Source organism: Streptomyces sp. NPDC001020 (assembly GCF_053599115.1).
The window spans coordinates 1-55927 of the sequence record NZ_JBSFLQ010000031.1 but is presented as its reverse complement, the minus strand read 5'-3'; the positions used below and the strand labels follow the sequence as shown (position 1 = coordinate 55927).

The window sequence follows — 55927 nt, the reverse complement described above, 5'->3', positions numbered from 1 at the left end:
GCCCCCAGGGCGACCCCGGCGACGGCGGCGAGCATAAAACCGGCCGCCATCCGGCCGAGGCTCGGCCCGATGGTGTCGAACGCGGCGTCGGTGAGGAACAGATGGCTCGCCGGGCCGCAGAACCACAGGTCGTAGGAGTGCCGCACGATGCGCGACGGCGGCGGGAAGAAGACGCTGCCGCGCGCGCGGGCCGCCAGTTCCCAGGCGCCGACGGCAACGGCCGGCACCGGTCGTCGCAGCAGGGCACCGAGTACGCCACGCGCCGCCCTGGCCGTCAGCCGAGCGGTCACGTCGGCACCACTCGCCGCTCGGGCGTCCACGGGAACAACCGCCGTTCTGCCCACACCAGTACGCCATTGACGACCAGGCCGAGCACCCCTGCCCACACCACGCCCGCGAGCACGTCCCGCGTGCCGTCGGTGGCCAGTTGGGCCTGCGCGATGAAGATCCCAAGGCCCTCGCCGAACCCGGACAACAGCTCGGCAGCCACAGCCACAACGAGAGCGACGGCTGCCGAGATACGGATACCGGCGGCGATGAACGGCGCCGCACCGGCCAGTTCGACACGTAACAGCACCGCGGCCCGCCCGAAGCCGAAGGCGCGGAGCGTGTCCTTGGCCAGCGGCTCGCTCTCACCGAGGCCGTACACCGTGTTGAACAGAATCGGCCACACCGAGGCGTAGGTGATCAATACGGTTTCGGTCTGGGTGCCGGAACCCAGCAGCAGCGACACCAACGGGATCAGCGCCACGGACGGCAACGGCCGCAGAAACTCCACGATCACGCGCACCGCGGTATCCACAACCGGCACGCTGCCGAGCACCAGGCCGACCGGTACGGCGATCACACACGCGAGGGCGAGCCCCAGCGCCCAGGCACGCATCGTGGCACCGATCCCGTCGAGGAACATCGAGTCCCCTGCCAGGTCTACGGCGCGTTCCAGGACGTCGGACGCGGGCGGCAGATAGGTGCGCCGCACGATCCCCGCTCGTGACACGGCCTCGCACGCCCCGAAGGCCAGCAGTACGCCGAGGATGCCGAGCCCGACGTCCCGACGGCTGCGCCGGTTCACTTGACGAGCAGTGTCGACGGGTTCACGGCCTTCTTCAACAAGCCCTGTTCGTGCATGAGGGCGACAAGGCGACGCAGCCCGTTCGGATCGGCGGTGGCCGGATAAGCGGGCAAACCCATCGAATCCGCCTGTGCCGCCGAGACCTTGGCGTACTTCGGTAACTGCTTGCGCACGGCCGACGGGTCCTGGGCCGCGATCTTGGACGCGGCCTCGATCGCGCGCCTGAACGCGGCCGCGGTGTCCGGGTTCTGCTTCGCGTACCGCGCGGTGGTGACGTATCCGCTGATGGGCAGCGACTCGACGGGGGCAGCGCCGCCGTCGACGAGGACCCGGGCCTTCAACTCGCCCTGGATCGCGCTGTCGAAGGGCTCGACCACGTGCACCGCGTCGACCTGACCCTTCTCCAGGGCAGGTCCCATCTGCGGGAACGCGATCTGCCGGTAGACGGGCCTGCCGGCCCCCTGTTTCTCGAGGATCGCGTTCAGGGTCAGCGTCTGGATGTTGTTGAGGATGTTGACCGCGACTTTCTTGCCCTTGAGGTCGGCTGCGCTCTTGATGGCGGAGCCCTTCGGCACCAGGACATCCATCATGTGCGGCGCGACCCGCACGCCCTCCGCGAGGATGCGTACGTCGAGGGTCCCCTTCTCGTACGCCTGCAAGAAGGTCACATAGTTCGCGCTCGCGATCACGTCGACCTGGCCCTTGGACAGAGCGGGCAGCGCCTGGATGCTCTGCTGCACGGGCTGGATGTGGACATTCAGTCCTTCCTTCTTGAACAGGCCGCGGTCCTGGGCGATGTACAGCGCCGCGGAATCCGTCAACGGCAAAGCCGCCACGGTGACCTGATCCGCTTTCCCGCCCCCGGCACCGTCCGAGTCGCTCTTCCCGCAGGCCGCGATCAGCAGCGCGAGCACAGCCACGGCTGCAGCTGCCCTCCCCGTTCCCGTCCTCACCTGACGTAACGTCATAATCTCCTGTGTATCAGGACATGGCAGTGATCGCCATTGTCGGTACGGCCGCTCCACGGGCTCTTGGGAAAAATTGCGGGATCTGGCCCGTGAACCTTCTCTTCACCTACACGGTGTCCTTGTCGAGCTGTGAGTAGGCGTTGGTGTCAACGGGTGGGGTTTCACTGGTCCTGGGGCGGGCCGGTAGCACGTCGAGCTGCTGTGGGGCGGCGTCGATGCGGGCGGCGATGTTCTTGGATCGTCAGCGCGACGGCGTAGCGGGGCGACGGCTCCTGGCCGAGGCCATTACATGGCCGATGCGACGAAAGTCAGCGCTCGCCGCGGCGACGAAGTCTGCGGGACCCGGCGCGGTTGCCAGGCGTCAGAGCATGAGCAGCACCCGCGTGTTCGGTACCAGCTTCCGGTTCACGCTGGTGCTCTGCACGAAGATCGTGAAGTCGTCGTTGTGCTCCGGCTTGACGCGGACTTCCACGTCCGGCAGGCCGAGCAAGGCTCGGGCCTCGGGCCCCGTGTACACCCGGTCCGTCTTCTTCTCCAACACCGCGATCCGCTTCCGGGCCTGGACCTGCTCCGACTTGCTCAGCTGGTAGAACGCACCACCGGTACGGTAGGTGTGCCCGCACTCGATGACCCAGTCCCGGATCGCCGCGTCACGAGTTACCGGGAGCAGCTCGTACGTGGACGGATTCACCGGGGTGAGGCCGGCCGCCTTGATGGTGTCCTTGTTGACCGCCTCCGCACCCGTGGAGAACACCGCCCGCGATCCCCGGATGCCCTGGGCGCGACCCACCATGAACTTCTCGGTTGCCTGCTGGATGACCTGCCCGGCCTCCTCCAGACCCTGTGTGCTCGTGGCGTCCCAGATGGCGATGTTGTCCTTCGGGAAGCCGCACTGCATGGCCTCCCGCTTGCCCACCTGGTCCGGCACGAGAACGGCCAGCGTCCAGTTGTCCTCCTGCGTCTTGGTCATCTCGGCCACGGCCTTGACCAGTTCACGAGGATCGCTGGTGGCGACATCCGGGCCGCGGTGACTTGCGTTCTCCTGCCCGTCGGTGAGTATGAACGTCAGGAAGCTGTGGTCGCCGTACAGTTGGGCCGTCTGCGCCAGCTCTCGCTGTGACTTCAATGCGGCCGCCAGCAGAGCCGTCATTCCGCCGACCCGGTACAGTTGCTTCAGCGACGGCATCCGCAGCACGTCCTTGTCGTAGATGACGCACTCCACCTTGTCTGCGAAGACGTACACCGTGACGCGGGTTTCCTGGTCCAGCTCCCTCGATCGCCGGGCAAGGTACGCAATCTGCTGGTCGGCGACTTCGACGACCTTGCGGCTCAGGTGCGACATGGACGAACTGGCATCCAGCACAAGAGCAACGTGATTGATGTAGTTCTGGCTCCCGGACATGGCAGCTCCCCCTCTTTCCGACTCGATGCTCCTACCGTCTCACCCACCACTGACAATCGGTCCGGGCTCCGAGGCCGGGTGAAGCGGCCACGTCATCGGGTCGGCGGTGCCGGAGTGCCGCGCAGCCCCGACGACCCTGATCTGCTGGTCGCCATAGAGGGACAGCGCGAGCCATGGCAACAGTTCCGGTGTCCGGAGCATGACCTCCTCCAGTACGGCGACACCACCAGACTGGGAGCACATCGTTTGAGCTTCCTCTGAACTCCCTCGCGTGGTCCGTGGATGGTGCGCTATAAACGGGCCGATGGCATTGATGGTCGAGCGAACAGACGCACGTACGTGGACCGATGAACAGATGCAGGAGCTCTTCAGCGAGGGTTTCCCGGAGTTCATCACAGCCGATCGGCTGGCCAAGCAATACATCGGCAGGATCAGGGAGTGGTTCGCCGACCTCAATCTCACGTTGGTGGACGAGCGAGGCACGCCTGTCGCGACCGGCTGGGGTATACCGATCCGGTGGGACGGACTGACGCAGACACTCCCCACTGGTTACACCCAGGCCACGATCCGCGCCGTGGAAGGCCGAGAACAAGGCGTCGAACCCGACACCCTGGTGATCTGCGGGGCAATCGTCACCCCGTCGCTCAAAGGACGCGGCCTGGCCGGAAAGACGCTCAAAGCACTGCGCCGGCTCGCCGAGGATGCCGGATGGCCAACGTCAGAGGGTAGCGGGCCTTCAGGGTTGGGCGTACTGGCGCGATGACACGTTGAGCAGCCGCCGTACTTGCGGACAACTGCCTTCAGCGCGTGGTGTTCCCCTGGTCGAGAGGGGGCGAGTCCAGTGCCGATGCGGTGCGATCCCAGAAGGCGTGGCACAGCAGATGCTGCATGCTGTGCGGATTTACTCCCCGGCCCACCCAGCGATCGTCCGGTAGTTCTCGTGCGGTGGGTCCGACAGCAAGCTCAGCGCCAACCGGTCGGCGTGGTGGGGTTCGACCTGGGCGACCCCTGGTGCGCCGGGGTCGCCGAGGCGCAGGAGCTGTGGGCTGGAATGTCAGAAGCGGCCAGTAGCCTCAGGCACCATGGGCATTCATATCGATGTAGTGGTGGGTTACCCGATCAACGATGAGGTGGAGAGGGTGCTCGGGTTGGCCGAGGCGGTCGGCGAGCCCGTCACTGTCACGTTCCAGTGGGAGGGGCGTGCAGGGGTGCAACGCGCGGTACTGGTGCCCGCGGCCACGCTGGCGCTCTGGGAGCATTGGGCCCCCACTGCCTACCCGACGAGTGGTGCTGGGGACGAGAACCGGGCTGTGGCGGAGGAGCCGGAACTGGCCCACCCAGCGGAATTCGGCGCGTTCACGCTCTTCCGTCGTCGCGTAGGCGGGCGTACGGCGGTTGCTCGCAACGGCGTGGTGGTCGCCGAGCTACTGGATCCCGACGAGGCGCACTGGCTCCAGGAGGAGGCCCGCAACGTCCGCCAGGGCTTCATGGATCCGAAGCAGAAGGCGGCTTTCGAGGAGTTCCTTGCGCGGCAGGCATCCCTCGATGAGCACTGACACGCCGACCCGGCTTCGTGGCTTGTAGTTGATCTTCGGGCTCTGGTCCACGTCGTGTGGTGTCGTGACGCTCTTTTCATGTCGACAGGGCATGTTTACGGCGGCCCCTGGCTAGCCTTGACCAGGTACAGGTTCTCGTTCTGCGCCTGGAAATAGCCGACGTCCAAGCACCAGCTGCAGCCGACCCGCGACGCGACGGCCTTGTGTGCGAACGACTTCAGGCCCGGGTCGACCGCGTCCCACGCACCCACCTTGGCGCCGAACTCCAAGTTGTCCTGGGTCGCCCGGGGACTGTGCCACAGCACCTCGACGTTCTGATCGCCCGCGCCGTCGAGCACTTCGGCGGCCTGGACATCCTCGTCAACGCGTTGGGGCGGTGTCAGCTGGCGCAAAAGGACCATCAGGGCGCGGGAGGCGTTCTCGGCCTGGCTGATCGCTTCGTCGGCGGACAGTTGTTCAGCAGGGATGGTGTCCGCAAGTAGAGGCATTTCATTGCGGCGACGGCGGGCGCCTAGCTCGTCGAGACAAATCCGGGACCGTGACAGTTGTCAACCATTCGGACAGTTGTCAACTATTTGGACGGATTCTCACACATCTAGGACGGGGAGCACGTCAACCAGTTGCCGCGGACCTCCCAGGTGCCGCCGTCCGCGGTGGCCCCGCGCAGGCCGTGCAGGGCGGCCGGGCCGGCCAGTGCCGGGATGCGGGAGTCGGCCACGGAGGCGAAGGCGTAGCTGCGCGCCGGGTCCCAGTCGGTGCTGTGGCGCAGACGGCGGGCCAGTTGCGCGAAGCCGAGGCCCGCGGCGGCCACCACCCACGCGTCGGGGGCCTGTTCGGTCAGCCGACGGGCCGCGCGCAGCCAGGAGGCGGCCGACTCCGGCCAGTCCACCACCGCCAGGACCTGCCCGCCGCGGGCCTCCCACGCCGTGGCGAAGGCCCGGGCGGCCGCCGTCGCGGCCGCGTCGCGGCTGTGTCCGAGGACCACGGTTGAGATCCGGGACCCAGGGGCCGTCAGCAGGCCCTCCAATGCCGCCAGTTCGGCCTCGGTGTGCGGAGCGGGCGCGGGCAACTCTCCGTACGAGTCCTCCTCGCCGGCAGCCAGCAGCGGCGAGGCCGGGACCTCGTCGAAGCCGGAAAGCGGCGACCGCCCCGCCTTCCACGCCCGGTAGCGCTCCGGCAGGCACACTGCGCAGGGCCGGTAGCCCGCCGCCACCGCGCTCGCCTCGTCCGCGAAGAACACCCGCTCGCGCACGTATCCGCCGCGCGCCAGCGCCCGCAGCGCCGAGGGACAGTCGAGGCGTCCGTACAGCCGGCCCCGTCGATGCCCACCCAACGTCCCCGGCACAGGGCTGCGGTACGGCTCCCCGTTCGGGCCGATGAGGGTGTACGTGCTCATGACGCGTCGTGGAAGACCAGGCCCAGCGCGCGCCGCCGCCCGCGCCTCACTGTGCTCACTCCGTGCCGCACCGCCCCCGCCGACCAGCCCCGCTTGGTGGCCACCGGGCGGTCCCGGGTGGTGAACACCAGCCCGTGGCCCTGCCGCAGGACACTGGTCGTGCCCCGCGACTGGGCCCGCGGCCGCTGCTCCACCAGCAGGAACTCCCCGCCTGTGTAGTCGCTGCCATACATGTCGAGGCCGATCACCACCTGGAGCGGGAAGACCAGGTCACCGAACACGTCCCGGTGCAGGGCGTTCCAGTCGCCCTCCCCGTACGAGAGCAGTATCTGCGCGGAGCGGTCCTGGCCGGCCCCGTGGCACTGGTCCAGCCACTCGGCCAGGTCGTTCGGCCAGGGCGCCGGCCGGCCCAGCCGGGCCGCCCAGTCCCGTGCCACCGGCAGCAGCCGCGGGTACAGCGCCGCGCGCAGCGCGGCCACCGGCTCCGGAAGGTCGTGGGTGAAGTACCGGTACTCGCCCGAGCCGAAGCGGTGCCGGGCCATGTCGACCGTCGTACGGAACAACTCGGCGCGCTTGTAGAGGCCGGCGATCTGCGCGCATTCGCCGGGGGTCAGCAACGGTCGGTCCGTTGACGCGCATCCGTGCGCGTCCAGCTCCGCCGCCAGCGCCTTCCAGTCGCAGGAGTCGATCCGGTCACCGATCACCTCCGGCGCCAAGGGCGTTCCGGGGGTGGCGGCGCCGATGGCTCTCGTCGCTCCGGTGGCTGTGGCTGTGGCTGTGCTCGTGCGCACGGTCGTCATCCGCCCAGCACCGCGCCCTCGATGGCAAGCAGCGCCTGCTTGCGCTCCAGGCCCCCGGCGTAGCCGGTCAGCGAACCGTTCGCGCCGATCACCCGGTGGCACGGGCGCACCACCAACAGCGGATTGGCCCCGATCGCGGTGCCTACCGAGCGCGAGGCACTGCGCGGGGCTCCGATGCGGTCGGCGACCTGGCCGTACGTCAGGGTCGTGCCGTACGGGATCCGTTCCAGCACTTCCCACACGTCGCGCTGGAACGGAGACCCGGAAGCCACGAACTCCAGCTCGAACTCGGTCAGGCTGCCGTCGAAGTACGCGCCCAGTTGGCCCGCCACATGGGCGAAGGCGGCGTCGTCGCGGACCCAGTCCGCACGCACCGACGCGTCGCCCTTCTGGCCCCGCATGGACAGCGACACCAGCGCGACACCTCCCGGCGCGCTCGCGGACTTCTTTCCGGCCAGCAGCAGCGTGCCCATGGGGCTTTCCAGCGTGGTGTATCGCGTAGTCATCGTTTATTCCTTTCGTCCTTGCTTCACCCTCCCTCCGCCTTCGCCGCGATGTCTGGCGGCTTTCGGACGTCGCATTCCCGCGATCGGGAGGAGGAGCGTGGGTAAGGGGGCGCGCTGAACTCTGTCCTCGACCCCTGCGACGATCCGCGGATGCCAACCTCCCTCGGCCGCGCGGTCGCCGCCGGTCGCCTCTGCGCCGCTCACCGGGCATGGTGGAAGATCACCCCCAGGACGTGGCGCTCGCCGCGCCCCACCTCGCCGCTGCCGTGACGCACCGCATGCCTGCGCACCCCGTGCGGGCCGCGCACGGGCCGTTCCCGTACGGGGAAGACCAGACCCTGCCCCAGACCCGGCCGCACCACCACGGCCCGGGACTGGGCCCGTGGCCGCTGTTCCACGAACACGCTCTCGCCCCCGGTGAAGTCCACCTCGGGCTCGTTCAGCAGCACCGAGACCTGGAGCGGGAAGACCACGTCCCCGTACACGTCCTGGTGCAGCGACGCGTAGCCGCCTGGTCCGTACCGCAGGATCAGCGGAGTGGGCCGCAGTTGGCCCTGCTCCGCGCAACGCGCGTGCAACTGCGCCAGCCGGTCCGGGAAGCGGGGCCCACCGAGTAGGCCCGCCCACCGGTTGGCCACCCACGCCAGCCCCGGGTACAGCCCCTCGCGCAGCCGGCGCAGCAGCGGCAGACCGTCCGGGTCGGCGTAGTACCGGTAGGTGCCGCGGCCGTACTCGTGCCGCTCCATCACCACGGTCGACCGGAACAGCTCCGGCTGCCCAAAGCCCTTGACCAGCTCTGCGCACTCCTCGCGCGTCAGCAGCGGAGGGGTCAGCGCCGCGCCCCGTTCGTCGAGCTCCTCGGCCACGCGGGCCCAGTTCACATCCCAGTCGGCTGCGCCCCCTGGCGGCGGCTCCTCCCCGACCGGCTCGAACAGCGTCAGATCATCCATTGAATGCGCTCTCACGCCACCCCATGCTGCGTCGAGCCCGGTTACCTTGCTGGCGGCTTTCGGACGGCACGTTCCGCACCGCTTCCTCCGCTCCTGACTTCGACTCAGCCGGCCATCTGTGGCGGCTGAGCAACACCACTCCCGGCGACTGGGCGGAGATCGATCTGGTACCGGGGTCACCGACCTTCGGGCAGACGATCGCCTCGGGAACGGTCGGCTATCCGGGCAACCAGTTCCGCGCCCTCGGCGACTGGAGCTACATGACCGGGCCGCTGGGTCCCGGCCTGTACGGCGTCGGGGACCTGGTGGGCAACCGCATCCCGCACCTGCTGTACTTCAGCCGGGTCACACACACCTTCACCGACCTCGGCGAGGTGGGGGGTATGCCCCCCCCGGTGTCGGCGGTGTCGACCTCCGTGCCAGCTTCACGGACGGCACCTTCCTGTACGTACAGCTTCACCTCCGGCACGGTCTACCGCGTGAACGTCACTGCCGTGAGCACCGTCCCGCTCCCGCAGAGCCCGGGCGCCGGCCGATTCGCCGACGGCGCACAGTGCGTGCCCGCGGCGGCCGGGAGCACCATCAACGTCGTCAAACAGGTCGCCGGTCGCAACACCCCGCTGGACCAGTTCCGGGTGGGCCTGACCAACCCCGGGGGCAACGAGGTGGGCAGCGCGACCACCAGCGGTAACCAGACCCGGGCCGAGACCGGACCGCTGCCCGTCGCCTCGGGCCAGACGTACCGCCTGACCGACAGACTGGAGAACGACTACCTGCCACCGCGGCCCGACCTGTACGACACGTCCGCCACCTGCGTCGACAACACCACCGGCGCCGCGGTCCCGCTGGTCTTCGACGGCGGTTCCTGGGCGGTCCGCGTACCACGGACAGGCGCTGCCCTGACCTGCACAGTGACCAACAGAGCCCGCGGCACCGGAAGCATCCAGCCGACCAAGCACGCGGATCCGCCGGTGGTGACGGCGGTCGGGCAGACCGTCCACTACACCATGGACGTGCGTAACACCGGGGACACCGCGGTGCACGGTCTCACGCTGAACGATTCGCAAGGGGGCGGCCCGCACCCGTGCAGCCTTCCGCCCTCCGGCCGCCATCCGGGGCAGAGCACCACGTGCGTGGTGCTGACCCACGTGGTGACGCAGGAGGACATCAACCGCGGTTACATCTACGACACCGCCACGGTTCACGGGCACCGACAATCTGGGCCACCCCGTCCACGCAAGCGCCTCGGCGCGCGTGGACGCGGTCCAGCCGTCGCCGCAGATCACGATGACGAAGTCCGTGAACCCGGGCACCGTCACGGCCGCCGGGCAGCACGTGACGAGCCGAACCCGCTGCCGCCACCACACCCACGGGGAGCACGACTCGCTCCGACACCAGCACCGTCACCGTCGAGAGCACGGCCTTGTCAACGCTCGCCCTCAAGAAGACGGCGGTCCCGGACGTGGTGATCAGTGCCGGTGACCTGGTGACCTTCCACTACACGGTGCGCAACACCACTCTGCACGACGTCACCGTCGCGGAGACCCAGTTCTCCGGTACCGGCACACCGCCGGTCGTGATGTGCCCCAGCGGGCCGGTCCCACCCGGAGCAGTGGTGGAATGCGTGGGCACCTACCGGGCGACCCAGGCCGACGTCGGAGCCGGCAGAATCATTGACGTCGCACATGCCACCGCGACCCGTTCAATCTCCCTGTCCAGTGTGGTCTCGAACGACGCCGAGGCGACCGTCACGACCGCGCGCTCCTCACTCCGTCTGGAGAAATCCGTGCAGCCGAAGACGGCCGGCGAGGGTGACCAGGTCACGTATACGTTCACGGTGACGAACACGGGGCAGACGGCTCTGTCGGGATTGCAGGTCACGGACACCGCGTTCAGCGGTACCGGCAACCCGCCGGTGGTGAGTTGTCCGGTGGACTCGCTCGATGCCGGTGCGTCGGTGACGTGTCATGCGACGTACACCGTCACTCAGGCCGATGCGCAAGCAGGTCGGGTCACGAACACCGCGGTGGTGACCGCACACAACGCCGCGGACACCGAGGTCACTTCGCCCCCTGCGAGCGCCACCCTCACCACGCACCGGCCGCCGCCTGTCGCGGTCACCTGCCCCAGCACCACCCTCGCGCCGGGCGCGTCCATGACCTGCACCGCGGCGCCGTACACCATCACGAAGAAGGACGCCAGACGCGGCCACGTCACCGACACCGCACACGGCACCAACGCCGCCGGTCAGACCATCACCTCGAACGAGGCCAGCGCCACAGTGAAAGTCCGCCCCGGCGGCCACCGCCCCCGCCCACCGCACAAGAGCCCCCGCCCGCCGCACAAGGGGCACCGCCCAACGCACCACTGACCGACCACCCGGCACGGCCGTCCGACCAGCGGGCCAGGACGACCCGCGGGTTCACGCACGACCAGGCGACGGGACGTTTCCGGTGGATGACACCGCGGTGCTGGACTGAGCTGGTCGCGCGGCAGGCGGGCCTCAATTCTTGACGGCCTCCGCGATCTGCAGGGCTGCCTGGGCGGGAGTGAGGTGCGCGGTGTCGATGACTTCGGCCTCGTCGTGTAGCCAGGTGCGGGCTGCCTCGGCGTAGGGCTCAAGGTACTTGAGACGGAACGGGGAGGGGCCAAGAAGAGTGTCCCCCTCGATGCGCCCGCGGAGGGTGTCTTGGTCGGCGTGGAGAACAAAGTGCCGTACTGGAATGGCATATTGGGCAAGGCCCGTGCTGATCTCGCGCCAGTACTGTTCGACCAGGACAGTCATGGGCATCACCAGAGTGCCACCGGTGTAGTCGAGTACGCGGCGGGCGGTTTCGACTACGAGCGGCCGCCACGGCGGCCAGTGCTGGAAGTTGTCCGTCCCGGGCAGCCCCGGCGTGATGTCCATGAGTGTCTCGCCGACCTTCTCAGCGTCGAACACCCGTGAATCCGGGATCAGCTGCTGCACGAGTTTACTGGTCGTCGTCTTGCCTACGCCGTGGGTGCCGTTGAGCCATACGATCATGGGCCCCGACGCTAGCGCTGTGCGGGCCGTGAGAACAGGCACAGCAGACTTCCCGTACGGTCTCGGTTCGAGCCGTTGGCCCGCTCGCACGAGTTCGGGCCTTACTGGTGTGATTCGAGGGCCCGAACCAGTACTCCACGGACCCCCGGCTCACGCGCCCCGGCATACGCTGTTCGGGTGACATGCGAGACGAGGTCGCACAGCCGCCATCCATATCGGATGGCCACTCCGGCTCGTCAGTCGATGGTGAGCTCGCCCATCGCGCTCCAGCCGTCCGCTCCCTCGATGGTGGTACTCACGATGTCGGGGGTGCGGCGCAGCAGGGGGCGCATCGCTTCGAGGCCGGCACGGAAGTGGTCGGAGTTGACGTGCGCCTCGCCGGTGCCGTCACGGAAGGCCTCGACGAGGACGTAGGTGTCGGGGTCTTCGATGCTGCGGGACCACTCGAACCACAGGTTGCCGGGTTCGGCGCGGGTGGCCCGGGTGAAGGCTTCGACGTGCTCCGGCCACTCTTCGGTGTGCTCGGGCTTTACGGGGAACTTGACGACGATGAAGATCATCCGCTGATCATAGGTCACCACCCGGGCCGATTTGCCACAAGGTAGGGCATTACCTCAGTGACGGCTGGACCGCACCCCTGCGGAGGTTCGCGTTCTGACACGACCGAATTCCGGTGGCCGCGGACATCGAGTGTGTCCGCCCGCATCCGGTCGTCGGCGATGTCCCGCATTGCCTGGTCGTATGCGTCGAGGGCACGCACACCGACGAGGGCAGGCGCGCGCTGGCTGTCTGGATGCTCTGATCGCTGGTCGACCACTGCCGGAGCCCATGTCTCATATCAGCGATCGAGCATCACGTTGTGATCGCTCAGCCGGGCGACTGTGGCGGCTGCGTGAGTGGGGGTTGTGTGCCCAGTCCATAGACGTCGGCCACGTCAGTCGCGAGAATGCGGCCGTGGAGATCACAACCGCAGTGGCGACCGATGCCGATGCCGTCGCCGAGTTGCACACGGCCAGCTGGCGACGGGCCTACGCGAACCTGTTCCCTGCGCAGTACCTGGACGGCCCGTTGCTTGCCGAACGCCAACAGGTGTGGCGGGCGCGGCTGGCCGATCCCGTGCCGGGCGCGGCACTGTTCCTGGCCGTGGACGCCGGCGTGCTGCTCGGCTTCGTCTACCTGGAACCGCAGGCGGACGGCCGGGTCCTGCTCGACAACCTGCATGCCCGTCCTGGCGACACCGGGCGTGGGCTGGGCAGTCGGCTTCTTGAGCATGCCCTGGCCTGGTCCACCACCGCGCATCCCGGCAAAGACGTCTACCTGGAGGTCCTACAGGGCAACACCCGCGCGGTCGCGTTCTACGAACGTCACGGAGGCTGCCGTACCGCGTCCCGCATCTGCCGCTTCGAGCAGGGATTCGAGATTCCCGAGTTCGAGTACACCTGGCCCGCCACCGTCCCAGCCTCGACGCGCTCGCCGGCACGTCGCTGAGCGTGAACGCAGCAGAGGCAGTGCCCCGCGAGGAGACGGAGGTACCCAACCACCGTGCGCAACTGGCGAATGTGAGCGCTCTGTTGGCGAGCTGAGCACGGCGGCTGGTGAGCGAGCTGATCGCTGTTCGGCGACGGTGCGGATGTCGTGGCAGAGCGGGTGCATAGGATCGCGGGCATGGCACTGCGACCTGTTCACGTGAACATGAAGGCTCTTGACGGCTTGGCTGTCGGCCGGTTCTGGGCGGAGGCGCTCGGCTGGAGTGTTTTCCGCCCCGGCGTGACCACCTACGTTGGACCCGTCGGCGACTTCGTTTGGCCGCACCCGGTCGCCGTCTGCATCGATGTCGTTCCCGTTCCGGAACCCAAGACAACAACAAAGAACCGTGTGCACCTCGATCTCGCCACCACCTCTGCGGCCCATCAGGCGGAGTTGGTCGCGCGCCTTCAGGCTCTCGGTGCGACGCCCGCCCACGTGGGCCAGGGCGATGTGCCGTGGACGGTCCTCGCCGACCCGGAGGGCAACGAGTTCTGCGTGCTGGAGCCTCGGGAGATCTACCGGGACACCGGGCCGATCGCCGCGGTGGTGGTCGACTGTGTGGATCCGCGGTCCATGGCCCGGTTCTGGGGTGAGGCAATGGACTGGAGCCTGCACGAGGTGACCGACGATCATGCGCGGTTGCGCTCCGCCAAGGGCATCGGCCCGTATCTCGAGTTCCTTCGCACGCCCGACGGGAAGACCGTGCCAGACCGCGTCCATCTTGACCTGCTGCCGTACCCCGCTGACGACAAAGCAGCGGAGGTGGCCCGGCTGCGGTCCCTCGGTGCCACCGACCTCGACCTCGGCCAGGGCGACGTCCCGTGGACGTGCCTGGCCGACCCGGAGGGCCACGAGTTCTGTGTCCTCGCCCCGTCCTGACATGCGACGCCACTTGGCCCGGCTCCCCCACTGGCCGATGGACCACGCAAACAGCCCATGGGCGACCATGGAGGGATGCGGAGTACAGGGTTGATACGGGTTGCCGTGGGTGCTGGCTGTGGTGTCGCGTTCGTCATGTCGCTTGCGGCGTGCGGTGATTCGGGGCACAGGAGCGCCGCGGCGCGTGATCAGAAGGACGGCGTGCGGTCGCCAACGGCCGCTCTGCGGCGGGTGCCTGGCGTCGGGGACGGGCTGTGGCGACGCGTGCCGCGTGATTCGCGTCAGGTGGTCGTCGTCTACGGGGCGGGCAAGAATTCCTCCGACTCCACCGTGGCGGTCTTCACCAAGGACGGGGCCGTATGGCGCCAGGAGCGGTCCTGGTCCGCGCACAACGGGCGGAAGGGCTGGACGACGGATCACCACGAGAGCGATCTGCGCAGCCCGGTGGGGGTCTTCACGCTGAGCGACGCCGGTGGCGTGCTCTCCCCGCCCGGCAACACCAAGCTGCCATACACCCGCTCAGCGTCCTTCCAGGCCCCCCGATACTGGAAGAAGCCCTACTGGCACGACTTCGACTACGTCATCGCCATCGACTACAACCGCGTCACGGGCACTGCGCCGAACAACCCGACCCGTCCGCAAGGGCAGTCGAAGGGCGGCAGCATCTGGCTGCACATGGATCACGGCAGCGGTACGTCGGCGTGTATCAGCCAGTCCAAGGCGGACATGGAGTACCTGCTGCGCACCCTCGATCCAAGGCTCCACCCCGTCGTGGTGATGGGCGACCGCGCAGCGTTGAAGGACTTGCCCGGCCGGGCGAGCTGAGAGCGCACAGCTCCGAAGCGGCTGCCGCTTCCCCGCCTCCCGCCCCGGACGTGCCCGGGAGGCGTCCGGCTGCTTTGCGAGTGCTCACACAGGCGAGCATCCCCTGCGGACCCGCGCTGAGCCGCCGCGATCGGTGCGGCTGTGCTGAAACGGCGGCGATGGCCTCCGCAGCGCCGGAGACGCCATACGCGGAGTGCAGGTCGATCTTCGAGCAGCACAGCGTCGACCGTCGGGGACGGGGCGTCGGTCTGGCCGGTTCCGCGCTCAGCGGATGTGCCGGGCCAGCCCCGTCGCCTTGGTCATCAGCCATTCGAGAGGCCCGCGCTGCTGGAAGCGCGACCAGACAGTGGCGAACACCATGGCGGCCACGATGAAGCCGAGCAGAACGTGCAAGGGCGATCCGGGCAGTTCCTCGATCCCCAGGAACTGGATGGCGAAAAGGTGGAAGACGTACGCGGTCAGCGACATGGAACCGACTGCGATGACCGGCCGGGCCAGCGACTGGAGCCGCGGGAAGGCGTCCGTCGCGGCCAGACACGCGGCCACGACCATGATCGCCACACCTGTGTTGCCCACGATTGACAGTGTGGTCTCACTGTGCGGGGAAGCGGCCAGCAGCCAGGCGGGGGTGTCCCCGGACGGAAATCCCGCGGTGTCGGACCACCACACGCTCGCCCCATCTCCGGCCGACGTCGACGCGCCGATGGCCTTGGCGGCGCCAGGAAAGAGGTGCAGCGCCAGCCAGGAGCCTCCGTAGCCGGTGATCATGAGGGCGGCACCCGTGACGGCCAGGCGTGTCCGGACAGCGGTTGCAGCCAGATCCAGGCGGGCCACGGCCATGCCGGCGATCACGAACGGGATCCAGGTCAGGGCCGGGTAGGCGCCGGTGAAGAGCAGCGAGACGATGCCGTCGGCCTCACCGGGCGAGCGGACGCCACCGTCTCCTATCGCCTGCTGCACCACGTAGAGCACCTGGGGCAGGACGAGGGCCGTTCCCGCGGCGATCGCCGCCAGGGGGCCGGCACCGAGCCGGTACAGCGGCAGCACGAGCAGGAAGTACAGGCCGTAGAAGGCAAGGATCACATCGACCGGGGTGCCGCTCATGGTCAGCCACGTGCCCAGCGCCAGAAGGATCACGGCCCGGATCACCAACTTGACCCGCGCCTGGCGCCCTGCCAGCCCCGTCTTGGGCGCCGCGCGCCCGGTGATGAGAACAACCGCGAAGCCCGCCAGGAAGGCGAAGAGCGCGGAGGACCTGCCGTGCGCCAGCTCCATCAGGAAGCCGGTCACACCGCCCTGGTCAGGATCGGGCCCCACATGAGCCGCGTACATGCCGAATACCGCGAGTCCGCGGGCCAGGTCGAGCCCGACCAGTCGGCTTGCCGGTGCCTTCCGGCTGTCGCGCACGGGAGCAACGGGAGCGGGAGCGTCTGCCACAGGAGCTGCGACGTCTGAGTACTGTGCCATGCCTTCCAGGGATGAGAGTGGGGTGATCGCCGGGTATCCGGCGGGTGGCCGGGCCACCCCCGCCACCCGGCGGAGGCCACCAGCCGTGTCCGGATCCGCTGCTCGCAAAGCCGCCTCAGGGCTCGGCGCAGCAATACAGCAAGTGTGGACAGCTATCGGCGTATGTACTTCGAATGTACAGCCGCCGGCCGTGGTGGAGACGGTGTCGTGGAACACATGTGATCCGGCTCATGCCGGTGGACGACGAGGCGCTGCTTCGATCCGGCTGTCGCTCCTCCCCAACGCGGCCGACGATGTCTGGGCGGTCGATGTCGCCACCGCGATCGGAGCCAGTCGTCGAACCGTCCGTGCGGCACCTGGACGTGGTCCCGCGAGATCGTCCACGCTGAGGCGGCGGCGCGAGGCGGCCGTCACGGCCGGAAGCCGGACAGCTGCGGGAGTACCTGCTCGCGCCGCCGCTCGGACGCATACCGACGCGACCCGCTCACCGGTGCCCGGGAAGCTCTTCAGCGTCCGAAGCACAAGGCGCGCTTCCCGCGAGTTCACCGCTCATCGGCCGTGATCCAGTTCGTTCAGCCGCGGCCAGAGCCTGGGCCATGGAGCGCAGCGATGTCTTTGGACGTCGTCCACCGGCTGTAGGTGGGCGACTGGGGCCAGCCGTCGGGTGAGTCCTGCCACTCCTCCTGCCGTCCGTACGGTAGGACATCGATCAGCGCGAAGGTGTGACTGAGCTGCTCGACCCCCCGACCGTTGGTGTGCCAGGTGCGGTAGACGGTGTCGCCGTCGCGTAGGAACACGTTGACCGCGAACCCTCCGTCGGGCGGTGCGCCTACGTCGGCCCCGAATGAGCTGTTGGCAGTCGAGTACCAGGCCATCTGGTTGCCGACCCGCTGCTTGTAGGCGAGTGCCTCATTGATCGGGCCCTGGGTGACGATGACGAACCGCGCGTCATAGTTGTCCAGGAACTCCAGGCGGGTGTACTGCGACGTGAATCCCGTGCAGCCCGGGCACTGCCATTCCTCGCCGGCGAACCACATGTGGTTGTAGACGATCAGCTGCCTCTTGCCATCGAAGACGTCCACCAGCCGAACCAGGCCGTCCTCTCCCTCGAGGGTGTAATCGGGCATCTCGACCATCGGCAGGCGACGACGCTCGGCGGCGATGGCGTCAAGCTCCCGCGTCGCGGCCTTCTCCCTGACGCGCAGTGCCTCGAGCCGGCGCTCCCAGGATGCGGCGTCGACGACGGGTGGTAGTGCATGGGTGGTCATGTTCCCTCACAGATCTTGTGCGCTGCTTCCGCTTGTGCGGAGGTAGACCCCACCAGGCCCCGGAACTCATCGGTCGCCGACACCGCGGTGCCCTGCTGAGCTTCGCGAGCGTGCAATCCGCGTGGTTGCGGAGGTCCGTCCCCGGCAGGACGTTGTGCGTCGCGTGCGGGGACGCGGGCTGCCAGTTCGACTGCGAAGTGGCGGGCTGGGACACCGGGCCGACCCGGCATGGGCATTGCTGGTGCGACATCAAGGGAGCAGTCGAGGGCAGCAGGACGAAGCGGCCCATCGACGGTGGAGGCTCGCCGAGCGGCCGGTCTGGGGCTGGTCGGTGAAGGTGGTGACAGGAACGGACACCACGATCGTGACTGCCTTCCGGCACGACAGCCCTCACAAGGGCGAGGAGAGTACAGCCCTCCGTCAAGACCGACCGTGTGTGTGCCTGGCAGCTCTGCGCCAGGCACTCAAGGACCTGAATCCGACCTTCCTGAAGTGGGACAACGACGCATTCAATATGACGGTGCGTGAGCTGGAGCCCATCAGCCCCGACGTCTACGCAGGGCAGCGCTTCGCGGTCTGGTGGCAAGAACTGTTCCGCGAGGACTACCGCACCTTCGCCACTTCAGCCCATACCTGGCGCGGCGGCACCACCGTCAGGCCTTACCCGGGCGGCGGCACAGGTACCGGTGGAACGGGCGGCTTCAACGGTGGGTTCGGCGGCGGCTTCTGGCACCGGGCGCCGTGGGCCCGACAGTGACCTTCTCCATGTCCACGCTGATCAGAGGGCGGTCTCCTGTCGCATAATCCTCACGTGTCCGAAACCCCCGTCCCGATACCGTCGGGCTCCGTTCCGGCAGGTACGCCCGCCTGGTCGTCCAGCGATGCCGCCCCATGGGCCCGGGCCCGTCCCGCATTCTGGGCCCGGCCCATGTGGTCTGTGCCGGCGCTGTTGAGTACCGTCGTATGGGCGATCGCGGCGGAACCGGCACCGGCGTGCAGCGATACGGCGCCCTGCGGCCCGGACTGGGGCGGCATGGTGCAAATGGGTCTCGCAGTCGGCCTGTTGTACTGGCTCGCCCGGCTTCCGGAGCTCACGCTGATCGCAGCGCCCGCGCTGGCGGCCATGGTGGCGTGGGGAGAGCTGCCGGGTGCCGACCGGATGTCCCAGGCCGCGAACGTCGCCGTGATCGGGGCCCTGGCCTTCGGCTGGGCCGCGGCCCGCGAGCGGCTGGCCGCCCGGTCCAGGCAGCGACGGCTCGTGGAACGGGCCGCCGGAGTGCGGCATCGGCTGCCGGAGCCCGCCGGCCCACTCGTGCGAGGCAGGCTCCCACTCGCCGCCGGGCTGGTCCTGTGTGCCGTGGCTGCCGGTGCGGTCCTTTTGGGGTTGAGCGGCATCCGCACGGACCAGCGGCACGCGGACCGGGCCGTGCACATCACGGCGGCGGTGATCCACCGTGGCGAGGAGACGGTGCGCGTCCGCACCGATGACGAACGGCGCATGACCGTCGACGCGTTCTACCCCGAGGACTACGGCGTCGGCAGCACGGTGACCGTGCTGGAGAACGGCTCGTGGCGGCGCCTGATGGCGGAGCCGTACGACGCTTCCGGCTGGCAGCTGCTGGTCCTGGCGGCAGGGCTGCCCGGGCTCTCCTTCCTCATGATGGGCGCCCTCGCCCGCCGCCGTGCCGTGGCGCTGCACCGCGCACCGGTGCCGGCCCTTCGCGTGCTGGACCGCACGGACTATGAAGGACGTACCTGGGTCTACGCGGCCGACGACACAGCCGGCCAGACGGTGCTCTTCACCTGTCTCTGCAGGGCGACGCTCCCCGATGACGACGAGTTGGTGGACCGCATCGAAGGCGAAGCCGAGGACGAGGAGGGGTTCCTCGTCGACACGCGGTTGCACGAAGCGGTCCTGCTCGGCGCCTTGTGGTGGGTCAGGACGAACACCGGGGTGCGGAACGGGGGCTCGTTACCCCACCAGCCCTGCCACTCATGGTTGTGCCAGGGACCGCGCTGGGGCCCGAACTTGTTGCGGCCCATGATCTCGGCGCCGATGTTGCGGGCGTAGTCCCGCGTGAGGTAGTCGTCCAGGCCCCGGCTCCCCCCGGGGTCGGTGCGCATGGGCCAGCTCGCCGTGGCGCCGGCCCAGGAGAACAGCCTCTCGGGATCGACATGACCGAATGGCCTTTCGAGGGTCTGCTCCTCGCCGGCACCGATCCCGTCACTCGAGACGTTGAAGTTCTGGACTCTCAGTAGCTGAGCCACGTGCTTCCTCCTGTGCTGTCGACAACGGTGGTGAGACTTGCCGGGACGGGCCCCACGGGCTCGGTTTCGCGGATCGCTGTCGCTTACCTCGCTCCGGCGCATGCCTCCGCCTCTGCCAGATACCGCGCCACCGGGCCCAGGGTCAGCATTCCGCTGGCGGCGCCGGCGTGTTCCGCATGGGCATCGCGCAGGGCAGCCTCGGCGCGTGCGGCAATTCCGCGCTCGCCGAGGCGTACGGCAGCTCGGGCAGTCAGGCACCACAGCGCCTCCTGCATGTGGTCACGCGGAGGTTCGGGCGCCGCAGCAAGGACGGCACGGGCCTCCTCACCCCGGTCCTGGGCGAGCAGCACGAGGGGTTGCGCCCAGGGTCGGTACGGACCCCAGTCGAGGTGCGGGTCGGTGGGCGCGGGCCGGTCGTGCAACAGACGCAGCCCCAGTAGAGCGATCGGGAACAGGCCACGGTGCAGCCCCGGCATTCCGGCTGTCTTGAGGGCGTCCTCGGCAGCGCGGTAGTGCGCTGCGGCCGTGGCGGCGGTCGGTCCGCCGGGCTCCGTGCTGTGGGCGGCCGTGGCCCGGGCCCGGAACCACCCGGTGAGGACGGAGACGAGGGGCGCCTCGGTGGTGGCGGCGAGCTGTTCGGCGGCCTTGGCGTGCGAGGTTGCGGCGTCGAGGTCGCCGAGGGCCGAGGCGGATTGCAGGCGGATGAGTCGGCCGAGCACGGCGAAGTTCGGCAGCTCGTGCCGGGTGGCCAGGGCGAGGATCTCGGCGCCGATCCTGTCCCGTACCGCCGCGAGCCCAGGGCGGGTGAAGGACTGCAGGAACACCCCGTTGAGGGCGAACGCCAGAAGGGCGGGATCGGCGAGGTCCCGGGCCAGGGCCTCGGCCTGCCGTGCCGTCTGGTGCGCGCGCCTCAGTTCGGTCCCGGTCAGATCGGCGCTGCGGCTCTCGACCGCGATCGTGGCCAGGAGACGGGCGGACAGGGCGGCGGGGGCGTCGGCGCCGAGCGCGGTGAGCGTGCGCTCGGCAGCCGCGACGACGGCGCGGGACTGCGCGGGGTCGTCGGCCCGGCTCCAGATGGCGGGCACGTCGTAGGCGCCGATGATCCGGGCGGTCAGGGAGAGGTCTCCTGTGCGTTCCGCCGCCTGGATTGCGGCGAGGCGGTCGCGCCGCGAGTGGACGAGGGCGTCGCCACCCGCCAGTGCGAGGGTGCGGGCCAGATCCACGGTGGTGCGCGGGCCGAGCCGGACACCGGGGCTGGTCCAGGCGGTGCGTACGCCTTCGTGGGGCGCGGCCCCGTTGAGGATGTCCATCTCAAGGCGTTGAAGGTCGGCACCTGGGTCGAGCGCGAGTTGATCGACGAGCATCGCGCGGGCGCGGCGGAGGGTGGCCAGCGCATCGGCTTGGCGGCCGGCTCGGTACAGCGCGCGGGCAAGCAGCCCCCAGGCCGGTTCGCGCCACGGATGTTCGGCGACGTGGGCACCCAGTTCGGCGACGAGATCGGCCCCCTTCCCTGAGTCAAGGAGGATGCGGGCGCGTAGTTCCAGCCCCTCCAACCTCAATTCCTCCAGCCGGGTCCGCTCACGCTGCGCCCAGGTGGAGCAGGGCACATCGGCGTAGGCGGGTCCGCGCCAGGCCGCGAGTGCCGCGCCGAGGTCGGTCACCGCGTCGGGGTTGTGCCGGGCGTGGGCCAAGGTGTCCTGGAACCGATGGACGTCCACGTCCTCGCGCGGCAGGCGCAGAGCGTAGCCGGGGCCTTCGGTGACGATGAAGCGCGGCGGATCGTGGGGCGGCCGGTCGGGTTCAAGGGAGCGGCGCAGCGCGGCGACGAACGTACGCAATGCGCCCACGGCGCGGGTCGGCGGATCGGTCCACAGGTCGTCGACGAGGGTGCTGGTGGTGACCAGCCGTCCCTCGGCCGCCACGAGCCGGGCGAGTACCTCGCGTTGGCGGGGTCCGCCCAGGTTGACCGGGCTGCCGTCGTCGCGGAGGGCCCGCACGGCACCGAGCACGTCGATTCGCATGCCCCCATCCTCCGTGCGAGGGGTCGGATGCGCCGAACCGTACTGATCGGCTGCTGATCGCCATCGCCCAGGCTGGTCCAGTCAGTCGCCCACCCGAAGAAGAGATGGCCTTTCATGACGCTCACCATTCCCGGTTTCGATCACATCCGCCTGCCCGTTGCGGAAGGTGTGGAGTTGGCTGTCGCTGTCGGCGGCAGCGGCAGCCCGGTCGTGCTGCTGCACGGATTCCCCCAGACCCAGCTGATGTGGCGACACGTCGCCGAGCGGCTCGCCGACGAGCACACGGTGATCTGTCCTGACCTGCGGGGTTACGGTGCCAGCGACAAACCGGCGGCCACCGACCCCGATGTGTACGCCAAGCGCACCATGGCCGCCGACGTCGTGACACTGGCGGAAGCGCTCGGCCACGAGCGCTTCGCCCTCGTCGGCCACGACCGGGGTGCCCTGGTCGCCTTCCGGACGGGGTTGGACCACCCCGAGACCATCACGCACCTGGGCATCCTCGACATCGTGCCGACGCTCGACATGTGGAACGTCCTGCACGGCGCCTCGGCGGCGATCGGCTACCACCTCTTCCTCATGGCGCAGCCGCCGGGCCTGCCGGAGGCGATGATCGCCAACAGCGCGGACGCGTTCTTCGGCTCGTTCCTCGACGCCTGGGCCACCGACCCGACCGCCATGCCGGGGGCGGTGCGTGCCGAGTACCTGCGGGCGAGCGCCGCGGCAGTGACGTCGATCGTCGCGGACTACCGGGCCTCGGCGGGCATCGACGTCATGCACGACCAAGCGGACCTGGACGCCGGGTCACAGCTGGCCATGCCGGTGACGGTCGTCCAGCAGGACTGGGGCACGCAGCTGGGCTACGACGCTGCCGAGGTGTGGAAGGCGTGGGCGCCGGATCTGGACCACCGGCTGACCCGAGCGGGACACTTCATGGCCGAGGAGGCACCCGGCGAGATCGTGGCGGCGATCCAGGAACTGCTGGCCCGCTGAGCTCGGCTTCGATGCCAAGAGCCCCGCACCCCGACCAGGCACAAGACTGCGCGCGCCCCGGTCACGAGCGAGGCCGCCGTGGACCTCTCCCTGCTCGCGGGACCGACCGGAGGAACCACGATGTGCGAGCTTGGGGGCCCGTCGGCTGCCGGCGGTCGGGGTCGATGTGGAAGCCGACTGGAGGCACCATGCCTCAGTAGCCGTCCAGCAGACTCCGTACCCTGCGCAAGATCTCGGGTCCGACGGCGCTGTGCCAGCGTGACGGGTCGGATGGGCGCCGTCCCCACAGCAGCAGGACTCGTACGGCCGCATCGCTCTCGCGTGAAGGCTCCCTTCTTCGCGGAACACATGCGTGAGGAACTGATCCTGCATCGCTGGGACCTGACTGGCGACGACCGGCTGTGCAGGCACTCAGTGAGCCGTGGATGACCGAGCACTGCGTTGTGTCGGTCGGTCGGCCATTGTTGGCCCGAGGCCGTGCCGGACTGGATCTGGGCCCCAGTGGGCGGGTCGAAGGCCGCCTGCGCACGCCCGGCACAGACGACATCGTGGTGACGGCCGACGCCAGCGTGAGGCTCCCTACCGGCAGATGTCCGACTCCGACCTATGGGCGGCGTTCATGACTCACTGTGAGCAGCTCGCCGAGGTCACCGCGGCCGCCGCACAGGAGTTGTCACCGGACACGGAAGTGATGTGGACCGGTCGCCATCTGACGCCGCGCGCTGATCCACCAGGGATTACGGGACAGCCCTTAGGCTGTCACCGCTACGGAAGGGCGGTGCCATGGATGCTGACTCCCGGACCAGAGCTGCGATCGAGGAGCATTGGCGGGCCTCGGAACGCGGGGACACCGAAGCCGAGCACGCCATCTACGCCACGGACGCGGTTCTGGACTACCCACAGTCAGGTGAACGGTTCCGGGACCGTGCGACGATTTCGGCGCAACGTGGTGGGCACCCGGCCGACCGGCACTTCACCGTCCAGCGGATCACCGGCCATGCGGATCTGTGGGTGAGCGAATGCATCATCACCTACGGTGGTGAGCCTTCGTACTCGGTGAGCATCATGAAATTCGCCGGCCAGTTCGTAGTGCATGAGACGCAGTACTTCGCCGACCCCTTCGGCGCCCCGGCCTGGAGGGCCGCGCTCGCGGAGCCGATGCCGGGCCGAACCATCGCCGGAGCCTAGCGACAACACACACCTCCCAACGTTGCGGTGCGGAACTCCACTGGACTGCGGTCGATCTGCTGAGGCCGGCGGTCGGGACCGTGTTTCACGGGGCGATCAGCTCAGCAGACCCTGGGTACTGGCGAAGAACCGCCGAGCGGTTGTACCGCCGGGCCGCGACAGTGAGTAGGAGGTGGGCCCATGACTGGGGCAACCGGCAGGGTGGCATTGGTGACAGGGGCCAGCAGCGGAATCGGTGCGGCCACCGCGCGCCTTCTGGCCTCACGAGGGCTGCTTGTAGTGGTCAACTACCTGCGCAGCAGCGGGGCAGCCGAGGAGGTCGTGGCCGACATCGAGGCCGCAGGGGGCCAGGCCATGGCCGTGCAGGCCGACGTGCGCGAGGCAGCGGCGATCGAGAGCATGGTCGATCAGGTCCAGGCAACATGGAGCGGCATCGACGTGCTCGTGCACAACGCGCTCATGCCGTACGCGATCAAGTCGTTCCAGGACATGACATGGGAGGAACTGGGAGGCAAGGTCAACGACGAGATGCAAGCGGCGTTCGCTGTCACCAAGGCAGTCCTGCCCGCCATGGCCGAACAGGGATGGGGACGCATCATCTACATCGGTACCGGCCTCAGTCGACGGCCCAGGGAGAATATGATCGCACTGGGCACGGCCAAGGCCGCACTGGAGCAGTTCGCCCGGTACCTCGCCCAGGAACTGGGCCCGCAGGGCATCACGGTCAACACCGTCGCGCCCGGCCCGGTGGAGGACACCCGCCTCGCGGGTGAGTTCGACGATGCGCACAAGCAGCGGCAGGTGGCCGCCACTCCGCTGGGCCGCTTGGCACACCCTGCTGACGTCGCCCAGGCGGTCGCCTTCTATGCCAGCGAGGACAACGCCTTCATGACCGGCACCACGGCTGCAGTCAACGGCGGGATGTCGATGTACTGACGCCCGCTGTTCCAGACACGAGGCCATATCGTTCCGGTCCGACCGGGGCCGAACCGTATCCGGCACACCGTCAGTTCAGCACCAGGCGCATGGCGGTGACATATCACGGGAAACGTCCATGTACACGATCGATCTCGCCTATGTCGGGCGAGGCCTGCACGAGGAACTGGTCGCCTACATTGCGGACCAGGAAGGCTACTACGCCGACGAGGACGTCCACGTCGCGCTGCGCGACGGCTGCTCCTGGGACGAGAAGCGGCTGCGCCGCGGCGCCACCATCGGGCTCGGCCGGGCACTGCTGTCCCGACTGACCGATGGCATCCCCTGGGTCGCACTCAATGTCAACACTTACAGTCCGCTGTTCTGGTTCCTCGCCCGCCCCGGCCCGACCTCCTTGGTCAACCTGACCGGCCGGCGTCTGGCGGTACACGCCCCCACCACCGCACCCGGATGCTTTGCCCGGATCGTGCTGCGTCGAGCTGGCCTCGACCCGGACCGCGACATCCACACCATGGTCCGCCCGCCCGGCGACTACGGCATGGACCTGCGCCGACTGTGCGACGGCAGCATCGATGCCGCCTTGGTCGGCAGCACCATGGCACCGGAGGCGGTGGCTGCCGAGCACGGCTGGCAGATGCTGGCCTGGGTCGGCGACCACTTCCAGATCCCCACCGTGGGCGTGGCCGTCGACCCCACTTACACCGACCCGGACGACCCCGCGGTCCAGGCCGTCCTACGAGCCCACCGGCGCGCCCTTCAGGTGATCCACAACAATCCCGACATCACAGTGCGGCACATGCAGACGTTCCTCGGCCGACACACCCATGACGAAGTCCGAGCCCACTACGAGGCGTTCATCGCACCGCATTACACCACCGACGGCCGAGTCGACCTCGCCGTCGGCGACAGCGCGATCACCGCGGTCGCTGCCGAACTGGGCGTCCCCGCCACGGTCACCGCAGCCGAGTTCTACCGCACCGCAACCACCACCCCCGGCTAGGGCCACGGCAGGTAACACAGGGTCGGCGACTGGGCCGCCGCGAACAACGTCGACTTCGCCTACACACCGACCACAGCTCCTGGTCGAACCGCACCTGACGGAACAAGCACGCCGTCGGCGATCGCCTCCTAGGCTCGCCGCATGGAACCCACGGATCGTCGGCGGAGTATCCTCGAACTCGCGCGCGCTGAGGGGAAGGTCTTCGTCTCGGACCTGGCGGCGAGGCTCGGTGTGTCAGTGGAGACCGTTCGACGTGACTTGTCGGTGCTCGAGGCCCACGGCTTCGTCCGGCGGTCGTATGGGAAGGCGTACCCCGTCGAGACGGCCGGGTACGAGTCCAGCCTCCTTAGCCGCGAGGTCGCGCACTCCGGGGAGAAGGAGCGGATTGCTGCCGAGGCGGTCCGGCACGTCGGTGATGCCGAAACGATCTTCATCGACGAGGGATACACGCCCCAGCTCATCGCCCGGGCACTGCCTGAGCGTCGGCTGCGCGTGGTCACGGCATCACTGCCGATCGCCCTGCTGCTCGGCGACCGCGACGCTGTGACGGTCTACGTACTGGGCGGCAGGGTCCGTGGCAACACGCTCGGCACTGTCGACTACTGGGCGACAGAGATGCTCAGCCAGTTCGTGATCGATCTTGCCTTCGTCGGGGCGAACGCGATTTCACGCGAGCACGGGCTCACTACCCCCGATCCGGCCGTCGCGGAGGTGAAGGCCACCGCGATACGGGTCTCAAAGCGTCGCATCTTCGCCGGCGTCAGCCCCAAGTTCGGCGCGTCGAGCTTCTGCCGGTTCGCCGAGGTCACCGACTTCGACGTGATCATCAGCGATCGGCGGCTCTCGACTTCCGAGGCTCAGCGGCTCGCAGCCCTGGGTCCGGTCGTCACTCGAGTGTGAATCGGGCACACATCGGGCGCATGAGCTTCCGGGGCGGGCGTGATCCTCGCCCACTGTGACCGATTCGGGCTTGGCTCTCGCGGGTCTGCGGAGCATCAATCAGGTAGCTCTGAGGGTAAAAGTGCAGGTCAGTGTGCCCTTCACTCGCGTCTCGTTCTTCTGTAGGCCCCCGAAAGCCCCGTGTGACCGATTCTTTTGAATCGGTCACACGATCCGGTATGTCCGGCATTGCTTACTTCGTGTCCGACGCACACGCTGTTCAGGCCCAAGGAACCCTGAACAGCGTCTTGGACGCATGAAGCGAGCAGCCCATGCATGCAGTCGTCATCGATCGACCAGGCGCCGTCGACATCCGGAAGGTGCCCGACCCCACACCCGGCGAAGGCGATCTCGTCGTCGCCGTTCGCGGCGCCGGTATCTGCGGGACCGACATCCACCTCATCGACGGCGAGTTGCCCTACGACCGGTTCCCGCTCATCCCCGGCCACGAGTTCTACGGTGAGGTCGTCGCCGTGGGGCGCGGCGTCGACAACTCGCGGGTCGGTTCCCTGGTCGCCGTCGACCCGAACATCCCGTGCCGCGCGTGCACCGAGTGCCGGCGCGGTCGCAGCAACCTGTGCCTGAACTATGAGGCCCTCGGTGTCACTACGGACGGTGCCACCGCCGAACTGGTTCGCGTGCCCGCGCCGCTCGCCTACGACCTGCCCGCCGACATCTCGCACGCCGGAGCGCTGCTCATCGAGCCGTTGTCGTGCGCGATCCACGGGTTCGACGTGTTGCCCCGCAACCTCGGCGACCGTTACCTCGTCTACGGAGCAGGCACCATGGGACTGCTGATGGGGCTACTTGCCGCAGACGCCAGCCCTGAGCCGGTCCACATCGTCGAGCCGAACCCTGCCCGCCGAGCGCTCGCAGCGACGCTCGGCCTGATCCCAGTCGCCGGCGCCGAGGAACTCGACGCGGATGCCCGCTGGGAAACAGTCATCGACTGCACCGGAGTCGTCGGCGCTATCGAGGACGGGCTGACCCGCGTCCGACCGGGCGGCGTCATCCAGTGCTTCGGCGTGGCCGAGTCCGAGGCGATCGTCAAGATCCGGCCCTTCGACATCTACCGCAACGAGATCTCCATCGTGGGCAGCATGGCCGTGCTTCACAGCTTCGACCGCTCCGTCCGGCTCGCCCAGGTCTGGGGTGAGCGGCTGGCCCCTCTCGTCTCCCACGAGCTGCCGCTTGAGCAGTACGCCGACGCCGTCGCCGCGTTCCGCGCCGGCTCAGGACTCAAGATCGCCATTCGACCGAACGGAGCCATCCCGTGACCACGATCGACCCCCACGCGCAAATTCTCATCGATCAGGCGCCGTTCGGGGTTCCCGCTGCCGACCAAACCCCCGGTGATCTCCGCGCCCAGATGCGTACCGCCATCCGCATCCTTGAAGGCCCCAGCTTCACGCCCGACCTGGTGGACCGCATCGAGGACCGCGTCGTCCAGGGCCAGAACGGCGAGATTCCGTTGCGGATCTACTCCGCGAGCGACGCTGCGCCGAGTATGGCCATCGTGTACTTCCACGGCGGCGGTTTTGCCGCCGGAGACATTGACACCCACGACAAGATCACGCGCCGCCTGTCCGTCGCGACCGGCGCGGTGGTCGTGTCGGTGGACTACCGGCTGGCACCCGAGCACCCGTTCCCGGCGGGCTTACAGGACAGCTACGACAGCCTGCTGTGGACGAGCGCGAACTATCCCGACGTGCCGTTGCTCGTCGCGGGCGACAGCGCCGGTGGAACTCTCGCGGCGTGTGTGGCTCTGCGCGCTCGCGACGAGGACGGTCCGGCACTCGCCGGCCAGGTACTCATCTACCCCGTGATCGACGACGACGTCGACACCGAGACGATGCGCGCGTACGCCACGGGGTTCGTGCTGACCCGCGCGGACATGGTGACGTACAACGACTGGTACCTCAGCCGCAAGGCGGACCGCGCCGACCCCTACGCGATGCCCGGGTTCGCCACGTCCCTTGAGGACCTCCCGCCAGCCGTGATCGCGACTGCCGGCTTCGATCCGCTCCGCTCGGCGCAGGAGGAGTACGCCGAGCGACTGCGGCAGGCGGGCGTCCGAGTCATGCTGCAAAGCCACCCCACGCTGATCCACGGGTGGGTCGACTACTTCCCGGTCGTCCCCGCTGCCCAGCGTGCCGTCGACGAGTTGGTCGGCGCTGTCCGCGACCTCATCGACCCCGCCACCACCGCCACGGCATGAGCCGCGTTCGCCATCTCGGAGGAAACCACATGTCAAACACCCCCGCTCCCTTCCGTCGGGTGCGCGTCATCAATGCGCTCTCGATGTCCCTGCTGCTCGTTGGCGGACTCGCCGCTTGCTCCACCGAGGATTCGGCCGCCGGTGGCTCGGCGTCCTCCCACGGCGCCGGTGCCTTGACGCTCCAGTTCGTCAACCCGCTGCCCAACTTCCCAGCGTGGCGCAGGATCGGCGACTGCATGAAGGACGAGGCGCAGAAGCGCGGCGTCGAGTACACGGAGAGCGGACCGACCGGGCAGGCGTTGGACGCGAACGCGATGATCGGGCAGATCCAGCAGGCGACCGCCAACAAGAAGGGCGCGATCGTCACCTTCCCGGCCAGCACCGCCTTCGCGGGGGTCCTCAAGCAGGCTCAGGCCCGTCACATCGTCACCGGCACGTTCTACGGTTCCGGCGGAGCGGACAGCGGCGCCGACGTCAACGCCGGTCCGGACTGGACCAGGATGGGCGAGAACATGGTCAACGCTGTGGCGGCGCTGCCCGGGAAACACGTCTTCGGCCTGGTGGCGGCCGCTGACACCGGAGTTGGGAAAGCCTGGCTTGACGGGATGAAGGATGCTGCCAAGAAGACCGACAACGTGACGATCGCGGGCGAGGTCTACACCGGGGACGACGCCGGGAAGGCGCTCCCCCAGGTCAATGCCCTCCTGTCCGCGCACCCCGACATCACCGAGATCGCGAGCCACATGGGCACGACCACTCCGGGGGCCGTGTCCGCCATCAAGTCCAAGGGACTCAAGGGCAAGACCTTCCTGCTCGCCGCCGGCCACGACAACGGGGGCACGGAGGCGATCAAGGACGGTGAAGCCAACCTCATGTACCTGCAGGACGTCTGCACGCCCGCCAAGGGCATGGTCGACGGCGTCATGGACGTCCACAAGGGCAAGCCCGCGCCCACCGTCCCGTTGCCCATCAAGGTGGTCGGCAAGGAGGACTACCAGAGCTACCTCGACAAGGGGTGGAACTGATGGACACCGCCCCGGCCCTTCGGCTGCGCGGAGTGCGAAAGTACTTCGGCTCCGTCTCAGCCCTCGAGAACGTCCATCTCGACGCGTACGCCGGCGAAGTCCACGCCATCGTCGGAGACAACGGTGCAGGCAAGTCCACGACCATCAAGATCATCACGGGTATCCACCGGCCCGACGAGGGCGAGGTGGTCGTCAACGGCGAGGAGTTCGGCCACGTCCGCTCTGCGGCCGACGCGAAGGACCACGGCATCGCCGTCGTCTATCAGGATCTCGCGCTCGTCGAATGCCTCGACATCGCGCACAATCTGGCGCTGGGCAACCTGCCGCGCAAGCTGGGTGTCGTGCTGGACCGACGACGCATGGAACGCGAAGCCGCGCAGGTGCTGAAGGACCTGAACGTCCGCGTGGGCAACGTGCGCACGCCGGTCGGTCTGCTCTCGGGCGGCCAGCGCCAGGTCGTCGCGATCGCACGTGCCGTTCGTATGGACAAGCCGATCATCCTCCTGGACGAACCGACCGCGGCACTCGGCGTCCAGGAGACCGCGCACGTCGGCGAGATCATCGACGAGCTCAGGGCATCAGGGAAGGCGGTCGTCATCGTCAGCCACGACCTCGACTTCGTCTTCTCGCACGCGGACCGAGTGACCATACTCCGCCTCGGCCGGACGGTCGGCACCCGGCGGGTCGCCGAGGTACCGCGCGAAGAGGTCATCGGGATGATCACCGGCGTTGTGCCGGCCGACCAGCCCGCAGACGATCCCGACCACCACTTCGAGGAGGCGTGATGGCCTTGACCACATCAACAAACCCAACGGCCCGCGAGCGCCACACCGACCACGGTGATCGAGAGAGCCTGCTGACCAAGATCCTCGTACGTCAGGAAACGACACTCCTCCTGGTGATCCTCGCCGTTGGCGCTGTGGCGGCGTCCCGCAACGGCCTCTTCCTGACCAACGCGAACCTGACCGAGATCTTCCGCAACAGCGTGATCTACTTCGTGATGGCCTGCGGTGCAGCGCTCCTGATCATCGGAGGCGGCCTGGACTTCTCAGCCGGCGCCATCTTCACGCTCGGTGCGCTGGCGACGTGCCAACTGATGGTCAACGGGGCCGCGTGGCCGTTGGCGGTGCTCATAGGGTTGGCGCTCTGCTGCGCGGTCGGTGTCGTGAACTTCGCGATCATCACCTACCTGCACGTACCTCCCATCATCGCGACGCTCGGCACGTCCTACATACTCACCGGCATCGACAACCTCGTGACTGGGGGCAACGACGTGTTGCCGTTGCCGACGGCATTCCAGAGGATCGGACAAGGGAGCATCGCCGGCATCCCTAACATCGTCCTCATCGCGATCGTGGTCGGTGTCGTGTTCTGGTTCCTGCTCGAGCGCAGCCGGTTCGGAGTGAACGTCCGCGCCCTGGGCGGCAACCGGCAAGCCGCCGTGGGCAATGGCCTGCGGGTCTTCCGTCTCGACGTGGCGCTCTACGTAGTCGCAGCGGCCACGGCCGCGCTCGCCGGCATGCTCTACTCCGCGCGCGTCGGGGCGGGACAGGTCACCGCGGGCGGGACGTCCACCACCCTCATCGCGATCACCGCGGTCCTCATCGGCGGTGTCAGCCTGATGGGCGGCATGGGCAACATCCAAGGCGTCGCGATCGGCGCCGTCCTGCTCTCCCTCGTCGACAACGCGCTGGTGCTCTCGAAGATCCCTCCGCAGTACAACACCATCGTGGTCGGCGGGATCCTGGTCTGCGCCGTCGCGGTCGACTACCTACGGCGTTCCCGGATCTTCCGCAAGAGGTAGACAGGACGCCTGGTGCAGGGCACGAACCGCCACCGCTGCCGCTGCTGCTCTGGCCCCGCCGGCCGCCGCCCCCGACAAGTCCCGCTGGGGCCTGAACATCGATGCCCTGTAGCGCCGGAGCCCGCGGGCGCAGGGGCTTTCTGACCGCACCATGCGCGAGCCCGGGGCATGGACTCTGTCGGGCGGGGGAGGGGAGCGCGGCCCAGGCGCTCGTGTGACGTGGTGAAGGGGGCGGTCGGGGTGCCGGCGGCTGCGCCCCTGGACGCCCCCGCTTCCGGTTCATTCCTTCAGGGCCCCTGGGACCGATTCCCCCGCATCAAGTCTTCGCCTTCCCGATGATCAGTGTCTGGCGCACGCACAACGGGCATCGCACCGCGTTGCTCCGATGAGGCGGCGTCCGGACGAGAGCGACGATCAGGAGAGGGGGCCATATGCATCTGACTCCGCACGAGCAGGAACGTCTGCTGGTCCACGTGGCGGCCGATGTCGCCCAGCGGCGCCGGGAACGCGGACTGTTGCTGAACTACCCCGAGGTCATGGCGCTGTTGACGGCGCACGTCTACGAGGAGGCGCGGGCCGGAGCCACGGTCGACGCAGTGATGGAGTCCGGCCGGCATGTGCTGCAGCGCAGCGAGGTCATGGATGGCGTGCCGGAAATGATCAACAACGTCCAGGTCGAGGCGACGTTCCCGGACGGCACGAAGCTGGTGACCATCCACGACCCGTTCGACGAGGCGGCCACCAAGGTGGACGTCCATCCGGGGAAGCTGGAGCTGCTGCCGGACGAGGACGAGTACCGGGTGGCGTTCAACGAGGGCGCCTCGCCCGTGCCGCTGTGCGTGTCCAATCCCAAGAACCGTCCGATCCAGGTGGGCTCCCACTTCCACTTCGCCGAGGCCAACGGGGGCCTGGAGTTCCCGCGTGAAGTCGCCCACGGCATGCGACTGCACATCCCCTCCGGCACCTCCGAGCGGTTCGAACCCGGTGACGAGCGGACCGTGATGCTGGTGCCCATCGCAGGTGAGCGGATCGTCCACGGACTCCAGGCCGGCAAGAGCGACGAGGAGAAGCACCTCGATGCCCGACAAGACTGAGCAACCCGACAAGACCGAGCACCCCTGGGACCCGCTGCTGCGGTCCCGCCATGCCGACCTGTTCGGGCCGACCTCCGGGGACCGGGTCCGGCTCGCCGACACCAATCTCGTCCTGAAGGTGGAGGAGGACTGGTGCGGCGGGCCGGGGCGCAGTGGCGACGAGATGGTCTTCGGAGGCGGCAAGGTGGTCCGCGAGTCCATGGGCCAGTCACACATCCCGCGTGACGACCCGCGCAAACCGGTGGACACGGTGATCACGGGCGCGCTGATCCTGGATCACTGGGGCGTGGTGAAGGCCGACGTCGGGCTGCGCGACGGCCGGATCCAGGCGATCGGCAAGGCCTACAACCCCGAGACAATGTCGCAGCGGCCTCACGAAGATCCGCGCGCTTCCCACTTCGTCGTGGGCCCCGAGACGGAGGTCATCTCAGGTAAGGGACGGATCCTGACCGCGGGTGGCGTCGACACTCATGTGCACTTCCTGTGCCCGGGACAGATCCACGAGGCGCTCGCGTCGGGCGTGACCACGCTGATCGGCGGCGGCACCGGCCCCGCCGAAGGCAGCACGGCCACCACCGTGACGCCCGGCGAGTGGCACATCCAGCGGATGTTCGAGGCGCTGGACGCCTTCCCGGTGAACGTCGGCCTCCTCGCGAAGGGCAGCACCGTCTCCGAGAAAGCCCTGCTCGACCAGGTCGCGGCAGGTGCCCTCGGCTTCAAGATCCACGAGGACTGGGGCGCCACCCCGGCGGTGATCGACGCGGCTCTGGAAGTGTGTGAGCAGACCGGTGTCCAGGTCGCGCTGCACGCCGACTCGCTGAACGAGTCAGGTTTCGTACAGAACACCCTGGCCGCGACCATGAAGCGTGGCGACAAGACGACGGACGTCAAGTACCGCAGTCTGCACATCTTCCACATCGAGGGCGCCGGCGGCGGCCACGCCCCGGACATGATCGAGCTCGTGCAACAGCCGCACGTCCTGCCCGCCTCGACCAATCCGACCCGCCCCCTGACGGTGAACACCGTCAAGGAGCATGTCGACATGATGGTCGTGTGCCACCACCTCAACCCCGAGGTCCCGGCGGACAGGTCCTTCGCCGACTCCCGGATCCGGCCCTCCACCATGGCTGCCGAGGACCTGCTGCACGACATGGGCGCCATCTCGATGATGTCCTCCGACGCCCAGGCCATGGGCCGCATCGGCGAGATGATCATGCGGACCTGGCAGACCGCACACGTCATGAAGTCCCGCTACGGCCACCTGCGCGAGGACGACGCGCACGCGGACAACTTCCGGGCCCGGCGCTACATCGCCAAGTACACCATCAACCCGGCCATCACCCACGGCATCGACCACGAGGTCGGCTCCGTCGAGACCGGCAAACTCGCCGACCTGGTGCTGTGGGAGCCGAAGTTCTTCGGCGTCAAACCCCATATGGTCATCAAGGGCGGTCAGATCGCCTACGCGCAGATCGGCGACGCCAACGCCTCCATCCCCACCCCGCAGCCTTACCTGCCGCGCCCGGTCTGGGGCTTCCAGGGCCGCTCCCCGGCGGCGAACTCCTTCAACTTCGTCTCCGAAGCGGCCCTTGGCGGCCGTCTTCCGCAGACCGGCCTGCTCAAGCCGCTGCGGGCGATCCGCTCCACCCGCGGCGTCACCAAGGCCGACATGGTGCACAACAACGGAGTGCCGGACATCAAGGTCGATCCCGACACCTTCGAGGTCACCATCGGCGGCGCCACCACCTCCGACGTCCGCACCACCGTGGACGGACACGAGGTCGGCCGCAACTACGCCACGGAACTGCCCATGGCGCAACGGTACTTCCTCTTCTGACCACTCTCCTCGACCGGGCCGGCCACGCCGACCGGGCCGGCCCCTCCCGCCTTCTCGTGAAAGGCGACCCTGTCACCCCATGAGCCGCACCGCCCTGCTCGTCCTGGCCGACGGCCGCTTCCCCGCCGGAGGGCACGCCCACTCCGGCGGCATGGAAGCCGCCGTCGCCTCCGGAGCCGTCCACGACAGCCCCAGTCTGGAGGCGTTCTGCCGCGGGCGGCTGCACACCGCCGGACTGACTGCGGCCGGTCTCGCCGCCGCGGCCGCCACCGGATACGACGCCCTCGCCCTGGACGACGCAGCCGACACCCGCACCCCCGCACCGGCCCTGCGCGGTATAGCCCGTCGCCTGGGCCGGCAACTGCTGCGTGCCGCCCGCGCCACCTGGCCCTGCACCGACCTCGACCACCTCGCCTGCCACCGCCCCCACGGCGCCCACCAGCCGGTGGTCCTCGGCGTCGCGGCCCGCGCCGCCGGACTCACCCCGCTCGACGCCGCCCATGCCTGCGTGTACGAGAGCGTCGGCGGCCCGGCGACCGCCGCCGTGCGACTGCTGAGCCTCGACCCCTTCGACGCCACGGCGGTTCTGGCACGACTTGCCGACGACTGCGACACCGTCGCCGACGCCGCGGTCGCCGCGGCAGTGCGTGTCACCGCGGAGGGCGTCACCGCCCTGCCCGCCACGTCCGCCCCCTTGCTGGACATCACCGGCGAACAGCACGCCGCCTGGACCGTCCGGCTCTTCGCCTCCTGACCCCTCCCGCCCCCACCTGGAGCCCCCATGCATCTCGACCATCCCGTGACCATGCCGCACCGCCACACCCACAGCGCCGATCCCCAACGTCCGGACGGCAGCCGCCGCGCCCTGCGGATCGGCTTCGGCGGACCGGTCGGCTCGGGCAAGACCGCCACCGTCGCCGCCCTGTGCCGCACTTTGCGGGACCAGCTCTCCATCGCCGTGGTCACCAACGACATCTACACCCAGGAGGACGCCGCCTTCCTGCGCCGCGAGGCCGTACTGCCACCGGAGCGGATCACCGCTGTCGAGACCGGAGCCTGCCCGCACACCGCCATCCGCGACGACATCTCCGCCAACCTCGAAGCCGTCGAGCAACTCGAACAGACCCTGCACCCGCTCGACCTGATCCTCATCGAGTCCGGAGGGGACAACCTCACCGCCACCTTCTCCCGCGGACTCGTCGACACCCAGGTCTTCGTCATCGACGTGGCCAGCGGCGACGACATCCCCCGCAAGGGCGGCCCCGGCATCACCACCGCCGACCTCCTCGTGGTCAACAAGACCGACCTCGCGCCGTACGTCGGAGCCGACCTGGACACCATGACGGCCGACACCCGCAAGCAGCGCAAGGACCTGCCGTTCGCCTTCACCAGCCTCACCACGGACGACGGGATCCGACCCGTCACCGACTGGGTCACCCAGTGCGTCACCGCCTGGCGCGCCGGGGCCGGCCGATGAAGGCGACTGCCCAGGCACCGGCCGCAGACCTCCCGCCGCGTCACGAGAAGGGCACAGCGCACAGCCGGCGGTCAGTGAAGGCCGACACGGTCGAAACGCCGAACCCGTCCGGCGACGAACCCCGTGCCACCGGCCCGGACCCCACACATCCCGCCGGCATCCGCGCCACCGCCCGCCTCCGGGCCACCCACAACGGCCGCACCACCACGCTTCCCCTGCTGCACAGCGACGGCCCCTTCCACCTGCGTCGGCTGCGGCCCCGCGGGGACCGGGCACGGGTCTGCGTGCTGGGCGCGATGAGCGCGCCCCTCGGCGGAGACCGACTCGCGATGGACATCACCGCCGAGGCGCACACCCGGCTGGAGGTGACCACAGCCGCCGCCACCATCTCCCTGCCCGGCTCCACCCCCGACCCCGCCACCTACGACGTACGACTCACCGTCGGCAAGGACGCGTCCCTGCACTGGCTGCCCCAGCCGCTGATCAGCGCCGGCGGCAGCACCCTGCACCAGACGTACCGGGTGGAACTCGCCAGCACCTCCCGGCTGCTTCTGCGCGAAGAACAACTCCTCGGGCGCTCCGCCGAGCCGCCGGGCCACCTGTCCACCCGGCTGACCGTGCGGCGCGACGGCCGGCCCATCCTCGACCAGCACACTGCCTACGGCGCCCCGGCACCGGCCTGGGACGGACCCGCCGTACTGGGCGGCTACCGCGCCACCGGACAGCTCCTCCTCATCACCCCCGACCTCGACGCGCCCCCCGCCGCGGTCCTCTTCGGCGACCCGGGAGGAGGGCAGTGCGTTCTGGCACCCCTGGCCGACAGCGCGGCGCTGCTCGCCACCGCCGTCGCACCGACCCTCGCCCAGCTGCGCCGCCTCCTCGACGCGGCCCTCACCCACACCTACCTGGCGCCGGAACATCCTGTGAGAGCGGCTCACTACACCCGCTCCCGGCATAGCTCGATCCGGCCCCGGCCGTCGAAAAGTACCTGACCGAGACCCGCGTCCGACCCCGCGGCCCACCGAGTTCGCACCCCACGTAGGCTGCGTCCGTCGAGGGGGGGCATTGGCCTATCCCAGGTCCGTCCCGGGTTTCTACGGCAAATTCGGCCCCTTGATCATTCAGGAGTGCCCGAAGCTCGGCCACGACTCCGAGGGCCGCAAGCCGCGCCTCGTCACCAACGTGTACGCCCTCGGGGTGGAGAACAAGCCCTCGCCCCAGTCCCTGCGCACGGCCGTACGCGTCGCCAACGGCGCCAACGCCGAGATCGGCTGCGGGGCCGACCCGCTGCCGTTGCCGGACCGCGTCGAACCCACCCGGAAACTGTCCCTGAGCCAGGCGGAGAACACCATGTGCGGCTGGCTGGCTGGCTGGCTGGCTGGCTCAGGCCATGCTGCCCAGGAGCCCGTCCGGCAGGGAGTGGCAGGTGCTCGCCCCCACAGACGAGCGGGCCCCGATCACCAGCTGCGCGCTGATCGACTCCGGGACGGGCGAGTCCGCGGTGAAGCTCACCGGCTGGTAGGGCGGTTGGACCGGCAAGCCCTTCGAGACGCTGCTCTCGGCCAACATGCGGATCCCGAAGGGGCACAGCCCCCACGACGCGCTGCTCGGCGAGAACTTCGGCCGCGCCAAGGCCCGATGTGCCGGGGAGCCCGCCAATTTCCTCGCCACCAGCTACACCCGCGACAGTTCCCCCGCGCTGCCGATGAGCAAGGTGCGGCACCTCCTCAACGAGTTCGCTGCGGACCAGGCCAAGCGCCGCGGCTGCACCGGTCTGGAACTCCCCGGCCGCACAGTCCACCCGAGGTGGCACTGACGGCCCCGCGCCTCCAGGGAAGCACCGGCGCGGAGGTGCTCATGTGGTTCCGCAGCGGCAGCGCGGGTGAGCGCCGGATTACCGGTGAGGCCCTTGTCTTCGGCAGGATGGGCGCATGACCGAGATCCGCACACCCCGCCTCCTCCTCCGTACCTGGCACGACGACGACCTTGCGCCGATGGCGGAGATCAACGCGGACCCACGGGTCATGCGCTGGATCGACGACGGCTCGGTGCGCGACCTGGACCAGACGGCCGAGGACATCGAGCGGTGGGAAGAGGAGTGGGACGAGGAGGGCTTCGGGCTCTTCGCCGTCGAGTTGCTGGCCTCGGGCGAACTGATCGGCTTCACGGGACTGTCCGTGCCCGAGTTCCTGCCGGAGGTGATGCCCGCCGTGGCGATCAGCTGGCGGATCGGCTCGCAGTTCTGGGGCCAGGGATACGCGTCCGAAGCCGCCTACGCCACATTGGAGTTCGCTCTCCAGGACCGCGGCCTGGAGAGCGTCATCAGCATCAACCGGGTGGGTGACAACGCCTCCGAGAACGTCATCCGCAAGCTCGGCATGGTGCCCGAGAGGGAGACGTCACACCCGGAGTACGGCTACCCGCTGCGCGTTCACGCCATCGACCTCACCGAGTTCCAGGCATGAACCGGCCGAACCGTCGATCACCACGAAACAGCCGACCACTGCCTGTCAAACGAGCACCAGCCGCCCCCGCACACCGCCTTCCGCGAGCCGGGTGTGGGCCTTGGCTGCCTCGTCCAGGGCGTAGGTCTCGGCCACCCGCAGGGTGAGCACTTCCTCGTCCACCAGGCGGGCCAGCTCGGCCAGCCGGGTACCGTCGGGGCTCACCTCCACCGCGGTGGTCCGCACCCCGCGCACGGACGCGGGATGTGCCCCCGGCATGACGCCGACGTAGGAACCCCCGTCCCGCACCCACTCCAGCGCCCGTTCGCCGAGCAGCGCCGCATCCAGTACGGCGTCGACGCTTGCCGGTTCGACGACTTCGCCGGTGATGAAGCGGGACGCGCCCAGGGAAAGTACGAGCTCCTCGTCCGTCTCACGGGCCAACGCGGTCACCGAGATCCCGCGGTGAGCGGCGAGCTGGACCGCGAACCCACCGACGGCCCCCGCCGCGCCCGTCACAAGCAGTGATCCACCGGGCGCCAGACCCAGCAGATCCAGGGCCTGTACGGCGGTCAGCGCGTTCAACGGAAGGGTCGCCGCGTGCACGGCGTCCACCGTCGACGGCGCCTTGGCCACCGCGTCCGTATCCACGACGACGTACTCGGCGTGCGTACCGAGCGGCTTCGTCGTGCCGTAGGCCAGGGCCACCACCTCGTCGCCCACGTTCCAGGCTCCGTCCGCACCCACCCCCACCGCGTCCACGGTCCCGGCGGCGTCCCAGCCGAGCCCGACCTGCCGGCCCGCCTCGCCGAAGACGCCGGCCCGCATCGCCCCGTCCACCGGATTCAGCGCGGCCGCCGCCACCTTGATCCGTACCTGCCCAGCCCCCGGCTCGGGCACCCCGGTCTCCACGATCTCCACGGCCTCGGGCCCGCCGAACAGCCTCACCACAGCAGCACGCATGACTTCAACTCCCCTTGTCAGGTTGGTTGCTTCGGTATCTCCTCCGCTGCGCACAACCCTAGGAAGAGTTACTATTCATCGGTAAGTAGTTACCTCGGAGTGCGTATGTCCCCTGAAGGTGAGCCATGGCGACCATGACCGCGGCCCAGCGGCGCGAGCAGGCCCGATTCGAGTACGACGCGTTCATCCGGAGTTGCCCCACCAACCAGCTCCTCGACCGCATCAGCGACAAATGGGTCAGCCTCGTGGTCGCGGCCCTGTCCGCGGGCCCCATGCGCTACAGCGACCTGGGCCGCAAGATCGCCGGGGTGAGCCCCAAGATGCTCACCCAGACCGTGCGCGCCCTGGAACGTGACGGCATCCTCACCCGCACGGTCACCGCGTCGGTCCCCGTGCGCGTCGACTACGAACTCACCCCGCTGGGCAGCAGCCTCGCCACCCTGCTGACCGCGGTGAAGGACTGGGCGGAGACCAACTTCGACGAGGTACACGCGGCACGCGAGCGCTACGACTCCGACAACCGCGGCACGCCCTGACTGGATCTTTGCAATCCGTTCCGACAACCGCTCACCTGTTGGCGACCTCACCTGTCCGGGCCTTGACGCCCTCCGGCCAGCGACTGGAAGAAGCCAAAGTCACTGGTGGTCCGTCATGCCTCTTGAGTATCTGTCGTACCTCCCGCAGGGTGGCAAGCGCTTGCAGCGAACCCATCCAGCGACGGAGGTCCGATGCACGACGAGAACGCGACACCGGTCCCTGACGACTCCGCTGACGGCTACTCCCGGCGCGCGATGCTGCGTGGTGTCGGCATCGCCGGTGCAGGTCTCGGCTTTGGCGCGTTGGCCGGTGGTACGGCACACGCCGCCGCCGGCGACGCCCCGGTTACGGCATCTCCCGCAGCCGACCAGGCCACCGATGCGGCACCCGCCCGTAAGGGCGAGACGATGATCGGGGTGCCGTTCGAAAGACGCGGAACCGTGCGGGTCGGCATGATCGGGCTTGGCAACCGCGGCGGCGGCATGATCGACCTGTTTCTGGCGATGCCCGGCGTCCAAGTCGTCGCTTTGTGCGATCCGGTCAAGGAGAAGACCGCGAGAGCCGCGAAGAAGGTGTCGGACGCGGGCCAGCCTGTGCCCGCGACGTACACGAAGGGCGAAGACGACTTCGAGAACCTGTGTAAGCGCGGCGACATCGACTTCGTGTACGTGGCGACGCCGTGGGACTGGCACTTCGAGATGGCGAAGACGGCGATGCTGAACGGAAAGCACGTCGGTGTGGAGTGCCCGATCGCCCTACGGCTCGATCAGCTGTGGGAGCTGGTCGACCTGTCCGAGCGCACGCGACGGCACTGCATGCAGTTGGAGAACTGCTGCTACGGCCGCAATGAGATGCGGGTGCTGCGCATGGCGCACGCCGGGAAGTTCGGGCGGCTGCTGCACGGCGCCGGCGCGTACATCCACGACCTGCGCGGTCTCATGTTCGATCCGCACTATTACGAGGGTCCGTGGCGGCGGCTGTGGCACACACGGCTGCGCGGCGACCTCTACCCGAATCACGGGTTCGGCCCGGTCGCCAACTACATGGACATCAACCGTGGTGACCGCGTCACCCACATCTCCAGCTTCGGGACGCCCTCGTTGGGGCTCGCCGAGTACCGCGAGGCCAAGATGCCGCACGGCGACCCGAGCTGGAAGGAGACGTACATCGAGAGCGACCGCACGATCAGCCTCGTCCAGACGGCGAAGGGCCGCGTGATCCGGCTGGAACACGATGTCTCCACACCACACCCCTACTCCCGGATCAACAGCCTCGGAGGCACGAAGGGTGTCTTCGAGGACTACCCCGAGCGCATCTACATAGAGCCGGACCACACCAACGACAGCTGGGGCGACTTCTCGAAGTACTCCGACTGGGATCACTGGCTCTGGAAGGAGCACTCCAACCCGCCCGGTGGGCACGGCGGTATGGACTACATCATGGTGTTCCGCCTGATGCAGTGCATGCGGCTCGGCCTGGTACCCGACTTCGACGTGTACGACGCGGCGACCTGGACATCGCCGGTGCCGCTCAGCCATGCATCGATCAAGGCGAACGGCGCGCCCCAGGCGATCCCCGATTTCACCCGCGGCCTGTGGGAGAAGGCACGCTCGGGCGTGGACTCGCAGAAGCCGGAGGGGTGACGGTCTCTGCGAGGTGAAACCGAGCCGCAGGCCCGGTGTGAAGTGGCGCACCGGGCCTGCGGCAACCACCTCAGGTCCTCTGAACTCGTCTCACTTGGCCCGGCCGTTGCTTCGTCGGTGGCCTGCGAGGTCGCACGCGGCAGACGCAGCGCCGAGGGGGTCTCCGCGTGCTCCGGCACGAAGGTGATCTCGCGGTCGAGCCGATCGGTGGCGCAGCATGTGTGCCGTCATGCGTTTCGACCGGTGACGAGCTGGTGGACGACTCGTTGAGCCGGTACCTCCAGCACCGGACGCAGCGAGCTTCCCGGCAGACCTTTCCGGCCACAGCAATGGCTCCACTCATCAGGCCCCCGTGGAACGGGTCATCTACGCTGGCTCGGTGACTGATGAGCAGGAGCGGGTGCAGCCGTCGGGAGTGTGGGCCACGGCGGTGGGGGTGGCCAGGGTGCGGGCGCTGGAGACCGAGCGGGAGAACGCGCTGTTCCGTGACCCACTGGCACAGGCCTTCGCCGCCGCCGGCGGCCTGTGGCCCTCCTCGCCCCCGCTGCCCGGTGACGAGGCCGCGCGACGCCGCCGGCAGGCCGTGTCGTTCTCCATCGTCATCAGGACGAAGTTCCTCGACGACCTGTTGCAGCAGGCCTCCGCGTCCGGGGTCCGGCAGGTCGTGCTGCTCGGCGCCGGAATGGACAGCCGGGCCTTCCGGATGGACTGGCCCGAGGGCACCCGGCTGTTCGAGGTCGACACCGCTGCGCCACTGGACTTCAAGGCTTCGGTGCTGCGCCAGGAGCGGGCCGTCGCACGCTGCGAGCGGATCACCGTCGCGGTGGATCTGCGTGAGGACTGGCCGGGCGCGCTGGCCGCCGCAGGGCACGACCCGGCGGTGCCGACCGTGTGGATCGCCGAAGGACTGCTGATCTATCTGCCCGAGGACGCGGTGGAGCTGCTGCTGGCCCGGATCAGCGCGCAGTCGGCGGCAGGCAGTCGGATGGGGCTGACGTTGGGCTCGCGCGGCGTGATCGAGCGCTTCGGTGCGGACGCTGTGCCGGGATCGGCGGCGTCCATGTGGGTCTCGGAGATGCCCGATGACCCGGTGGGCTGGCTGGCCGGGCACGGCTGGGATGCCGACAACCACACCCTGCGCGAGCGCGCTGCCGCCTACGGCCGACCGATCAGCACCCCGCCGCAGCGCGAGGAGCGGCCCGGCGGACTGATCTCGGCGGTCCGCCGGTAGAGTTTTCGGCACCCTCGGGTCGGGGATCTGACGGACGGTCAGTGGACCCGGCTTGAGGCGTTGTTGCCTCAGGGCTGTTGTACGCACTCGTGGAGCTGACGCTCGACCGCACCGCGCCATACCTGGTGCGGACTGGCGGACCGAGCGACGTCGGTGGTCCCAGGGATGCCGCAGGGCGGTGACGGCGCTCCTTCCATAACGGGAAGGAGCGCCGCCGGGCCACCTGACGGTGCGGCGTGCTGGATCAGACGTTCAGCATCCCCGATGTGTCGATGACCTGACGGATCGCCCGGCCCGAGGCCAGTTCCTCCATCGCCGTGTTGATGTCGGTCAAAGGCAGAGTGCCGGTGTGCATCCGTTCCACCGGCATGAGGCCCGCTCGCCACAGGTCCAGGAACCGGGGTATGTCGCGGCGCGGTACCGCGTCGCCCATGTACGAGCCCAGCAGGGACTTGCCCTCGCCCGCGAACGCCAGCGCCGGGACCTCCAGCACTCGGTCGGGGGCGGGCAGGCCCACGGAGACGACCATGCCGCCCCGGGCCGCGGCCGTCAGACACTCGGCCATCACCTTCGGGACGCCCACTGCCTCGACCGCCAACTCGACTCCACCAGAGGTGAGTTCACGAATCGCCTCGACCGCCTCGCCGGGGGCGTACGCGTGGGTCGCGCCCATTCGGAGGGCCAGCTTGCGCTTCTCCGGCACCGGGTCGACTGCGATGACCGGGTACGCCCCCGCCGCGCGGGCACCCAGCACCGCGGACAGACCCACGCCGCCCAGGCCGTAGACCACCGTCGACTGGCCGGGGCGCAGAGCCGCCGTGTTGATGACCGCTCCGGCACCGGTCAGGACCGCGCAACCGAACATCGACGCCACCGTGAACGGGATGTCCTTCGGGATCGGCGCCACCGACTCCTGGGCCAGTACCGCGTGTTCGGAGAACGCGGAGACACCCAGCTGGTGGTGGACCGGGGCGCCGGAGGCGTCGGTCAGCAGCGACGGGCCGTGCAGCAGCTCCCCTGACCCGTTCGCCGCGGCGGCCTGTGCGCACAGGGCGGGCCGGCCGGCCGCGCAGTCGACGCAGAAGCCGCAGCTCGGCACAAAGACGAGGGCCACGTGGTCACCTGGACGGACCCGGCTCACGCCCGGTCCGGTCTCCTGTACGACGCCCACCGCCTCGTGCCCCAGCGCCATCGGTAGCGGGCGGACCCGGTCGCCGTTGACCACCGACAGGTCCGAGTGGCAGAGCGAGGCGGCCGCGATCCGGACCAGCACCTCGCCCTCGCGCGGGGCGCCCAACTCCAGCTCCTCCACCTCGACGGGGCGGGTCTCGCCGTAGGGGCGGGCGGTCGACACGGCGCGCAGCACCACCGCACGGGTCTTCATGCCCGCACCTCGGGGCGCGGGGCGCAGCGCAGCACGTCACGAGTCTCCAACAGCGGGACGACCTGGCCGAGCACGATGTCCTTGAAGTGCGGGGAGGCGCAGTGCGCGGTGAAGTCGGCTTGGGAGACGTACTCCTCGTACAACACGATCGCCCGCGGGTCCTCGGTGCCCTGGTGGACGCGGTAGGCGAGGTTGCCCGGCTCCTGGCGGGACGCGGTGGCCATGGTGTCGAGCAGGGGGAGGACGGTGTTCTCCTCGCCTTCCTTGGTGCGGTAGCGGGCGACGACGACGTATGACATGAGGGCTTACTCCTGGGATGGTGCGGCAGGCCTCTTCAGAGCGGCGGGCGCAGCCGGCGGCAGTTGGTCCCGGCGCAGGTGCCAGAGGCGGGGGTCGGACGTGGCGGCGGCAACGGACCCGAGTGCCAGTGCGAGCGCCACGTCCGCGGGGGTCTCCACGAAGCCCGCGGCGACCGACGGGGACATGGCGCGCAGTGCCTGCTCGCTCATTCGGGCGACGATCGGGGCGGGCATGATCTCGACCAGGTCCGGCGCCCCGCGCGAGATCGCGTCCGTGGAGCGGCGCAGGTTGGACCGGTCGGTGACGAACACCTTCATCATCGTCAGCAGGCCGAGCGGCCGTCCCTTCTCTATCAGCGAGAGCCGGGTGCTGACCACGCCATGTGCGCCCATGTTCTTGATGAACTCCAGCGCGCCCCGGTCCTGGGCCAGACCGGGGCTGCTGTCCACGTTCACGAACACGGTCTTCCCCGCCCGGCACAGCGCCGGCACGACCTGGGGCAGCTGCCCCACGGCGAGCGACGCGACGATGCACGCCTTGGCCGGTGCGGTCAGGAACTGCCGCAGCGGCTGGGTGCCGACGACCGACGCGATGACCGGGACCTCGGCCAGCGCGGAGACCAACCGGGCGTCGAGTGCGGCACCGGACCGGGAAGGGAAAGGAGTCATGGCAAGGGCCTACCTGGTGGGGATCAAGGGTCCGTGGCTGCTGAGGTCAGTTCAGCGGAGACGTACCGAAACGGCTGGGCAGGCCCAGCTTGCCAGGGTTGAGGATGCCGGCCGGGTCCAGGGCCTGCTTCATCGCGACGAACGTGGCGAAGCCTGCCCCGAGGGATTCCTCCAGGTAAGGGCCGCGCAGCAGCCCGCAGCCGTGGTGGTGGCTGAGCGCCGCGGCGTGCTTGATGAGCACGGCGTTGGCCGCGTCCCACACCGCGCGGTACCAGTCGCGGCGCGCCTTTGGCGCCACGTCTCCGCGGAGTGAGAAGTAGACACAGGCGCCGTCGGTGTACGCGTGGGACTGGTGGGCCGAGGCGGCCAGGGTGCCGTCCACCGCCTGGATCGCGGCGACGACCTCCTCGTAGATCACCGGGAGGTCGGTCCAGGACGCGGCCATCTCCAGGGTGTCGGCGACGAAGCCCGGACCAGGGGTGAAGCCCTCGGCGGACTTGCCGACCAGCATCCGCTCGTCCAGCCAGCGCTCGAAGACGGCCTGGCTGTCCAACTCGGGGCCGTACTCCTCGCAGACCTCCCGGGCCACCTTGATCGACGCGTCGACGATGGCAGGGTCGCCCTCGTCGGCGATGAGCAGGAGGTTGGTCTCCGGGTGGCCGAAGTGGGTGCCCGACTCCAGGGCGTCGTACAGGCGCAGGACGGCCGGAGTGGCACCGCGCTGCATGATCCTGCGGCAGGCGTCCAGACCCTCCGCGAACGTCTTGAAGCCGTACGCGACGGCGCTCGCGTACTCCGGCAGCGGGTGGACCCGCAGGCGGGCCGAGACGATGACGCCGAGAGTGCCCTCGGAGCCGACGAACAGCTGGCGCAGGTCGGGGCCGACCGCGGCGCGGGCGTAGTCGCCGTACGTGGCTCGGGTGCCGTCCGCGTGTACGACGTCGACGCCGACGACCATGTCCTCGATCTTGCCGTACCGGGTCGAGAGCTGCCCGGCGCCGCGGCAGGCGATCCAGCCGCCGACGGTGGAGACGGCGAACGCGGACGGCCAGTGGCCGGTGGTGACGCCGTACTCCTCCTGAAGCTGCTTCTCGAAGAGGTCACCGAACATGCCGGCCTGGACGTCCACGACGTTCGACTCGGCGTCGAAGCCGGTGATCCGGTTCAGCCCACACACGTCGAGGACGACGCCGCCGAAGACGGGGAGCGCGGCGCCGGTGACGTTGGAGCGGCCCGCGGACGGGGTGACCGGGATACCGGCCTCATGGCAGATCCGCAGTACGGCCGCGACCTGGTCGGCGTCGGCGGCCTCGACGATCACGGCGTTCGGGGTCGCGGGACGGCCCTCGGTCTCGCCGATCATCGAACCGGCCCACCAGTCACGAGTCCGGGTGACGACCTCGTCGCGGGAGGTGTGCACCGCGTGAGCGGCCTCGCGCAGCGCCTCGACCACGGATTCGGGGACCTCGACCGGGTTCACCTGGAGCGCGGCCTCGCCGTCGCCGATCGGGGTCTTCTGCGCCCATTTGGCGAAGCTGGGGGCGCCGACGGTGTAGTTGCCCCGGTTGAACGGGTGGGTGATGGTCTGACGGCTGATCATGTTGCTGCCCCTTCCAGGAGTACGGACTTTTCATGACGGACGGCTGCGAGGTACTCGGCGACCGAGCGCTCGACCTCCGCGTCCGTGAGGTTCAGTTCCCGGCCGAGGATCGCGCCGACGACCTCGGCGGCGTCGGCAGAGGCGTCCCGGGCGAACAGCCGGGCACGCGTGCGGCGGGAGAGGACGTCGTCGACCGACCGGGCCAGCTCGGCGCGGGCCGCGTACACGACCTCCGCCTTCGTGTAGGGGAGTCCCGCGACGATCGGCTCCGCCAGCGAGGGGTCGTCCTGGATGAGATCGCCGACGAAGCGGGCTTCGGTGCCGAAGCGCTCGCCCAGGTGCGCGGCGATGCCGCCGGACGCGGCGACGGCCTCGGAGTCGTAACCGGCGCCGCCGAGGAGCGGGAGGTCGGTGGTGCGGCTCTTCCCCTTGCGGCCGAGGACCGTCATCACCTTGTCGATGACCAGCTCGCCCATGTGCCGGCTTGTGGTGAGCTTCCCGCCGGTCACGGTCACCATGCCGGTGCGGCCGACGGTGATGTGGTGGTCACGGCGCATGTCGAGAGTGGCGCCCTCCTTGCCACCGACCAGCGGGCGCAGACCGCCGATGGAGCCGACCACGTCGTCCGGGGTGAGTTTCCCCTCGAAGGCGGTGTTGGCGCCCTCCAGCAGGAATTCCATCTCCTCGCGGGTGCAGTGCACGTCGTCCAGGGAGCCCTGGTAGTCCTCGTCCGTGGTGCCCAGCACGACGTTGTTGCCCCAACGGGTGCAGGTCGCCCGGCGGGCCCGGCCGGGGATCGGCACGGTGACCGTGCAGTTGATGCGCACCTTGTCCCACGGCACCACGATGTGGACGCCCTTGGCGGGCCGGACCTGCGGCTTGTGACCTTCGTCTGCCTTGGCGTCCAGGTCGTCGGTCCACACCCCGGTGGCGTTGACGACGGCCCGCGCGCGGACGTCGATGCTGTCGCCGTCGGCCAGCACCCGGGCACCGGACACCCTGCTCGCCTCCATCAGCAGGCCTTGCGCCCTCGCCCCGTTGAGGACCGTCGCACCGAGCGCGGCAGCGGTACGGACGATGGTGAGGACGAGGCGGGCGTCGTCGGTACGGGCGTCGAAGTACATCAGCCCGCCCTTGAGGTTTTCGGCGCGCAGCGTCGGCGCCTGAGCGAGTACCTCGGGAACGGTGAGCCGCTGGTGGAGCTTGCCGATGCGCCATCCGCCGACCAGGTCGTACGTCCACAGCAGGCCCTCGAAGCCCTTGGCGAGGCGGGCGTCGAACACGCCCTCCTTCTCCAGGATCGGGAAGAGGAACGGCAGCCGGTGCACCAGATGCGGGGCGTTCTTCCGGAAGCGGTGACGCTCCAGGAGCGAGTGCCGGACCAGATTGACGTTGCCCTGCTCGATGTAGCGCAGGCCGCCGTGCACCATCTTCGACGACTTCGACGAGGTGCCGGAGGCGAAGTCGTCCTTCTCGACCAGGGCTGCGCGCAGACCGCGCGAGGCGGCGTCGAGCACGGCGTACGCTCCGGTGATGCCACCACCGATGACGAGTACGTCGTACGTGTCGTCGGCCAGCCGGCGCTTGATGGCGGCCCGGTCGAGCAGCAGCGGCGTCCGGCGGGTCGCCGCGGCGTTGCGCCGCGGTTTCCGGGCGGGCATGGTGATCACAACATCAACTCCTGGTGTTTCGGTTCGGCGGCCCCCGTCGGGTGCGGGGCGCCGGTGCGACGGCCCCGGGCCGTCAGTGGGGGGTGTGAGGTTCGGGCGCACCCGCCCGGAGGGGGAGCAGTGCGGGGTCGTTCAGATGGGCGATCAGCACGTCGCGCCAGGCGACTCGCAACTCGGTGCGCTCGCCCGCCGAGATCGACGGTTCGAAGACCCGGCCCCGCTCCTGCGTGTCGACGACCTCTTCGAGCGAGGACCACAGACCTTGGGCGACCCCGGCCAGATACGCGGTGCCGCGCAGGCTCGCGGAGGCGGAGTCGGAGACCCGTTCCAGCGGCAGACCGGTCAGGTCGGCCTGGATCTGCATCAGCGGGTCGCTGCCGGAAACGCCGCCGCCGACCCGGAGCCGGGTGAACGGTGTGCCCATGGTGTCGGAGACCCCGTCGATCAGGTCGCACACCGAGTGCGCGATCCCGTCGAGCGCGGCGCGGGCGAGGTCGGCGCGCGTGGTGGCGAGGGTGAGTCCGGTGAGGGACGCCGTGGCCTCCGGGTGCCAGACCGGTGTACGGATCCCGGCGAACGACGGGACGAGAAACGGGGTGCGGCCCGGTCGGCTGGGGACCCGGCCCGCTTCCTCACCGAGTTCCTTCGGCGACGCGAACAGCCCCAGGTCGTCGCAGAGCCAGCGCAGCGCGGAACCCACGGTGGAGGTGTACGCCTCCAGGCTGTAGTGGCTGATGTCGCCCTGCCGTCGGCCGGGATGGGCGAGCACACCGGAGATGTCCGGCCGGGGCAGGGCGGGGGTGGTGCCGGTCGCCGCGTCGACGAACGCGCCGGTCCCGTACACACACATGCCCTGCCCAGCCGCGAGTCCGCCGAGCGCGACGAGTGCGGCGTGCTGGTCGCCCATGGAGGCGGCCAGCGGGACGGCGATGCCGAGCGCGGCCGGGTCGGTCGTGCCGAAACCGGCGTCATCGGAGCGGAGCTGTGGCAGGAGATCGAGCGGGAAGCCGAGGTGGCCGATCCACTCCTCGTCCCAGGCGTGTCGCTCCAGCAGGTAGCCCGCGGTGGACGCGGCGTTGGTCGGGGTGGTGGCGTGCACGGCGCCACCGGTGAGGCGCCAGATCAGCCAGGTGTCGACGGTGCCGAAGACCAGCCGTCCCGCCCGGTACGCCTCGGCCACCTCCGGGTGTGCGGTGATCTGGTGGGCGGCCCAGAGGAACGGGGAGCGGGCCCCGACCGGGCGGCCCTGCCGGGCCAGCAGCACCGCGTCCCACTCCGCCTCGTAGGCGGTGAGCTCGTGCGCGTTGCGCCGGTCCTGCCACACCACGGCAGGCAGCAGAGGTCGCCCGGTGACCCGGTCCCACAGCATCGCCGTGGCCCGCTGTGTCGACAGCGCGACCGAGGTGATCTCGATGCCGTCCTCGCGCGCCCTGCCGACGGCCCGGCGCGCCACCTCGACGGTGGCGCCCCAGATCTCCATCGGGTCCTGCTCGACCGCGAGGTCATCCGGATGGCTGACCTTGATCGACCGGTAGAACACCTCGTGGGTGGCGCCCGAGTCGAGCACGATTCCGGCCCGGGTGCCCGTGGTGCCTTCGTCGATGGACAGCACACCGCGCCGTGGGGAGGCGCCGGGGAACGTCTGCGTCATGGCAGCCCTTTCAATCGAGCATGGCGAGCGAGCCGTGCGGAGGAGCGAGACGGATGCGGAGGGGAGGGGAGAGGGGGAACCGGCGTGTGGTGCGCCGGGTCCGGCGGCAGGTCAGCGCGCGGGCACGGCGAGCGTGGCAGCAGTGTCGCGGTCCTGCCCGGCTGTCTCGTCGGGCGAAGCGGCCTTCGTCGGGTCCCACTTGATCAGCAAACAGGTGATCAGGCCGATCAGCGGCACGACGGACAGCACCAGGAAGGTGTCGGCGAGTCCGAGCGAGTCCTTGATCTGCGGAAACACATACAGGCCGACGACACTGCCGAAGCTTCCGACCATTCCGGTGACACCGGTGCCCAGGGCGCGGACGTCACTGCTGTAGGAGAGCGCGGCGATGGACTTGCCGTTGGCGCCAGGGCCCGACGAGTGGCAGAGGATGAACAGCACCGGCAGCAGGAACGCCACGGCCGTGGGCACCTTCTCGAAGGTCAGGCCCATCGCCACCAGGGCCACGAAGACCCCGGCGAAACCGTAGGCGGAGCTGAGCCGCAGCCCGAGGCGGCGGCCGAAGTACGCGGACAGCAGCCCGCCCGCGATACCGAAGGCGTTGAACACCATCGAGCCGACGGTGGCCTTCTCGAAGCTCTCGCCGAAGATCGTCAGGCTGATCAGCGGGAGGTACCAGCCGACCGCGAAGTACTGCATCGACTGCCCGAGCGAGACCACCGAGGAGAGGACCGTGCGAGGCAGGTACTCGCCCTTGAACAGGATGCCTGCCTGACGGAACCCGATAGCGGGTGCCTCGGCCGCGGTGCGGGTCACCGCGTCGGGCGTACCGGCGACGGCCTTGATCCCGTAGATCCGGTCCAGGTTGGCGACGGACTCGTCCAGTCGGCCCTTGCTGGCCAGCCAGGTGGGGCTCTCCTTGAGCATCAGCGCCTGGCCCAGCAGCAGCGCGACGGCGACGACCGAGGCCGAGCCCACCGACCAGCGCCAGATGTCGGCGCCGACGTCCAGGTTGAAGAAGACCAGGGCCAGGGCGAGGTTGCTGGTGGTGGCGACGTACCAGACGGCTTGCCACAGGTTGAGCCGGCCGCCCAGCTTCGCGGGCGTGTACTCGGCGAGCAGCGCCATGGCGACCGCGAAGTCGATGCCGTACGCGATACCCACCAGCACCCGGCCGAGCCAGACGACGGTGAAGTCACCGGCGAACGCGGCGAGTAGGGCACCCCCGACCGCGAACACCTTGGCGATGAGCAGCGGGGGAACGCGGCCGATGCGGGTGGCGAGCCAGCCGCCGAGGGGGTTGAAGATGATCGCCAAGGCCGGAGCGGTGGCCGTGAGGATCGAGACCTGGGTGCTGGTGAGCTCCATCTGGGACGTCATCGGTCCCAGACCCGCGCTCAGCGCCGCGTTCGAGTAGGCGTCGAGGAACAGCCCGCCGAACACGAGGAACCAGAGGACCTGAGCCCGGCCGGTGATCTTTCCCAGCCCATCGATGAGCGCAACGACGTCGGCGACGCCTCTGACGCTCGGACGTTGTGCCATGAATCCCGCCTTCGAGGAAGACCTACCGGCGGCACGGGGGCACAGAAAAGGGCACGACGAAGCCACCGACAGGTGGTCTATGTCTGTGCCTGTCAAAACACTGCGGAAAGCGCCGCAGCACGTGAACTGCTGGAACTGCCAATTACGCGGTGCAGTGAGGTTAAGAACGAGCAAGGAGAAACGTCAAGGGTTTCAGCCAGGTTACCGAAACGTGACGGTGTCCAGCGGCCCCCGGCTGGCGGTGGACGCAAAGGGGTGCAACCGGCAGGCCCATGAACGGGGTCGGGGCGCCGCACGGTCACACCGCCGTGCCGGTTGCGTCAGGGCTGGTTGAGGTAGAGGAGTACGGCTAGTACACGGCGGTGGTCCTCTGTGGAGTTGCTCAGGCCGAGTTTGGTGAGGATCGAACTGACATGGGTTTCCACTGTGCGGTGGGTGAGCCACAGCCGGCGGGCGATGCCGACGTTGGTGCGGCCCTCTGCCATCAGGGCCAGTACCTCGCGTTCCCGGGTGGTCAGGGGTGCCAGCGGGTCGGTGGCTCGGTGTGTCCCGATCAGGCGTGACACTACTTCTGGGTCGAGGGCGGATCCGCCGGCTGCCACCCGGCGCAGGGCGTCCAGGAAGTCGTCGATGTCGAAGACGCGGTCCTTGAGGAGGTAGCCGAACTTCCCTTGGGACACCAGGTCGACGGAGTGGCGGGTCTCGATGTGCTGGGAGAGCAGGACGATCCCGAGTTCTGGATGGGTGTCGCGGATGTGGCGGGCTGCGCGGACGCCGTCGTCGGTGAGATCAGGGGGCATCCGGATGTCGATGACCGCCAGGTCGGGGTGGGTGGCTGTGACCGCCGAGATGAGTTCGGGGGCGTTGTGTGTTTTGGCCACGACCTCGTATCCGGCATCGGCCAGCAGGCGTGCCAGGCCTTCGCGGAACAGGGCCGAGTCCTCGCCGATCACCACGCGCATGGCAGTACCGCTTCCACGAGGGTGCCGCCGCCCGGCGGGCTGGACAAGTGCAGTGTGCCTCCGGCCGCTTTGACCCGGTCGGCGAGCCCGGCCAGTCCGGCGCCGGGACGTATGGCTGCGCCGCCCGGTCCCTTGTCGTCCACTCGTACCGTGACCTGGTCGTCGGCGAGGCTGACGTGGACGCCGATCGGGACGGGGCCGGCGTGTTTGACCGCGTTGGTCATCGCTTCGCTTGCCACGTAGTAGGCGGTCACCGTCACGTCGTCGGGTAATGCGTCGGCGCAGACTTCCAGTGTCACTGGTACCGGTGCCTGGCCGGCCAGCATGGCCAGTGCGTGGCTGAGCCCGTCGTCCAGGCTGCTGGGGCGCAGACCGTGGGCGATCTGCCGTAACTCGACGACTGCTTGGGCCAGTTCGGCAACTGACCGGTCGAGTAGGTCGTCGACGTCGATCGTGCTGTCGTGCAGGTGGCGCTGTGCCAGCCGGATTGCCATGCCCAGGGAGACCAGGCGCTGTTGTGCTCCGTCGTGCAGGTCGCGCTCGAGTCGTCGCCGTTCCTCGTATCCGGTGTGCAGGAGCCTTTTGCGGCTGGCTTCGGCCTCCTGCAGTGCCCGGCTGACCTCGATGCGCAGCCGGACCACCTCCACCAACAGTGCGCAGGCGCCGGCCACTTCGCGCAGCAGCTCCCGGCTGCCGGTGGTGCCCCGAATGATGGCTCCGATGTCGTGTCCTGCGAGCTGGACCGGTGCCATATGTGCCTGACCTGGGTTCAGCGTCGTGCCCGTCGCGTCGACGAGCCCCAAGCCGCCGGGAAGTCGGTAGCCGACCCGGAGGAGGGGATCGTGCAATGCCTCGCGCAGTGCTTGTTCCAGTTGTTCCGGGCGGGCTTGCCCGGCGTCCATACGGTCACGTAGGCCTTGAACGGCTGTCAGCGCGGCCTGCCGGGCGGGGTAGAACCGCTTGTCGACCCATCGCTTGAGTCGGATGCGCAGTGGGGACAGCGCGGCGGCGCAGACGGCGGTGGCCGCGGCGGCCGCGGCCGGTGAGGAGCGTGCGGCACTCAGCCCGGCCACGAACGAGGCGGCCGTGTAGAAGCCCAGCAGAATGGTGGTCACCAGGCCGTAGGTGACGGTGGTGCTGATCGCCCGGTCGATGTCGTAGAGGTCGTGCCGCAGTACCGCGATCGTGGTCGCGGCCGGAATCGTCAGGGCTGTCGCCGCCAGGCCGAAAAGGGCCAGTTCGGGTCCGCCCAGGAACAGGTAACCGGCCCAGCACAGCAGCAGGGTCAGTGGCAGGAAGACGGCACCGAGCGCGAACCACTTGAGCTGGGCGCGTTTCACCTCGTCGGTGGCCCGCCGGTAGCGGACCACCACCGCTGCCGCGGACGCGATGAGCAGCCCGAGGAAGACCGGCAGCAGCGCGAACGCCACCGTGCGCAGTACCGAAGGCCAGGGTTCGGGCACTTGAAGAGGGCGACCGGTCGCTTCGAACGGCGGCCTGAACGGTGCCGGGTCCAGCGCCGCGATCAGCATGAACAACGGCGGTACGGCCAGCAGACCGGCCGCCACCCACCGCCGGCGCCGTCCCGGTAGCCTCCCGTCGGGGAAGACCAGCATCAGCAGCGCGGCCGGAACATACAGGAACATCCAGTCGCCCTGCGACAGGGCCGCGTACCACTGTGCCCACCCAAGTCCCCTGCGCCGCGCGAGGACCAGCGCGCACAGCTCGCTGACCGTAAGCCACACCGCCGTCGCGCCGACCAGCACCAGCAGCAGACCGACCGCGCTGTGCGGACGGCGTACCGCCACCACGACGCCCAGTACGACGGAGGGCAGGCCGAACGCCACACTGATCACGAACGCAGTGGTGGCACCCCTGTCACCGCCGAGCACGGCCAGGACCACTCCGGCAGCCGCCAGCACGCTCGTGAGGGCCGCGGCGGCGACAGCGAACAGACCCCGAGTTGCCACGCGCTCAGGGTAGGGCCGGCGCTCACCAGGAGTGAATACGTGGCAGCACGGAGAACGGTTGCGGGCCGGCCCCGATCCGCGGCCCCGGCCGCCGAACCCAGACTGCGGGCACGACACCGGCACTTCGTCCCTCACCCAGGAGGACCACGTGAACCGCACCCGCCTTCTTGTCACCGGACTGGTCCTGTCCGGCCTGCTCGGGCTCATCGACGTGATCTCGCTGCCGCTCGGCGACGGTGATCACCCTCCGTTTGCGGTGGCCGTCGTGGGCGCCGTACTCGGACTGATCACCCTGGTCGGCATCGCTCTGGCCTGGCGGGGCAGCCGCGCCGGCGCGGTGGCCGTGATCGTCACCCGACTGCTGTCGGGGCTCAGCGCCGTTCCGGCCTTCTTCGCCGACGACGTCTCCGCAGCGCTGGTCGGCCTGGTCACGGTCGCCCTCCTTGTCACCCTGGTCGGCGTCGCGCTGGTCGCCTCGGCACTGCGGCCACGTCCCGTGACGCAGGGCTGACCACGACCGTCGCCACGGCGGACACCACCATCGGCACGCCCGGGCGTGTTCGAGATGGTGGTGTCCGCCTGCGACCTGCGCGGCTTCGGGGAGGATGACGGCGGCGCTGGCGGTCCTCGCATCGCTGCCCGTGCTCACACTGGCCGGACATGCGCGTCCTGCCGTGCCGTGCTCCCGTTGCCCACGGTTACTCGACCGCCACGGCGCCGAACTCCTCTTCCAGACGCCGGCCGAACGGGCACCACGGGTCGGCGACAACGGGGGCGAACACGTCGGCAGCGGGGCGCCGGCCGTAAAGACGACCGGGGCCACCGCACTAGACGAGTCTTTCCGAATGCCTGCGGGCATGAGGCGAGGGTGGTCAAGATCCGTTTGTGACGACGAACATGACCACCCTCGTGACCGCACTG

56 protein-coding genes and 2 pseudogenes (1 of these 58 cut by a window edge) are annotated in these 55927 nt (G+C 69.2%); 31 read left to right on the top strand and 27 right to left on the bottom strand.

The genetic code is table 11. From position 1 onward, the window contains the following. From ACWDEX_RS26375 to ACWDEX_RS26355, 5 genes are all read right to left on the bottom strand, one after another. Positions 1-290, bottom strand: partial view of an ABC transporter permease gene (locus ACWDEX_RS26375; protein WP_450466556.1) — the beginning only. The gene continues 520 nt to the left of window position 1, outside the view; 290 of the gene's 810 nt are visible here — the first part of the coding sequence; it begins with the start codon at positions 288-290; its stop codon lies beyond the left edge, outside the window. Beyond that, entirely contained in the window at positions 287-1072 is a 786-nt protein-coding gene (locus tag ACWDEX_RS26370; protein ID WP_450466554.1) for an ABC transporter permease, read from the bottom strand. The genes ACWDEX_RS26375 and ACWDEX_RS26370 overlap by 4 nt, the downstream gene beginning before the upstream one ends. Continuing rightward, complete coding sequence (locus ACWDEX_RS26365) at positions 1069-1992, bottom strand: ABC transporter substrate-binding protein (protein ID WP_450466552.1); 924 nt, start codon at positions 1990-1992, stop codon at positions 1069-1071. The genes ACWDEX_RS26370 and ACWDEX_RS26365 overlap by 4 nt, the downstream gene beginning before the upstream one ends. Before the next feature lie 409 nt (positions 1993-2401). After that, positions 2402-3442 (bottom strand): VWA domain-containing protein, encoded by a 1041-nt coding sequence (locus ACWDEX_RS26360; RefSeq protein WP_450466550.1) that lies wholly within the window; start codon positions 3440-3442, stop codon positions 2402-2404. A 39-nt stretch (positions 3443-3481) separates the two neighbouring features. Further along, positions 3482-3685, bottom strand: coding sequence for a hypothetical protein (locus ACWDEX_RS26355; protein ID WP_450466548.1), 204 nt, complete (start codon positions 3683-3685; stop codon positions 3482-3484). A 61-nt stretch (positions 3686-3746) separates the two neighbouring features. Between ACWDEX_RS26355 and ACWDEX_RS26350 the strand changes: the two genes are divergently transcribed. Both ACWDEX_RS26350 and ACWDEX_RS26345 read left to right on the top strand, forming a co-directional pair. Continuing rightward, a complete protein-coding gene (locus ACWDEX_RS26350) occupies positions 3747-4205 on the top strand; it encodes a hypothetical protein (protein WP_450466546.1) in 459 nt (152 codons plus the stop codon). Positions 4206-4524: 319 nt separating this feature from the next. Next, positions 4525-4998 (top strand): hypothetical protein, encoded by a 474-nt coding sequence (locus ACWDEX_RS26345; RefSeq protein WP_450466544.1) that lies wholly within the window; start codon positions 4525-4527, stop codon positions 4996-4998. Positions 4999-5093: 95 nt separating this feature from the next. On the opposite strand, the gene ACWDEX_RS26340 is transcribed toward ACWDEX_RS26345, so the two are convergent. The 5 genes from ACWDEX_RS26340 to ACWDEX_RS26320 form a co-directional block, all read right to left on the bottom strand. Continuing rightward, on the bottom strand, positions 5094-5486 hold the full coding sequence (locus tag ACWDEX_RS26340; protein ID WP_450466542.1) for a hypothetical protein: 393 nt from the start codon (positions 5484-5486) through the stop codon (positions 5094-5096). 107 nt (positions 5487-5593) lie between these two features. Then, entirely contained in the window at positions 5594-6394 is an 801-nt protein-coding gene (locus tag ACWDEX_RS26335; protein WP_450466540.1) for an Ada metal-binding domain-containing protein, read from the bottom strand. Further along, the gene (locus ACWDEX_RS26330; RefSeq protein WP_450466538.1) at positions 6391-7185 is read right to left on the bottom strand and encodes a 2OG-Fe(II) oxygenase; all 795 of its coding nucleotides are present in this window, start codon (positions 7183-7185) and stop codon (positions 6391-6393) included. Before ACWDEX_RS26330 ends, ACWDEX_RS26335 begins: the two co-directional genes overlap by 4 nt. Before the next feature lie 5 nt (positions 7186-7190). Next, positions 7191-7700 (bottom strand): methylated-DNA--[protein]-cysteine S-methyltransferase, encoded by a 510-nt coding sequence (locus tag ACWDEX_RS26325; RefSeq protein WP_450466536.1) that lies wholly within the window; start codon positions 7698-7700, stop codon positions 7191-7193. A 200-nt stretch (positions 7701-7900) separates the two neighbouring features. Then, complete coding sequence (locus ACWDEX_RS26320) at positions 7901-8665, bottom strand: 2OG-Fe(II) oxygenase (RefSeq protein WP_450466534.1); 765 nt, start codon at positions 8663-8665, stop codon at positions 7901-7903. 8 nt (positions 8666-8673) lie between these two features. On the opposite strand from ACWDEX_RS26320, the gene ACWDEX_RS26315 reads away from it, so the two are divergent. Further along, positions 8674-10119 carry a DUF7507 domain-containing protein gene (locus ACWDEX_RS26315; RefSeq protein WP_450466532.1) on the top strand — a complete coding sequence of 482 codons (1446 nt, stop codon included), beginning with the start codon at positions 8674-8676 and terminating at the stop codon, positions 10117-10119. Then, positions 10074-11021: a DUF7507 domain-containing protein gene (locus ACWDEX_RS26310; RefSeq protein WP_450466530.1), complete on the top strand. Its 948-nt coding sequence runs from the start codon at positions 10074-10076 to the stop codon at positions 11019-11021. The genes ACWDEX_RS26315 and ACWDEX_RS26310 overlap by 46 nt, the downstream gene beginning before the upstream one ends. 132 nt (positions 11022-11153) lie before the next feature. Here ACWDEX_RS26310 and ACWDEX_RS26305 read toward each other — a convergent pair whose 3' ends face one another. Both ACWDEX_RS26305 and ACWDEX_RS26300 read right to left on the bottom strand, forming a co-directional pair. Next, positions 11154-11675, bottom strand: a complete 522-nt coding sequence (locus tag ACWDEX_RS26305) for an ATP-binding protein (RefSeq protein ID WP_450466528.1) — start codon at positions 11673-11675, stop codon at positions 11154-11156. Between the two features lie 236 nt (positions 11676-11911). Further along, positions 11912-12235, bottom strand: coding sequence for a putative quinol monooxygenase (locus tag ACWDEX_RS26300; protein WP_450466526.1), 324 nt, complete (start codon positions 12233-12235; stop codon positions 11912-11914). Positions 12236-12348: 113 nt separating this feature from the next. On the opposite strand from ACWDEX_RS26300, the gene ACWDEX_RS26295 reads away from it, so the two are divergent. From ACWDEX_RS26295 to ACWDEX_RS26280, 4 genes are all read left to right on the top strand, one after another. Further along, entirely contained in the window at positions 12349-12477 is a 129-nt protein-coding gene (locus ACWDEX_RS26295; protein ID WP_450466524.1) for a hypothetical protein, read from the top strand. 152 nt (positions 12478-12629) lie between these two features. After that, complete coding sequence (locus ACWDEX_RS26290; protein WP_450466522.1) at positions 12630-13163, top strand: GNAT family N-acetyltransferase; 534 nt, start codon at positions 12630-12632, stop codon at positions 13161-13163. A gap of 177 nt (positions 13164-13340) precedes the next feature. Further along, positions 13341-14081, top strand: a complete 741-nt coding sequence (locus ACWDEX_RS26285; RefSeq protein WP_450466520.1) for a VOC family protein — start codon at positions 13341-13343, stop codon at positions 14079-14081. Between the two features lie 75 nt (positions 14082-14156). Next, the gene (locus ACWDEX_RS26280; protein ID WP_450466518.1) at positions 14157-14906 is read left to right on the top strand and encodes a L,D-transpeptidase family protein; all 750 of its coding nucleotides are present in this window, start codon (positions 14157-14159) and stop codon (positions 14904-14906) included. A 264-nt stretch (positions 14907-15170) separates the two neighbouring features. On the opposite strand, the gene ACWDEX_RS26275 is transcribed toward ACWDEX_RS26280, so the two are convergent. Further along, positions 15171-16373: a DUF418 domain-containing protein gene (locus ACWDEX_RS26275; RefSeq protein ID WP_450466516.1), complete on the bottom strand. Its 1203-nt coding sequence runs from the start codon at positions 16371-16373 to the stop codon at positions 15171-15173. Positions 16374-16945: 572 nt separating this feature from the next. Then, positions 16946-17641, bottom strand: a complete 696-nt coding sequence (locus ACWDEX_RS26270) for a DUF899 domain-containing protein (protein ID WP_450466514.1) — start codon at positions 17639-17641, stop codon at positions 16946-16948. A gap of 436 nt (positions 17642-18077) precedes the next feature. Between ACWDEX_RS26270 and ACWDEX_RS26265 the strand changes: the two genes are divergently transcribed. Continuing rightward, positions 18078-18398, top strand: coding sequence for a hypothetical protein (locus ACWDEX_RS26265; RefSeq protein WP_450466512.1), 321 nt, complete (start codon positions 18078-18080; stop codon positions 18396-18398). Positions 18399-19168: 770 nt separating this feature from the next. Here the strand turns inward: ACWDEX_RS26265 and ACWDEX_RS26260 are convergent. From ACWDEX_RS26260 to ACWDEX_RS26250, 3 genes and pseudogenes are all read right to left on the bottom strand, one after another. Further along, positions 19169-19300 carry a hypothetical protein gene (locus ACWDEX_RS26260; RefSeq protein WP_450466510.1) on the bottom strand — a complete coding sequence of 44 codons (132 nt, stop codon included), beginning with the start codon at positions 19298-19300 and terminating at the stop codon, positions 19169-19171. 246 nt (positions 19301-19546) lie between these two features. Beyond that, a pseudogene (locus ACWDEX_RS26255) lies at positions 19547-19909 on the bottom strand (dihydrofolate reductase family protein); the annotation flags it as partial. Positions 19910-19992: 83 nt separating this feature from the next. Continuing rightward, positions 19993-21930: a BTAD domain-containing putative transcriptional regulator gene (locus tag ACWDEX_RS26250; RefSeq protein WP_450466508.1), complete on the bottom strand. Its 1938-nt coding sequence runs from the start codon at positions 21928-21930 to the stop codon at positions 19993-19995. A gap of 114 nt (positions 21931-22044) precedes the next feature. On the opposite strand from ACWDEX_RS26250, the gene ACWDEX_RS26245 reads away from it, so the two are divergent. The 18 genes and pseudogenes from ACWDEX_RS26245 (at position 22045) to ACWDEX_RS26160 (ending at position 38906) form a co-directional block, all read left to right on the top strand. After that, entirely contained in the window at positions 22045-22923 is an 879-nt protein-coding gene (locus tag ACWDEX_RS26245; RefSeq protein WP_450466506.1) for an alpha/beta fold hydrolase, read from the top strand. A gap of 783 nt (positions 22924-23706) precedes the next feature. Continuing rightward, positions 23707-24111, top strand: coding sequence for a nuclear transport factor 2 family protein (locus ACWDEX_RS26240; protein WP_450466504.1), 405 nt, complete (start codon positions 23707-23709; stop codon positions 24109-24111). A 180-nt stretch (positions 24112-24291) separates the two neighbouring features. Next, a complete protein-coding gene (locus ACWDEX_RS26235; RefSeq protein ID WP_450466502.1) occupies positions 24292-25047 on the top strand; it encodes an SDR family NAD(P)-dependent oxidoreductase in 756 nt (251 codons plus the stop codon). 118 nt (positions 25048-25165) lie between these two features. After that, positions 25166-26047 (top strand): ABC transporter substrate-binding protein, encoded by an 882-nt coding sequence (locus ACWDEX_RS26230; protein ID WP_450466500.1) that lies wholly within the window; start codon positions 25166-25168, stop codon positions 26045-26047. Between the two features lie 18 nt (positions 26048-26065). Beyond that, a pseudogene (locus ACWDEX_RS26225) lies at positions 26066-26139 on the top strand (transposase); the annotation flags it as partial. Between the two features lie 49 nt (positions 26140-26188). Next, the gene (locus tag ACWDEX_RS26220; RefSeq protein WP_450466498.1) at positions 26189-26947 is read left to right on the top strand and encodes a DeoR/GlpR family DNA-binding transcription regulator; all 759 of its coding nucleotides are present in this window, start codon (positions 26189-26191) and stop codon (positions 26945-26947) included. Positions 26948-27258: 311 nt separating this feature from the next. Next, positions 27259-28263 carry an alcohol dehydrogenase catalytic domain-containing protein gene (locus ACWDEX_RS26215; protein WP_450466496.1) on the top strand — a complete coding sequence of 335 codons (1005 nt, stop codon included), beginning with the start codon at positions 27259-27261 and terminating at the stop codon, positions 28261-28263. Continuing rightward, positions 28260-29204, top strand: a complete 945-nt coding sequence (locus ACWDEX_RS26210; protein ID WP_450466494.1) for an alpha/beta hydrolase — start codon at positions 28260-28262, stop codon at positions 29202-29204. The genes ACWDEX_RS26215 and ACWDEX_RS26210 overlap by 4 nt, the downstream gene beginning before the upstream one ends. Positions 29205-29233: 29 nt before the next feature. Beyond that, the gene (locus ACWDEX_RS26205; protein ID WP_450466492.1) at positions 29234-30229 is read left to right on the top strand and encodes a sugar ABC transporter substrate-binding protein; all 996 of its coding nucleotides are present in this window, start codon (positions 29234-29236) and stop codon (positions 30227-30229) included. Beyond that, positions 30229-31014, top strand: a complete 786-nt coding sequence (locus ACWDEX_RS26200) for an ATP-binding cassette domain-containing protein (protein WP_450466490.1) — start codon at positions 30229-30231, stop codon at positions 31012-31014. The genes ACWDEX_RS26205 and ACWDEX_RS26200 overlap by 1 nt, the downstream gene beginning before the upstream one ends. 5 nt (positions 31015-31019) lie before the next feature. Further along, positions 31020-32033 carry an ABC transporter permease gene (locus ACWDEX_RS26195; protein WP_450466488.1) on the top strand — a complete coding sequence of 338 codons (1014 nt, stop codon included), beginning with the start codon at positions 31020-31022 and terminating at the stop codon, positions 32031-32033. Positions 32034-32464: 431 nt separating this feature from the next. Then, complete coding sequence (locus ACWDEX_RS26190; RefSeq protein WP_450466486.1) at positions 32465-33127, top strand: urease subunit gamma; 663 nt, start codon at positions 32465-32467, stop codon at positions 33125-33127. Further along, a complete protein-coding gene (locus tag ACWDEX_RS26185) occupies positions 33111-34964 on the top strand; it encodes an urease subunit alpha (RefSeq protein WP_450466484.1) in 1854 nt (617 codons plus the stop codon). The genes ACWDEX_RS26190 and ACWDEX_RS26185 overlap by 17 nt, the downstream gene beginning before the upstream one ends. Before the next feature lie 79 nt (positions 34965-35043). Further along, a complete protein-coding gene (locus ACWDEX_RS26180; protein WP_450466482.1) occupies positions 35044-35718 on the top strand; it encodes an urease accessory protein UreF in 675 nt (224 codons plus the stop codon). A gap of 27 nt (positions 35719-35745) precedes the next feature. After that, entirely contained in the window at positions 35746-36441 is a 696-nt protein-coding gene (ureG, locus tag ACWDEX_RS26175) for an urease accessory protein UreG (protein ID WP_450466480.1), read from the top strand. Then, positions 36438-37433, top strand: coding sequence for an urease accessory protein UreD (locus ACWDEX_RS26170; protein WP_450466478.1), 996 nt, complete (start codon positions 36438-36440; stop codon positions 37431-37433). The genes ureG and ACWDEX_RS26170 overlap by 4 nt, the downstream gene beginning before the upstream one ends. Before the next feature lie 575 nt (positions 37434-38008). Beyond that, positions 38009-38257 (top strand): hypothetical protein, encoded by a 249-nt coding sequence (locus ACWDEX_RS26165; RefSeq protein WP_450466476.1) that lies wholly within the window; start codon positions 38009-38011, stop codon positions 38255-38257. Positions 38258-38372: 115 nt separating this feature from the next. Next, positions 38373-38906, top strand: coding sequence for a GNAT family N-acetyltransferase (locus ACWDEX_RS26160; protein WP_450466474.1), 534 nt, complete (start codon positions 38373-38375; stop codon positions 38904-38906). 45 nt (positions 38907-38951) lie between these two features. Here ACWDEX_RS26160 and ACWDEX_RS26155 read toward each other — a convergent pair whose 3' ends face one another. Continuing rightward, on the bottom strand, positions 38952-39848 hold the full coding sequence (locus ACWDEX_RS26155; RefSeq protein ID WP_450466472.1) for an NADP-dependent oxidoreductase: 897 nt from the start codon (positions 39846-39848) through the stop codon (positions 38952-38954). Positions 39849-39973: 125 nt separating this feature from the next. On the opposite strand from ACWDEX_RS26155, the gene ACWDEX_RS26150 reads away from it, so the two are divergent. The 3 genes from ACWDEX_RS26150 (at position 39974) to ACWDEX_RS26140 (ending at position 43259) form a co-directional block, all read left to right on the top strand. Then, a complete protein-coding gene (locus ACWDEX_RS26150; protein ID WP_450466470.1) occupies positions 39974-40384 on the top strand; it encodes a winged helix-turn-helix transcriptional regulator in 411 nt (136 codons plus the stop codon). Between the two features lie 192 nt (positions 40385-40576). Continuing rightward, positions 40577-42028 (top strand): Gfo/Idh/MocA family protein, encoded by a 1452-nt coding sequence (locus ACWDEX_RS26145; protein WP_450466468.1) that lies wholly within the window; start codon positions 40577-40579, stop codon positions 42026-42028. Positions 42029-42443: 415 nt separating this feature from the next. After that, positions 42444-43259: a class I SAM-dependent methyltransferase gene (locus ACWDEX_RS26140; protein ID WP_450466628.1), complete on the top strand. Its 816-nt coding sequence runs from the start codon at positions 42444-42446 to the stop codon at positions 43257-43259. Between the two features lie 244 nt (positions 43260-43503). Here ACWDEX_RS26140 and ACWDEX_RS26135 read toward each other — a convergent pair whose 3' ends face one another. From ACWDEX_RS26135 to ACWDEX_RS26095, 9 genes are all read right to left on the bottom strand, one after another. After that, a complete protein-coding gene (locus tag ACWDEX_RS26135; protein WP_450466466.1) occupies positions 43504-44643 on the bottom strand; it encodes a zinc-binding dehydrogenase in 1140 nt (379 codons plus the stop codon). Further along, positions 44640-44942 (bottom strand): putative quinol monooxygenase, encoded by a 303-nt coding sequence (locus ACWDEX_RS26130; RefSeq protein ID WP_450466464.1) that lies wholly within the window; start codon positions 44940-44942, stop codon positions 44640-44642. The genes ACWDEX_RS26135 and ACWDEX_RS26130 overlap by 4 nt, the downstream gene beginning before the upstream one ends. Before the next feature lie 6 nt (positions 44943-44948). Continuing rightward, entirely contained in the window at positions 44949-45611 is a 663-nt protein-coding gene (locus tag ACWDEX_RS26125; RefSeq protein ID WP_450466462.1) for a glycerol-3-phosphate responsive antiterminator, read from the bottom strand. Between the two features lie 46 nt (positions 45612-45657). Continuing rightward, complete coding sequence (locus tag ACWDEX_RS26120; protein ID WP_450466460.1) at positions 45658-47211, bottom strand: FAD-binding oxidoreductase; 1554 nt, start codon at positions 47209-47211, stop codon at positions 45658-45660. Beyond that, positions 47208-48881 carry an FAD-dependent oxidoreductase gene (locus tag ACWDEX_RS26115; RefSeq protein WP_450466458.1) on the bottom strand — a complete coding sequence of 558 codons (1674 nt, stop codon included), beginning with the start codon at positions 48879-48881 and terminating at the stop codon, positions 47208-47210. Before ACWDEX_RS26115 ends, ACWDEX_RS26120 begins: the two co-directional genes overlap by 4 nt. Before the next feature lie 73 nt (positions 48882-48954). Beyond that, positions 48955-50532, bottom strand: coding sequence for an FGGY family carbohydrate kinase (locus ACWDEX_RS26110; protein ID WP_450466456.1), 1578 nt, complete (start codon positions 50530-50532; stop codon positions 48955-48957). A 111-nt stretch (positions 50533-50643) separates the two neighbouring features. Next, complete coding sequence (locus ACWDEX_RS26105; protein WP_450466454.1) at positions 50644-52074, bottom strand: MFS transporter; 1431 nt, start codon at positions 52072-52074, stop codon at positions 50644-50646. A 320-nt stretch (positions 52075-52394) separates the two neighbouring features. Continuing rightward, entirely contained in the window at positions 52395-53036 is a 642-nt protein-coding gene (locus ACWDEX_RS26100; RefSeq protein WP_450466452.1) for a response regulator transcription factor, read from the bottom strand. Further along, the gene (locus ACWDEX_RS26095) at positions 53024-55006 is read right to left on the bottom strand and encodes a histidine kinase (protein ID WP_450466450.1); all 1983 of its coding nucleotides are present in this window, start codon (positions 55004-55006) and stop codon (positions 53024-53026) included. Before ACWDEX_RS26095 ends, ACWDEX_RS26100 begins: the two co-directional genes overlap by 13 nt. Positions 55007-55154: 148 nt before the next feature. Between ACWDEX_RS26095 and ACWDEX_RS26090 the strand changes: the two genes are divergently transcribed. After that, complete coding sequence (locus tag ACWDEX_RS26090; RefSeq protein ID WP_450466448.1) at positions 55155-55517, top strand: hypothetical protein; 363 nt, start codon at positions 55155-55157, stop codon at positions 55515-55517. Positions 55518-55927 lie beyond the last annotated feature (410 nt).

What these genes read in the sequence shown, in the direction of transcription:
- ACWDEX_RS26345 (WP_450466544.1), top strand. Translation starts at nt 4,525, where the DNA reads ATGGGCATTCATATCGATGTAGTGGTGGGTTACCCGATCAACGATGAG.
- ACWDEX_RS26110 (WP_450466456.1), bottom strand. Translation starts at nt 50,532, where the DNA reads ATGACGCAGACGTTCCCCGGCGCCTCCCCACGGCGCGGTGTGCTGTCC.
- ACWDEX_RS26250 (WP_450466508.1), bottom strand. Translation starts at nt 21,930, where the DNA reads ATGCGAATCGACGTGCTCGGTGCCGTGCGGGCCCTCCGCGACGACGGC.
- ACWDEX_RS26120 (WP_450466460.1), bottom strand. Translation starts at nt 47,211, where the DNA reads ATGATCAGCCGTCAGACCATCACCCACCCGTTCAACCGGGGCAACTAC.
- ACWDEX_RS26235 (WP_450466502.1), top strand. Translation starts at nt 24,292, where the DNA reads ATGACTGGGGCAACCGGCAGGGTGGCATTGGTGACAGGGGCCAGCAGC.
- ACWDEX_RS26305 (WP_450466528.1), bottom strand. Translation starts at nt 11,675, where the DNA reads ATGATCGTATGGCTCAACGGCACCCACGGCGTAGGCAAGACGACGACC.
- ACWDEX_RS26100 (WP_450466452.1), bottom strand. Translation starts at nt 53,036, where the DNA reads ATGCGCGTGGTGATCGGCGAGGACTCGGCCCTGTTCCGCGAAGGCCTG.
- ACWDEX_RS26180 (WP_450466482.1), top strand. Translation starts at nt 35,044, where the DNA reads ATGAGCCGCACCGCCCTGCTCGTCCTGGCCGACGGCCGCTTCCCCGCC.
- ACWDEX_RS26150 (WP_450466470.1), top strand. Translation starts at nt 39,974, where the DNA reads ATGGCGACCATGACCGCGGCCCAGCGGCGCGAGCAGGCCCGATTCGAG.
- ACWDEX_RS26105 (WP_450466454.1), bottom strand. Translation starts at nt 52,074, where the DNA reads ATGGCACAACGTCCGAGCGTCAGAGGCGTCGCCGACGTCGTTGCGCTC.
- ACWDEX_RS26355 (WP_450466548.1), bottom strand. Translation starts at nt 3,685, where the DNA reads ATGTGCTCCCAGTCTGGTGGTGTCGCCGTACTGGAGGAGGTCATGCTC.
- ACWDEX_RS26205 (WP_450466492.1), top strand. Translation starts at nt 29,234, where the DNA reads ATGTCAAACACCCCCGCTCCCTTCCGTCGGGTGCGCGTCATCAATGCG.
- ureG (WP_450466480.1), top strand. Translation starts at nt 35,746, where the DNA reads ATGCATCTCGACCATCCCGTGACCATGCCGCACCGCCACACCCACAGC.
- ACWDEX_RS26280 (WP_450466518.1), top strand. Translation starts at nt 14,157, where the DNA reads ATGCGGAGTACAGGGTTGATACGGGTTGCCGTGGGTGCTGGCTGTGGT.
- ACWDEX_RS26215 (WP_450466496.1), top strand. Translation starts at nt 27,259, where the DNA reads ATGCATGCAGTCGTCATCGATCGACCAGGCGCCGTCGACATCCGGAAG.
- ACWDEX_RS26190 (WP_450466486.1), top strand. Translation starts at nt 32,465, where the DNA reads ATGCATCTGACTCCGCACGAGCAGGAACGTCTGCTGGTCCACGTGGCG.
- ACWDEX_RS26300 (WP_450466526.1), bottom strand. Translation starts at nt 12,235, where the DNA reads ATGATCTTCATCGTCGTCAAGTTCCCCGTAAAGCCCGAGCACACCGAA.
- ACWDEX_RS26270 (WP_450466514.1), bottom strand. Translation starts at nt 17,641, where the DNA reads ATGACCACCCATGCACTACCACCCGTCGTCGACGCCGCATCCTGGGAG.
- ACWDEX_RS26240 (WP_450466504.1), top strand. Translation starts at nt 23,707, where the DNA reads ATGGATGCTGACTCCCGGACCAGAGCTGCGATCGAGGAGCATTGGCGG.
- ACWDEX_RS26170 (WP_450466478.1), top strand. Translation starts at nt 36,438, where the DNA reads ATGAAGGCGACTGCCCAGGCACCGGCCGCAGACCTCCCGCCGCGTCAC.
- ACWDEX_RS26145 (WP_450466468.1), top strand. Translation starts at nt 40,577, where the DNA reads ATGCACGACGAGAACGCGACACCGGTCCCTGACGACTCCGCTGACGGC.
- ACWDEX_RS26135 (WP_450466466.1), bottom strand. Translation starts at nt 44,643, where the DNA reads ATGAAGACCCGTGCGGTGGTGCTGCGCGCCGTGTCGACCGCCCGCCCC.
- ACWDEX_RS26350 (WP_450466546.1), top strand. Translation starts at nt 3,747, where the DNA reads ATGGCATTGATGGTCGAGCGAACAGACGCACGTACGTGGACCGATGAA.
- ACWDEX_RS26165 (WP_450466476.1), top strand. Translation starts at nt 38,009, where the DNA reads ATGCGGATCCCGAAGGGGCACAGCCCCCACGACGCGCTGCTCGGCGAG.
- ACWDEX_RS26155 (WP_450466472.1), bottom strand. Translation starts at nt 39,848, where the DNA reads ATGCGTGCTGCTGTGGTGAGGCTGTTCGGCGGGCCCGAGGCCGTGGAG.
- ACWDEX_RS26220 (WP_450466498.1), top strand. Translation starts at nt 26,189, where the DNA reads ATGGAACCCACGGATCGTCGGCGGAGTATCCTCGAACTCGCGCGCGCT.
- ACWDEX_RS26160 (WP_450466474.1), top strand. Translation starts at nt 38,373, where the DNA reads ATGACCGAGATCCGCACACCCCGCCTCCTCCTCCGTACCTGGCACGAC.
- ACWDEX_RS26185 (WP_450466484.1), top strand. Translation starts at nt 33,111, where the DNA reads ATGCCCGACAAGACTGAGCAACCCGACAAGACCGAGCACCCCTGGGAC.
- ACWDEX_RS26315 (WP_450466532.1), top strand. Translation starts at nt 8,674, where the DNA reads ATGCTGCGTCGAGCCCGGTTACCTTGCTGGCGGCTTTCGGACGGCACG.
- ACWDEX_RS26360 (WP_450466550.1), bottom strand. Translation starts at nt 3,442, where the DNA reads ATGTCCGGGAGCCAGAACTACATCAATCACGTTGCTCTTGTGCTGGAT.
- ACWDEX_RS26335 (WP_450466540.1), bottom strand. Translation starts at nt 6,394, where the DNA reads ATGAGCACGTACACCCTCATCGGCCCGAACGGGGAGCCGTACCGCAGC.
- ACWDEX_RS26285 (WP_450466520.1), top strand. Translation starts at nt 13,341, where the DNA reads ATGGCACTGCGACCTGTTCACGTGAACATGAAGGCTCTTGACGGCTTG.
- ACWDEX_RS26275 (WP_450466516.1), bottom strand. Translation starts at nt 16,373, where the DNA reads ATGGCACAGTACTCAGACGTCGCAGCTCCTGTGGCAGACGCTCCCGCT.
- ACWDEX_RS26245 (WP_450466506.1), top strand. Translation starts at nt 22,045, where the DNA reads ATGACGCTCACCATTCCCGGTTTCGATCACATCCGCCTGCCCGTTGCG.
- ACWDEX_RS26125 (WP_450466462.1), bottom strand. Translation starts at nt 45,611, where the DNA reads ATGACTCCTTTCCCTTCCCGGTCCGGTGCCGCACTCGACGCCCGGTTG.
- ACWDEX_RS26230 (WP_450466500.1), top strand. Translation starts at nt 25,166, where the DNA reads ATGTACACGATCGATCTCGCCTATGTCGGGCGAGGCCTGCACGAGGAA.
- ACWDEX_RS26130 (WP_450466464.1), bottom strand. Translation starts at nt 44,942, where the DNA reads ATGTCATACGTCGTCGTCGCCCGCTACCGCACCAAGGAAGGCGAGGAG.
- ACWDEX_RS26260 (WP_450466510.1), bottom strand. Translation starts at nt 19,300, where the DNA reads ATGAGGAAGGAGAGCCCGGGCAGCCCTGCCGCCAGGACCAGCAGCTGC.
- ACWDEX_RS26340 (WP_450466542.1), bottom strand. Translation starts at nt 5,486, where the DNA reads ATGCCTCTACTTGCGGACACCATCCCTGCTGAACAACTGTCCGCCGAC.
- ACWDEX_RS26325 (WP_450466536.1), bottom strand. Translation starts at nt 7,700, where the DNA reads ATGACTACGCGATACACCACGCTGGAAAGCCCCATGGGCACGCTGCTG.
- ACWDEX_RS26200 (WP_450466490.1), top strand. Translation starts at nt 30,229, where the DNA reads ATGGACACCGCCCCGGCCCTTCGGCTGCGCGGAGTGCGAAAGTACTTC.